Below are 54,835 nucleotides of genomic sequence, written 5' to 3'. Positions count from 1 at the left end.
AAGTTGGCGTATCCCGGCTTGCGTTTGGCCGGGCTGGTGTTGAACAGCTTGGAGTAGAACTCGATTGCGGTATCGAGATCATCGACATTGAGCGCGAGCTGCATACGGGACATGACCATCACCTTCACCTGTGAGACATATATCGAACTACGGTCACCATGCAGCATGCCCACCTTTTCGACATATGTCAAGAACGCGCGTATGGTCGGGTCATGCCGAAGACCTTGCCGATGGTCGACATCAGTGCCCCGATCTGCTGCGCACCGGTATCCGCGGCCCCGCTCGATGACGACACCGCCCTAGAAATCGCTCTGCGACTCAAGGCGCTGGCCGATCCGGTCCGGATCAAACTCGTCTCGATCCTGCTCGCCGACACCGGGAACGGGATCTGCACCTGCGACCTCGCGACCGCGGTCGGCCTCACCGAGGCCACCACGAGCCACCATCTGGGGCAGCTCCGCAAGGCCGGCATGGTCGCACCTGACCGACGAGGGATGAACGTCTACTACCGCGCACGGCCAGAGTCGTTGGAAGCGCTACGCAGCGTTCTCAGCGCCACCACAGGGTGCTGCTGAACCGTCGCAGGCGCGGTCAGTTGAGCACCTGCGTCAGGCTCCCCCTCGTCGGCAACCGCGCCACGCAACGCACATAGCGTTGTGTGGCGGACACCAATGAAAAGTGTCACCACCTAGACCCCTCAAACTGTCACCGATGTCTTGATGCGGAAGTGTCACCGATGTCCTGCGAGATGACAGGTGAGCATCGGATGACCACAACTATCGGCGGCGGCACGTCCCGCGCAGCGGAGTTGGTGGCGCAGGTCCATGCCCTGCTCGACGAGCTGGTCGAGGCCGATCTGACCGCGTGCACCGACGACGAACTGGTCGAGGTCGCCGCCGCGCACGAGCAGGCGCTGGCCCGCATGACTTATGCCGGGGACCGGCAGCTGGTCGAGGTGTCGGATCGAGATCTGCCCCACCGCATGGGATATCGCAGTCCCACCAACTTCTTCAACGCCCGCCTGCGGGTGTCCGACCCGGGCCGACGCCGCGCCCAGATGGCCGTCACTGCCACCTTTCGTCAGCCGACCGGCGAGGATCGCGAACCCCGCTTCCCCGTGGTGGCCGAAGCGTTCGCCGAGGGCAGCATCGGGCACGGACATATCCGCGCGGTGCTCGACACGCTTGATCAGATCCCGCGCGCCACCCCGCACGATGTGCAGGTTGCTGCTGAGCGGCAGATGGTTGACATCGCCAAAGAACACACCCCCAACGACATCGCCACCGCCGGACAACGCCTCCTCGGTCACCTCGACCCCGACGGCACCCTGTCCGACGACGCCGACCGCGCGGGACGCCGCAACCTGTGGATGAACAAGCAACGCGCCGACGGCACGTCGAAACTCACCGGCACCCTGGATCCTGTTCTGGCGAACCGGTTTGCCACGATGTTGGCTGCGTGGGCGCAGCCCGGAATGAACAACCCACAAGACCCCGAGTCGCCGTCCGGGTCGTACGAGGATGCCGACCCCGACGTGGTGGCCGCGGCCGCCCTGCGTGATGGCCGGTCGGTGGCCCAGTGCAACCACGACGCGCTCAACGCGTTGTTGAAAGCGGTGCCTCAACCAGGTACGCGCGGAGATCCATGGGCCGCCGCCGGACGAAGCCGGAGCCGACACACCTGACGACAGCCGCCGGGTTGAGGAGCGCCGAGCGAGCGAAGCGAGTCCGACGCGTCTTGAAACCATCGTCGGGCAGTTCCAGCTGCTCGAAAACGCCCGGACGCGTGACGAACTCGCCCGCCTGCAACTTCGGCAGACCATCAACGCGGAGTCGGTGATCGAGAGCCGGCTCGTCGGGAAGCTGGAAGCGCATCTCGGGCTTGGGTAGTCGGGTCGCGTTGGTGATCTCGACACGACGCCTCGCCCAGGGGCTCGGAGTCGGCTCGATCAGCGGGGGTGGCTCGATCAGCGTGGGGGTGGCTCGATCAGCGCGGGGACTCGCGATCAGCGGCGTGTTGCGGCTCGAGCGGCGCCGTCACACACGCCGTAGCGTCGCGTTGATGACGAACGTGCGGTTCTGGGATTGCGAGTAGTAGCTGGAGTAGTAGGACAGCGAATCGTCGGAGATCGGGGTGATGGTGATCTCCGACGTGACGCAGGTGCCACGGGTGATGTTCTCGGTCAGGATCACCGTCGTCCCCTGCCGAGACTTCTCGGTCCATGTTCCGGCGCAACCGATTTGCGGATACTCGACGCTCGCGGCGACTGGTTGATTCGAGGTGATGGTGGCGACGACGTCGAAGCCCGTCTGATCTCCTGACACCGCCCCACGCCAGATTCCCGTCAGCGATGCCTCCGCAGTGGTCGAGGCGGTTGTCGGCGGTGACGTCTCCGTGACGGACAACCCCACGGTGGAGGGTGTGGTCTGCACCGCGGCACTCGGTGTGTCGTCGGAACCGCCGGTGAGAACCACCGCAGCAATCGCGATGGCCGCCACCAAAACCACAACCCCGACCACCGCGGCGGCGATCAACCCGGTCCGACGCGGGGGCGTTGAAACCGGACCACCATGGGGCGGTCCGGTCGGCGGTCGGTTCACTGGCGGCGGATACGCCGGCGCCGGACCACTGAAGTTGGGTCGACCCACTGCAGTGGTGGGTCGCATCTCGGTCGGACGATAGGCGGGTGGTGACACCACCGTTCGTCCCATAGTCGTTGTCGGAGCGGGCTTCTCATGCAGCGCGGCAGACGCTGCCGCAGCCAGGTCGGTGCACGTGCGGAAGCGGTCCTCGGGCCGCTTGGCGAGCGCTCGAAAGATCACGTCGTCGAGTGCGAGCGGTAGATCCGTACGCACCTCGGACAGCCGCGGGACCGGAGCGTGTGCGTGTGCGCCGATCAGACCGAGCTGGTCGGGCCGGGTGAAGACGGGCTGGCCGGCGAGCAACTCGTACAGCGTGCAGCCGAGCGCATAGACGTCGACCGCAGGTGTGAGCGGCGCGCCACCGAACATTTCGGGGGCCGCATAGTTGAGGGTCCCGATCATGTTGCCGGTGCCGGTGAGATCGGTGGAGTCGGTCATCAGACGGGCCACACCGAAATCACCGATCAGCGCCCGCCAAGTACCGCCGTGCCCGGCCGTCACCAGGACATTGGCGGGCTTCACATCACGATGCAGAAGCCCCTGCGCATGCGCGTAGTCGAGCGCCGACGCGACTTGAGCAATGATGCCCACCACCGCGTCGGCCTGCAGGGGTCCGTCGCTGTCGCGGAGCATCGCCGCGGTGTCGGTCCCGTCGACGTACTGCATCGCGATCCACATGACGTCGTCCTCGACCCCGGCGTCCTGGACGTTGACGATGTTCGGATGATCGAGGCGCGATGCAAGATCCGCCTCGCGTCGGAAGCGTTCCCGGAACGACGGATCGCCGCCGAGCGTCGACGCCAACACCTTCAGCGCCTGATTCCGCGGCAGGCGCGGATGCTGCACGAGGTACACCGTGCCCATCCCGCCGCGCCCCAACGTCCGGATGACGGTGTAGCCGGCGATCACGTCGCCCGCCGCCAACCGCGTCCCGCTGGCACCCATGCTGACCTCCCTGTGTAGAGCATCGGCAATCACACAGAGAGTGTCACGTCAGCACGCAGGGTTGCGTCCGAACGGACGACAGCAGACCTCAGCGGTGCGGTGGTTCGGCCAATCCGCGAGCCAATCCGACGCCGGCACCGATGCCCGCGCCGAGTGCGGTGAACGGGGCAGCGGTGGCCGCTGCGCCGATGGCCGCACCGGCGATCGGACCGGCAACAAGGCCGGCAGGGAGGAACGGCACGCCGACGATCAGTCCCGCGACACCGCCGACCAGCGCACCTGCGGCCGCGAGCGGAGCTCCGACAGTGGCCGTGGCGATGGCGGCACCAGCGGCGGAATCACCGACGACCGCTGCGGCAACCCGATCCGACCGGGCGGCCGGCAGGCCAACCGAATCGGCAGCTGTGGCGACCTGCGCCTCGGCGTCGGCTGCCGCGTTGTTGACCTGTGAGCGTTGCTGCGAGTTCATCCAATTCGGCGTCGGCGCCTGGAGGTCGCCGATCCGGACTGTGCCGCGCGGGGCGACGATCGGCCGGACCGGTTGGGTCCGCTGCGGCGCCCGGAACTTCGCCGGATCGAGTCGTGGCAGTGGCGCTGAGCGGGGAAGTGCACGCACACCAGGGCCGGTGCGATCGCCCGACTGGTGCACCGTCACCGCGGGATGTCGGGCCGGTGCGGTGGTCTCGGCGGATGCCAGTCCTGCTCCGGCAAACGCCAGCACGGCCGGGGCCGACCCCGCTGCGACCCACCCCGCCCAACGGCGACGTTCGGGTGCGCGATGACGACCTCGCCTTGAGTTGCGACCACTTGATGACTCCACGATGACCTCCGGTTCTCGAGACTTCTCGTACGCCGGTGGTTCGGGTGGGAGGTCACCGCAGATGGGTGCTCACAGGATGGTGATGCCGCCGCCGATCAGTTTCGCACCTATGACCAGCAACAACACCATGCGACAATCGGGAGTGGACTGATCATCACGCCGACAGCGATGGGCAGTGACTGCCCGATGGCATCACCCGTGTGGCGGCCTCAATTCGACGATGGCCAGCGGCCGGGACGTCTTCTTCTGGTAGCCGGTGTATCGGCCCTGGTTGACCTTATCCACGATCTCGAATCGCCGGGCGTAATCCGGGTCGTCGGGATAGGTCGGCCGAGCAACCACCTGTAGACGTGTGCGGCCCACCTGGATCTCGCAGTCCGGCTTGGCCTTGACGTTGGCCAACCAGCCCGGCGGCCTCGGCGAACCGCCGTTGGAAGCAACCACCAGGTAGGCGTCCCCGTCGCGGCCGTATGTCAGTGCACTACAGCGGTTTTCACCGGTACGACGCCCGACGGTCCGCAGCAGGAGCGTCGGATTGCCGAACAGCAGCCGATGCCCGACGAGCCCACCGGAGTGCTCGTAGAGCCACTGGTGAGCCTGCAGCGTGCGGATGAAGAGCGATGCCATCACGAGACCTTTCGCCAACGAACGACTGCGTCAAGTCTCGCAGCCCCGATTGTCCTCTCAGCACAATTCGGTCCCCGAACTCTGGCTTGGTAGGCCGTACCCAGCGCGTTCATCCGCACATAGTGTCCTGGATCACACCCCATCGTCACCGAAAGGGCAACAAACGTGACCGGTAGCTACTTCGCCTGGGACCTCGCCGAACGCGGCGCTGCTCCGTGTGTCCGCGACGATTCGGTGTCGCTCGACTACGCCACGTTCGCACGTCGCGTCGAAGCGGTCGCCGAGCAGCTGTGCCGCAGCGGAGTTGTCGCGGGCGACGTCGTGGCAACGTTTCTGCCGAATCGCGTCGAGCTGCTGATCACGATGATCGCGGCCTGGCGGGTGGGTGCGGTTGCGACTCCGGTCAACCCGGCGTTCACCCCAGTGGAAGCGGCTTACCAGCTGGACGATTCGGGCGCGCGGATCGTTGTCGGCGGCCCGGACTGCACGTCGCCGGCACGTACCGTCATCGCACCGGAAGACCTGGCCGAACAGGCATCGCCGGACTGGCAGCCTCCGCGAAATCCGACGGCGTCCGACGACGCGCTGCTCATCTACACGTCGGGCTCCACCGGCCGGCCCAAGGGCGTACGCCTGACGCACGCGAATCTGCTCTACATGGGATCGGCCATGGCCAAGCATCTTTCGCTCACCGAGCGCGATCACGCACTGCTGGTGCTACCGCTGTTCCACGTCAATGCGATCTGCGTCAGCTTCCTGGCTCCGATGCTTGCCGGTGGCCAACTGAGCATCACCGGAAGATTCTCGCCCGCGCGCTTCTTTGACGACACCGCACGACTACGCCCGACGTACTTCTCAGCGGTACCGACGATCTACGCGTTGCTGGTCTCGCAGCCCGGACTCACCGCGGATGCCGTTGCCTCCCTGCGGTTTGCGATCTGCGGTGCGGCACCGATCTCGAAGGAGTTGCTGGAGGTGGCCGAAAGCCGACTCGGCATTCCCATCGTCGAAGGCTACGGACTCACCGAGGGCACGTGCGCCTCGGCGTGCAACCCGGTCGACGGAGTGCGCAAGCTGGGCACAGTCGGCCCCGCCCTGCCCGACCAGCACATCGCCATCGTCGATGCGGACGACAACGAGGTACCGACCGGCGAGATCGGTGAAGTGGTCATCACCGGCCCGAATGTGATGCGCGGCTATCTGAATCGACCCGAGGCGACCAGCAGCACGGTGATTGACGGACGTCTGCACACCGGCGATGTCGGACGGCTCGACGCCGACGGCTACCTGACCATCGTCGACCGGATCAAGGACATGATCATCCGCGGCGGAGAGAACATCTATCCCAAGGAGATCGAGAACGCTCTGGCCACTCATCCCGACGTGCTCGAAGTCGCGGTCGTAGGAATGCCCGACGACCTGTACGGCGAAGTGCCGGTCGCGTTTGTCGTTTCCTATCCCGATCGGATGATCACCGAGGGGCAGCTCATCGCGCACATCGCTGGTGCGCTGGCAAAGATCAAGTTGCCCAGCAGTATTCACGTTGTCGACGAGCTACCGCGCAACCCCGTCGGAAAGATCGACAAGCCATCTCTACGGAGCGGCCTCAAGGACCCGCTGCCCACCTGAGCGAACAAAGAGAAGCCTCCGCGGCGCCGCCCGGCGTCGTGGCGATACCCCATACCCGAACCCCCATACCCACATCAACTGAGGAGCGATCTGCCATGGGACTGACCCAACCCGACTTCCCGCCGGTCGACCCGGCGACCTTCCTGGACAAACCATTCCTCGAGCGACTGCGCATCCTGGGCGCTCATTGGGCCGAATACGGCTTCGGCACACCGAAAATGGTGCACTTGATCTATCTGGTCAAGGTGTTCGTGTTCTACGCCGGCGTGGGCATCACCATCGCCACCCTGACGTCCGGCCTCAATCCGCTGCACGTCGGCGAGTGGTGGAACGAGCCGATTGTCTATCAGAAGGCCCTGTTGTGGACGGTGCTGGTCGAGGTCCTCGGCATCGGCGGTTCGTGGGGTCCGCTGGCCGGGCACTTCAAGCCGATGACCGGCGGATTCCTGTATTGGCTACGGCCGCAGACGATTCGTCTGCCACCGTGGCCGGACAAGGTGCCGTTCACCCGTGGTGACACCCGCACGCCGTTCGACATCGCGGTCTATTCGCTGATCTTGGTGAATCTGGTTGTGGCCATCGTCCTTCCGGGTGTGAGCTCGACGTCGCTGGACTCCGTGGTCGCCGACAACGCTGGTCTGGTGAACCCTGTACTGATGTACCCGCTCATCGCGTTGATGGTGGTGATCGGATTGCGCGACAAGGTGATCTTCATTGCTGCGCGCTCGGAACAGTACCTGCCGGCGATCGTCTTCTTCGGCTTCCTGCCATTCGTGGACATGATCATCGCCCTCAAGTTGCTGATGGTCACGGTGTGGGTCGGGGCGGGTGTGTCGAAGATGGGACATCACTTCTCGATGGTGATCCCGCCGATGCTCTCCAACACACCGTGGCTGGGCAGCAAGGCGATCAAGCGCGCGCACTACCGCAGCTTTCCCGAGGACATGCGGCCGTCGAAACTGGCCGGCGGCGTTGGCCATGTGCTGGGCACCATCGTCGAGATCGTCACGCCGCTGATCCTGTTGTTCTCCACCAACAAGTGGCTCACCCTCGGGGCCGTCGCGCTGATGGTGTGCTTCCACCTGTTCATCCTGTCGACGTTCCCGTTGGCGGTGCCGCTGGAATGGAATCTGCTGTTCGCGTTCGCCGCGATCTTCCTCTTCTGGGGCTTCCCGAACTGGGACGGCTTCGGCCTCACCGACACGTCGATGCCCTGGGCGATGGTGCTGATCGCCGCCGCCCTGTGCTTCTTCCCGATTCTCGGAAATCTGCGGCCCGACCTGGTGTCGTTCCTGCCGTCCATGCGCCAGTACGCGGGCAACTGGGCATCGGCCACTTGGGCGTTCGCGCCAGGCGCCGAGGAGAAGCTCGACGAGTTCGTCGTCCGCGGCGCCAAGAACACCCGCACCCAGCTGCTCGCCTCCTACGAACCGGAGGTGGCCGACGTGGTGATGCATCAGATGATGGCGTGGCGGTCGATGCACAGTCAGGGCCGGGCGCTGTTCTCGCTGATGATGCGCCATCTCGGCGACGACATCGACACCTACACGCTCCGGGAGGCGGAGTTCTCGTGTAACTCGCTGGTGGCCTTCAACTTCGGCGACGGGCATCTGCACGACGAGAAGATGATCGCCGCGCTGCAACGACGCTGCAACTTCGCTCCGGGTGAGTTCACGATCGCCTGGATCGAATCCCAGCCGATTCACCGGGGAACACAGCGGTTCAAGGTGATCGACGCGGCACTCGGCGTCATCGAGACCGGCACCTATCGGGTTCGCGACGCGGTCGGCGAGCAGCCGTGGCTGCCCAACGGGCCCATCCCGTTCGAGGTGGACTGGACGCTGGACGTTGACGCTCGCCGCGCCGTCACCGATCCTGAGGTGGTGCGTGAACCGCAGATGCGCTCCAACGGTGTAGCTCAGACCGGAGTTCAGACCCCCAACAAGGTGGGTCAGTGACCACTGCTGTGGTGGTCGGCGGCGGGCCCAACGGGCTCGCCGCCGCGCTCACGCTCGCCCGTGCGGGCGTGGAGGTGACGCTGCTCGAGGCATCCGACGAGATCGGCGGCGGTGCGCGTTCGGGTGAGCTGACGGTGCCCGGGGTCATCCACGACCACTGCTCGGCCTTCCATCCGTTGGGTGTCGGCTCGCCGTTCTGGGCCGAGGTGGGACTCGATCGTCACGGCCTGACGTGGCGGTGGCCAGAGATCGACTGTGGACATCCGCTCGACACGGGCGAGGCAGGTCTGCTGTACCGGTCGATCGAGGCCACCGCTGCCGGCCTCGGCGACGACGGACGCCGATGGGAGTTGATGTTCGGGGACCTCGCACGCAACTTCGACGCCCTCGGCGAGGATCTGCTGCGGCCCATCGTCAACGTGCCGCATCATCCTCTCCGTCTCGCCGCATTCGGCCCGCGTGCCCTGTTGCCGGCGACCGTGGCGGCACGCTGGTTCCGCACGGAGACGGCGCGGGCGCTGTACGGGGGCATCGCCGCGCACGTCTACACCCGTCTCGACCGACCGCTGACCGCGTCGCTGGGCCTGATGATCGCGGCGAGCGGACATCGCTTCGGCTGGCCGGTCGCCGAAGGCGGATCGGGCGCGATCACCGCGGCAGCGGCCTCGGCGCTGCGCGATGAAGGCGGCAAGATCGAGACCGGTGTTCGGGTCAGTGCTCGCGCCGACATCCCACCGGCCGACCTCGTGCTCCTGGATCTGTCTCCGGCACAGGTGCTTTCGATCTACGGCGATCGGATGCCGGCCCGGATTCGACGCTCCTACAACAAGTATCGGACCGGATCGTCGGCCTTCAAGGTCGATTTCGCCATCGACGGCGACATCCCCTGGACCAACCCTGATCTCGTCCGCGCCGGGACTGTACATCTCGGCGGCGACTTCGACGAGGTGCGCCACACGGAGACCCAGCGGGCGCAGGGCGTCATGGTCGAGAGGCCCTTCGTGCTGCTCGGCCAGCAATACGTCGCGGACCCGACGCGCAGCAACGGCTCCATCAATCCGATCTACGCCTATGCGCATGTACCCAATGGCTATGACGGCGACGCCACCGAAGCGATCGTCGGCCAGATCGAGCGGTTTGCCCCGGGCTTTCGTGATCGGATCGTCGCCACTCACAGCACCACTACCGCGCAGATGCATTCGTATAACGCCAATTTCGCGGGCGGAGACATCATCGGCGGTGCGAACGACGGGTTACAGCTGCTCTTCCGTCCACGGGCCGCCGTAGATCCGTACGCCACCGGTGTCGACGGGGTCTACATCTGCTCGCAGGCCACTCCGCCCGGCGCCGGTGTGCACGGTCTGTGCGGGCACTTGGCGGCGCTGTCGGGTCTTCGGCGACTGCGATGACGGGGCGGGATCGATGAGTGGCTCGAATGCGGGGCAGCAGGCCCGCGACCGTCTTGCCGAAGTGCCGATGAGCGCGAATGCCGACGTCCTCGAGCAAGTGGCGATCATCGCAAAGCAACTGCGGGAAAACGAGCCCGAACTCGTCGCCGACCTGTCGGCCATGATGGCCCGGGAGATCGATCAGCTCGATACCGATCCCAAACTGGTGGAGATGCTCGGCGCCAGCGTGCACGGAAACGTCTCCACGATCATCCATGTGCTCGCCAACGACATTCCGGTGGGACATCTGCAACCCACCACGGCGGCAGTGGAATACGCTATGCGGTTGGCTCAGCGCGACGTACCGTCGAACTCGTTGGTGCGCGCATATCACCTCGGACAGAACAGCGTCATGCGGTTGTGCTACCGCATGATCGAGGAGTTGTCGCTCGACGCTGACATGGCGATGGCGGTGACCCGACACGTTTCGGACGTGATCTTCGGCTACATCGACTGGATCACCCTCTACGTCTTCCAGGCATATGAAGACGAACGACGACGATGGTTCGGCACCGAGGGAAATGTGTTGTCCTCGACCATCCATCAGCTGCTGGACTCTGCCGATCCCGACGAGCGCTCCTTCGAGCGGGAGACCGGGTATCGCCTGGCGCAGAATCATCTTGCGGTGATCCTGTGGACACCCGACGACAAGGCGACAGACCTGCGGCAGCTGGATCGCACCGCCCGCGACATGGCGAGCCGGCTCCTACCGGAGGGCCCGCCGGTCATCACCGCGGTCGACCGATCGACGATCTGGATGTGGGTGCCGCTCGGCAGCCGGGCGCGCAGCGTCGACGCCGCGGAGGTCATGCAGAGAGTTCGCGTACCGGCGGCGACGCGAATCGCAATCGGACTGCCCGCCGGTGACATTCGCGGATTTCGTCGCAGCCACGAGCAGGCTCGCGCCGCCTACGCCATCGCGACGTTGCCCGGTGTGTCGACTCCGGTGGTGGGCTTCGGGGACCGAGGGGTTGCGGTGGTGTCGATGCTCGCCCAGGATCTCGAGACCACCCGTGCCTGGGTGCGTGAAGTCCTGGGAAGCCTTTCGGACGACTCCCCGAATGCGGCGATGCTGCGCGAGACACTGTCGGTGTTCCTGGCCACCAAGGAAAGTCACCTGCACACTGCCGAGCAGCTGAACTTGCACCGCAACACCGTCAAGTACCGCATCGGAAAGGCTCTTGCGGAGATCCCTTCCGGCCGTGATCGACTCGATCTCGCGGTTGCGCTGCTCGTGTGCGAATTCCTCGGTCCGGCCGTGCTGGCTTAGCCTGAATCCGTCGAAGAGTTCGGTGACCAACCCTCTGAACTGGGCAAGTACGCTTCCGTCGTTGCCGAAGAATCTAGGGGAAGAACTTCCTCCCCTAAGCTCCAAGAGTAGGGGAAGAACTTCTTCCCCTACTTTTCGTTGCGGACCAAGGCCGGACGAACATCCTCGTCCGAGTGCGCGTCAGCGTGTCGCGAACCCAGAAACCGCGTGTCTGGTCAGAAACCCGAGGCGCATCAGCGGTTTCTGACCGCAACTGAGGTTCCTGGCAACAAGTGCGGTTTCTGCGACGAGGCCGCGGTCTTCCCAGCTCAGTGACCCTGCCTCCAGGTGACCGTGACCGGCACCTCGTCGTCCCACGGCTGACGGGTGACGAGATCTGCCACCTTCACATATCCGCGCTCGAACTCGCCGGTCGCGGCGTCGACGAGGCGGTACTCCTGCGTCTGTCGGTGAATCGGTTGCGCGTCGAGCAGGACGATCCGAACCTCACCCGGTTCGAAATGACAACGGCGTTGCAATGATTCGATGAGCTGCTCGTTGGAGAGATGACCGTCGCCGAAGTTCCAGCCCATCGCCGTGCTGCAAATCCGCTCACCATCGGTGAGAACGTATCCCGTCTCGTCGGCGGGGGACATCGCTCGATGCGCGAGCGTGAACAGCGCGCGCCCATGACTGTTGAAGGCGCGGAACGCATATCCCATGTACAGCGGGATCTGCGCGGCTTCGGGACTGCCGTAGAAGCGTTCGAGCTGGGCGGCCGGCATCGACGCGATCGCGACGATCCCGCTCTCGATCTTCGCCGACGCCGACGGTTTGATGCACCACAGTCCGGTGTCCCAGTTGCCCGCGTAGTAGCGCATGCCGGGCAGGAAGGACACCTTGCGGGGGAACAGATTTCCCACGATGACGGTGCCCGCGCACGCGGCGAAGAGCAGTATCGGCCACGGCGAGGTGAGATCGTCGAGCCCGATGTCGGCGTGACCGACAAAGATGGTCACGACCCCGAACATCATGAAGACGTTCCACTCGAGCGGGACACCCATCGGGATGGCCGACAGGATGCCGAAGTGGAAGATCAGCATGATGCATGCGGCGACGGCAGTGACCCAGCCGCCGTGGGAGAAGAACAGCACGATCGGGACGAGACCCTCGATGGCGGTAGAGAAGTGGGCGATCCAGCGCGCCCGACGCCCCGGTCGTAGGTCATCGGGGAAGTCTTCGAAGAACTTTCGCTTGATCGCCGGCGATCGCATGATCGGATTGTTGGACATCATCGTCGCGATAACGAACGGGAAATGCTTGTTCAGTTTCGACGTCGCGGCACCAACCCAGATGACGAGGAAGACGAGCTTGGCACCGATGATCATGTCGACACCGGCGAACAGGAAGGTCACACAGAACGCGCCGTAGACCTCACCGCGTGCAGCCAGGAACACGGTCTTGTCCCGTAGTCCGATCACGGCCAGCAACGCCACGATCGTCCAGATCTGCCATACCGGCAGTAGCCCGACGGATGAGTCGAGGTCGGGGATTGCGCCTGTTCCCGGACTGAACAGCGCGATCACGATCATCACCAGGAGGGCGCCATAGACCACCACGTCGAACGGTTGCCGGGTGTCGCCGGAGGTGAGCGGGATGTGTGGCCACGGTGGTTGCCGGATGGTCTTGCGCCGCAACCAGTAGAGGATCGAACCGAGTGGCGGGAAGAAGCGGTTGTTGAGCGGGCCGAACCCGCAGCCGAGGCCGACGACCTCGAAGAGCATCGTGTACAGCACGACCTTCTGGAAGACGATTGGCTCGTTGTACCAAGCGGTGACGTCGAAGATGCCGTCGATGCCCGGGGTGCTGATCACGATCAGCCACCCCACGACGATGTACGCGACGATCTTTCCGACGTAGAACAGGTGCAGCGCCACCGGCGTGCCGAAGCCGACCTCCGCCCAATGCCGGGCCATCGGTCGGATCTTCTCCGCCCGCGTCCCCTGGCTCCACGTCGGGAAGTCGATCTCCGGAGTGTTCTGCTTCAGGAATCCCACCCGAGTGAACCTAACAAACCAAGCAATCGCTTGGTCGGGGATTCGGTTGACCCGCCCCTGGCTGAGGGCGGCGATCTCAGGGAGCGGCGTGCGCCGCGGCCACCTCGGCGAATGCGCCGCGGTACCGTGCCGCGGGGTGTGACTCCGGGAGGCGGTCGCGCCCGGAGAGCTTGAAGCGGGCAGTGCCCGGCTCGTAATCGCGCTTGGCGAGCCCGCGGTCGCGCAGGACCGGCAACACGTGCTCGGCGAAATCGACGTAGCTATCGGGGATGGTGGCGTTGATGACGTTGATGCCGTCCACGCCGGCGTCGCGCCACTGTTCGAGGCGGTCGGCGATCTGCTCCGGTGTCCCGACCACGCGGCCGCTACGGCTGCGGAGTTCGGCGAGGTCGCGGACCGTGGGCTCGCGATCGGGCACTGCCTCGCGCAGCCACAGCAAGGTGCTCTGCGTGCCTTGCGTCTTGATCTCGCCGATGGGGGTGTCGAGGTCTTAGAACCCGAGATCGAAGCCGAGCCCGCCGGCCGAGTGGGCGATGATGGTGCTCGGATCGATGTAGTCGTCGAGTTCGCGCGCCTTGCGCTTCGCCTCCTCTTCGGTGCTGCCGATGACGAACGAAAGACCCTGGAAGAACTGGATATCCGACGGATCGCGGCCGGCTTCGGCAGCGAGCCGGCGGGTATCGGCGGTGAGCGCCTGCGCGGCAGCAGGATTGGGGGACACGATGAACTGCGCCTCGGCGTTGCGCGCGGCGAAGCGCCGTCCGGTAGGGGAGGACCCGGCCTGGAACAGGACCGGCGTGCGCTGCGGCGACGGCGCCACAAGGTGCGGACCCTCCACCCGGTAGTGCGCTCCGACGTGGTGGATCTTGTGGACGCGGTCGAAGTCGGCGTGGATACCCGATTCCTTGTCCTGGATGAGCGCGCCGTCGTCCCACGACCCCTCCCACAGTTTGTAGACGACGTCGACGTACTCCTCGGCCCACGCGTATCGGTCGTCGTGCGCGGTGATGCCGTCGTAGCCGAAGTTGCGCCACGCATTGCTCGACAGACTCGTCACGATGTTCCAGGCAACCCGACCGCCGGTGGCGTGGTCGAGCGTCGAGATCTTGCGGGCGAAGTCGAAAGGATGTTCCTGCAGAATCGAACTCGTGATCGCGATACCGAGGTGTTCGGTGTGCGACGCCAGGGCCGACGCGAGGACCAGCGGATCGTTGCTGGGGATCTGTAGGCCGGAGTCGACGAACTTCTTCCAGTCGCCCTGGTAGTCGTCGTAGAGGCCGACGACGTCGGCGAAGAAGATGAAGTCGAAACGCGCCTGCTCAAGGGTTTTCGCCAGCTCGATCCAATGGGTGAGGGAATTGAAGTCGGTCTGTCGTGCCTCTGGCGCCCGCCACGCCCCGTGCAGGATGTGGGACGTCGTATTCATCACGAAGGCAGCAAGATTCAACGGCTTGGCATCAGACATGGCCGCGAGACTACGCATCCCCTGCTAGCCCCTGTCGACTTCAGATCACCATGACAGCAAGCGGCGCCGGGTGGAGCGGTCCCGCATAGCCTGTGTCCCCAGTCGGGCTGTGCCATGACGTGGCCGGCCATTTCCGTTCCCCCCAAATTCCATTCACCGAGGAGTTTCCTGTGTTTGACCCTGTGCGCCGTTCGCGAGCGCTGCTGGCTGTGGCGCTGTCGGCGTGCGCGCTGCTGGCCGCGTGCGCCGCGCCCGAAACCGGCAACGGCAGATCGACCGGCGTGCCCGCCACACCCGGCGAGTACGCGACGGGTGGCGTCATCGAGTACGGCCACGAGCAGGAGCCGCCGTGCATCCATGGCGGATGGGTCCAGAATGCTTATCTGGCACGGCAATACCTCGACAACCTGGTCTCCCTCGCCGACGACGGGCGCGTGGTGCCGTGGTTGGCGAACAGCTGGGACATCTCACCGGACCGGCGGACCTACACCTTCCACTTGAAGCCGGGTGTGCGGTTCAGCGATGGCACCGACGTCGACGCCGCGGCGGTCAAGACCACCTTCAACTCCTACCTCAACCCCGACAATCCGAACGGTACAGTCGTCTCCTACATCGGGCAGTACTTTGCCTCCGACGAGGCGATCGACAAGTACACCTATCGGTTGCATCTCAAACAGCCGTACAGCCCGCTGCTCACGGTGATCACGCAGGGCTACTTCGGGATTCAGTCGGCCAAGGCGCTGGCCCGCGGGACCAAGGCGAACTGCTCGGCCCCGGTGGGATCCGGTCCGTTCATCATCGAACGCTGGGATCGCAACCGCAGCATCACCTTTGTCCGCAATCCGAACTACAACTCGGCGCCGGCGAACGCGAGACACCAGGGCCCGGCGTACGTGGACAAGGTGATCTGGAAGTTCCTGAAAGACCCGGTACTTCGGTACGGCTCGCTCACCAGCGGATCGTCGGACGTGATCTACAACGTGCCCGCCATCAACTGGACGGACGCAACGCGCTCCTTCCAGACTCGCCAGTACGTCACACCCGGTCGGCCGAACGCGATCACTCTCAACGTCGCCAACAAGCCGTTCGACGACGTGCGTGTCCGGCAGGCCTTCGCCTACTCCGCCGACCGCGAACGAGCCGTCAAGACAGCCTTTTTGGGCGTGGTGCCGTTCAACGCCAACGGCGCGCTCAGCCAGAGCACGCCGAACTACGACCCGCAATCCGGCGCCTACCCGTATGACCCGGCCCGAGCGAATGCGCTACTGGACCAGGCCGGATGGACCGGACGCGACGCAGACGGCACCCGTACCCGCGGTACCGAACGTCTGACCGCTCGGGTGGTCTACGCGGCCGACGCGATCATCGGGCCCGAGGGCGCGGCGATCCTGCAGGACATCGCCTACCAGGCACGGCAGATCGGATTCGACCTCACCCTCGTGCCCGCGACGCAGAGCGCCTACTTCGGCGGGCAGTACGCAAAGTCGAACACCTACGACGCGTACGTCGGCTACTGGACTAGTCCGACGCCGGGTCTGCTCTACATCAACTGGCGACAACGCCTGGAGGGCAACCCGAATCCGTACAACAACGCCTTCTACAACGATCCGCATCTGCAGCAGGTGATCGAGCAGGCCAACTCGTCGGCCGACCCCACCCAGCAGCAGGAACTGTATCGCCAGGCCCAACGAATCATCGGCGACCAGGCGCTTGCCATCGGCCTGTACACGCAGACCACATCGCTCGCGGTGGCGCCGAAGCTGCACGACGTGTGGATCGAGAAGTCCCAGGGCGAACCGGTGTTCGCGGATGCGAGGTTTGTGCGATGACGTTGTCCGACAGCACGATCGAGAAGGAAGCACCAAGCTCTTCCGTCGGCGCCAAGAGGGGCGGGGAGGCGCGGTGGCGCCCATCGCCGACGGTCACGCGCTGGCTGGGCAGAATCGGATCGGGGGTCTTCGTCCTGTGGGCGGCGGCGACCGTCACCTTCTTCCTTCAGGTCCTCGCGCCCGGCGATCGCGCCACACTGCTGCTCAATCTGTCGTCCGGTCAGAGCCGCGAACGCACTCCCGACGAGACCGCACCGATCAACGCGCAGTACGGATTCGACGATTCGATCTGGCAGCAGTACCTGCACTACCTGCAGGGTTTGCTGCACGGCGACCTCGGAACCTCCTACCAGTTGCAGGAGTCGGTGACCACGATCATCGCCGATCAGGTCGGCCCCACACTCGTCCTCACCTTCAGCGCACTCGTCGTCGCGTGGCTGATCGTGCTCGTGCTGACGACCCTCACAGCTGGGCGTCGGGGATTCTGGGGAGGCGCGGGATCGTTCATCGAGACCGTCAACGCCGGCCTGCCGCAGTACTGGATCGGCTCCATCCTGCTTGTGGTGTTCGCCATCAATCTGGGCTGGTTCCCGGTGGAGAGTGGAACGGGTCTGTGGGGCTTGGTGTTACCCGTTCTCACGCTCGCCATCCCACTGTCCGGCTTCCTCGGACAGATCGCGCGCGACGAGTTCGCCCGCGCGCTGGATCAGCCGTTCGTGCTGACGGCTCGCAGTCGGGGACTCGGAGATCTATCCGTGCGGTCGCGACATGTGCTGCGCCACTCCGTGCTTCCCGCGGTCACGGTGTCTGGCTGGGCGATGGGTGCGCTGCTGTCGGGCGCGGTGATCGCCGAGACCGTCTTCGCCCGTGCCGGTATCGGCCAAACCCTGGTGGCGGCGGCGAGCTCGCGCGACGTCCCGCTGGTCGGCGGGATCGTGGTCTTCGTCGCCTTCATCTACGTCATCGCGAATCTCGTGGTGGACGCGCTCTACACCGTGATCGACCCCAGGATCGAGGTCCCATGACACTCATCGAATCCCGCACGAGTTCAAACCCGGCCGCGGCCCAAGCCGACCGGAGGAGGCGCTGGCCGCTACCGTCGACAGTCACCGCCGCCGTCGTCGTGTTGGTCCTGCTGGTGGTGGCGGCCGTCGCGCCGGCCCTGCTCGCGCCCTATGATCCGTACGCGATCAACCTCGACGCCGTGTTGTCGCCGCCGTCGTGGGCACATCCGTTCGGTACGGATCTCTCCGGGCGAGACCTGCTGAGCCGCATCATCTATGGCACCCGGCAGTCGCTCGAGATCGGGCTTGGCGCGGTAGCGATCGCCTCGGTGCTGGCCGTGCTGCTGGGTATCGCGGCTGGGCTGTCGAGCGGCATCGCCCGCGCACTGGCCAATCGGTGGATCGAGGTGATGTTCGCCTTCCCGACCGTCCTGCTCGGACTACTGCTGGTGTCGGTCTTCGGACCCGGTCCCACGACCCTGGTGTTCGCGATCGGGATCGGCATAGCGCCCGGGTATGCGCGCATCGTGCGCGGCCAGGTGTTGGCGGTCCGCAACGCGCCGTATGTCGAGGCCGCGACCGCGATCGGCCACCCGCGGTCGCGAATCCTGTTCCAGCACATCGCTCCCAACGCGCTGCGGCCGATGATCGTGACCGTCACCCTCGGAATCGGACAGGCCATCATCTGGGCGTCGGGCCTCGCCTACCTCGGACTCGGTGTTCCGCCGCCGGCACCCGAATGGGGTGCGCTGCTCGACGCCGGTCGCACCTACATCACCGTCGCGTGGTGGTTGGAGATCTTCCCCGGCCTGGTAATCGTGGTGGTGGCACTGGCCTTCACCACTTTCGGGCGCTACCTCGGTAGCCGACTGGAAGGAATCAAACGATGAGCGTCGACACTGCAGAACGCGTGCGCGCACCCAAGCTGGTGGACGTGCAGGATCTGCGAATCTCGTTCGGTGGCAAGGAGATCGTCAAGGGCATCTCCTTCGACGTCTCCGCAGGCGAATGCCTGGCCATCGTGGGCGAATCCGGCTCTGGGAAGTCGGTGACCGCACGCACACTGATCGGCTTGACCGGCGAAGGTGCTGAGATCGATGCTGCGACGCTGACTTTCGACGGTCAGAACCTGCTCGGACGCACTGACCGGCAATGGCGCGGACTTCGCGGTGAGCAGATCGGCTTCGTCCTCCAAGACGCGCTGGTGTCTCTCGATCAACTCCGCACCGTCGGTAGCGAGATCGACGAGGCGCTCGGCAACTATGGAGTGCGGACGTCCGGTCGGCTGAACCGTGCGCTGCGCGAGGAGCGGGTGGTGGAACTCCTCGACCTCGTCGGCGTGCCCGAGCCGCGAGTGCGTGCGCGGCAGCGTCCGCACGAACTGTCCGGCGGCCTACGACAACGCGCGCTCATCGCGTCGGCGCTGGCTCGCGACCCGAAGCTGCTCATCGCCGACGAACCGACCACCGCGCTCGATGCCACTGTGCAGGCGCAGATTCTGGACGTGCTGGCCGAGGCCAAGGGACGGGGCAACGGGATCATCCTCATCTCGCACGACCTCGCTGTCGTCTCGCGGGTCGCCGATCGTGTTGCCGTGCTGAGGGACGGCGAGATCGTCGAATATGGTCCCACTCGTGATGTTTTGACCCGCCCGTCGCACGAGTACACGCGAAGTCTCCTCGCGGCCGTACCGTCGCGTGCGTCCAAGGGCACGCTGCTCACCAGCGGGGACACCCTGCCGGCCGCACCCGCGCCGGCCCACGATCGGCCGCTCGCGCTGCAGGTCCGCGACCTGCACAAGACGTTCACCGGCAAGGCACGCACCCAGAAGGCGGCGGTCAACGGCGTCAGCTTCGACCTCGAGCCGGGCAAGACTCTGGGCATCGTCGGCGAATCCGGGTCTGGCAAGTCCACCACGGCTCGCATCGTGCTGGGCCTGACGACACCCGACGAGGGGAGTGTGGAACTCAACGGCCGTCCGTGGAGCGCACTGAACGATGCGCAGCGTCGGGCGTCGCGGCACCTGATCTCGGTCATCTACCAGGACCCGCTGACTTCCTTCGATCCCCGCTGGACCGTCGAACGAATCCTGCGTGATGCGTTGCGTGCCGGACGCGGCCCCGGTGTCGACGTCGACGCCGCGGTCTCGAAACTTCTCGACCAGGTCGGCCTGTCCGACGAGTTCCGTACACGCCACCCGCTCCGGTTATCTGGCGGTCAGCGGCAGCGCGTGGCGATCGCTCGTGCGCTCGCACCCGAGCCGTCGGTCATCGTGTGCGACGAGCCGGTGTCGGCGCTCGACGTCTCCATCCAGGCCCGCATCCTCGATCTCCTCGCGCGACTGCAGGCCGAGACTGGCGTCGCGCTCGTGTTCATCTCGCATGATCTGGGCGTCATCCACCACGTCAGCGACGACATCCTCGTCATGCGCGACGGCGAGGTGGTGGAGTACGGCACGGCCGACGCCGTCTTCGAGACCCCGCGCCACCCGTACACCCGCTCGCTGCTCGATGCCGTGCCGCGGATCGACGCCGGGGAGCTGGTGGCCTGACGCCCCACCGCCGGCTGCAGCCTGCGTGAGGCCCTCCCGATGGCTGAGGTGCGAGCCTGCGAGCCTCGAAGACCCTGGTGAGATGACATTGTCGTCTCACCAGCCCTTCGAGGCAGGGAGCGGTAGGTGCTCGGCTGGCGCCTCGGGCACCTCGGCTCAAGGAGCGGTGTCGGCAGTCAGGCTCGCCACAACCGTGGCTACACGACGCGCACGGGTCTCGTCCTTCTTGGCGTCGGCCACTGACCGCGCGTGCTCCTTGCGCTTCGTGTAGGAGAGCCGATCGAAGGCCGCCCCGAGTGCAGGGTCGGTAGAGAGCGCCTCGGCCAGCGCCGGCGGGACGTCGACTTCGCGCGGGGCATCGTCGAACGTGATTGTGACATCGACCTTCTCACCGATCTCGACACCGAGTTCGGTTCGTGCGGCCTTGCTCAGGCCGACCATGTTCTCGCCGCCCATCCGGGCCAGACGCGCGGCGCGCGACGTGCCGGCGATCGTGATCGTGACCGGGAAGGCCTTCGATCCACCTCCCAGCGCCGCTGCTTGCTCGTCGGTCAGGATCACGGCCGCGGCGGGTCCGCGCGGCTCCAGCACCGTGGTCAAGGTGAGCTGTTCGGTCGCCGGCATGATCATCTCCTCGGTCCGCGCATGTCCGTCCCTCGAGTGTGACCAATCCGCGGGCTCATGTCATCGAGCCGCCGCAAGCGATCCCCTTCATGGTGGTAGTGCCGGATCATTTCGGCGTGAGGTTACCCTTAGTTGAGCTTGCCAAATACGTGGCGGCCCGACGCGAAGGGGTGGAACGGATGAGTCGAGGGTTCAACGGCGCGGTCATGAAGGCGTTCGGCGCCCGCGACCACGTCGCAACCGTGACCGATATCGGTGAGGTGACCTCGCACTGCATCAGACTTCGATTCCGCTCCGACACCCTGTTCGACGAGGCGCTACCCGGTCCCACGTGCTTCGTCCGCGGGTGGTTCCCCGACGGTGAGGGCAAGGAGTTCCAGCGGGCATATACCTTCTCCGAACAGAACCCGGAGACCGGTGAGTTCGCGCTCGACTTCGTCCTGCACGAACCGGCAGGCCCGGCGTCGAAGTGGGCGGCAGCCGCAACCCCCGGCGACCAACTGTCCATGATGTCGATGAGTTCGCGCCCGTTCGAGATCCCCGCCGAGAACCGCCCGCACGGGTACCTGCTGATCGGGGATTCTGCGTCGATCCCGGCGATCAACTCGATCATCGAGATCGTGCCCGACGACATCCCCGTCGAGGTGTATCTCGAAGAGCACGGACCCGCCGACCACGAGATTCCGCTGGCCACCCACCCGCGCGCCCGGTTCCACTGGGTACATCGTGACAGCCCGGAAGCCCTGGCCGAGGCCATCGAGACCCGCGACTGGTCCAACTGGTACGCCTGGGCGGGACCGGAATCCAATTCGCTCAAGGCCATTCGCAAGCGGCTCAAGGACTTCGGCTTCCCCCGGTCGGAGACCCACGCACAGGCGTACTGGGCGCAGGGCAAGGCCATGGGCAAGGAACGCGACCCCGAGGAACTCGCGGCCGAGACCGCGGTCGAGACCGTGGAAGCACCGCCCGCCGAACCGGCGGCGGAACCACCGGCCGAGCCCAAACCGGCCGGCCAGTGGCGGGCAAATTCGGCCGGCAGGCTCATCGCCCCGCTCAAACGGACCCTCATCCTGGCGGGCATCCTGCAGGCCATCGTCACGATCCTGGGGTTCGCCCCGTATCTCCTACTCGTCGAACTCGGCAGGCGCCTGCTCGACGACGCACCCACCTCCGAGCTGTGGTCGGTCGGGATCCTGGCGGTCGTCTTGCTGGGCGTGTTCGCGCTCCTCGACTCGGCGCTGCAACTGTGGCTGCACGGAGTCGACGCGCGGTTCTCCCGCGACCTGCGTGGACGACTGCTGACCAAACTCGCGCGGCTGCCACTGGGCTGGTTCACCGCCCGCAACTCGGGCAGCATCAAGACCCTCATCCAGGACAACACCCTCTCGCTGCATTACTTGGTGACCCACGCGGTCATCGACGCGGTCGCCGCGGTGGTCGCGCCGCTGGCCGTGCTGATCTACCTGTTCACTGTCGACTGGGGTGTCGCACTGTTCCTGCTGGTGCCGGTGCTCGGCTACGTCATCACGATGTACCGGATGCTGATCCAGTCCAGCGCCAAGATTCCGCTCTCGCAGGCATGGATCGAACGGATGAACGGCGAAGCCGCCTCGTATCTGGACGCCCAACCGGTGATCCGCGTCTTCGGCGGGGTGATGGCGTCGAGCTTCCGCCGCAACCTCGACGACTACATCGACTTCCTCGAGGGCTGGCAACGACCGTTCGGACGCGCCAAGACCACGATGGATCTCATCACCCGGCCCACCACCTTCCTGTGGCTGATCGCCGCGGTGGGCACGTTCTTCGTCATCTGGGGCTGGATCAACCCGGTCGACTTGCTGCCGTTCCTGTTGCTGGGCACCACGTTCGGCGCCCGGCTCCTCGGCATCGGCTACGGGCTGGGCGGGCTGCGGGCGGGCATGATCGCGGCGCGCGACATCCAGAACGTGCTCGACGAACAGGAACTGACCACGCACGTCGCCTCGACCCAGACCCCCGGTACTCCAGGTGAAGTCGTGTTCGACACCGTGACCTTCGGCTACCGACCCGATCTGCCGGTGCTGCACGACATCTCGTTGCGGCTCGCGCCAGGGACGGTCACCGCGCTGGTGGGGCCGTCGGGGTCGGGCAAATCGACGCTGGCCGCGTTGCTCGCGCGTTTCCACGACGTGGACGCGGGCAGCATCAGCGTCGACGGCTGCGACATCACCACGATGGAACCCGACGAGCTGTACCGCCACCTCGGCTTCGTGTTGCAGCAGACGCAGCTGGTGTCGGCGACCGTCGCGGAGAACATCGCACTGGCCAAGCCCGACGCCACGGCAGAACAGATCGAGGCGGCTGCCCGCGCCGCCAACATCCACGACCGCATCTTGCGTCTGCCCCGGGGATACGACACCCCACTCGGGCCCGACGCGGCGCTGTCCGGCGGCGAACGACAACGTCTCACCATCGCGCGGGCGCTGCTCGCCGACGCGCCGGTGCTGATCCTCGACGAAGCCACCGCGTTCGCCGATCCGGAGTCGGAATACCTTGTGCAGCAGTCACTCAGCCGCCTCGCGGCCGGACGCACCGTGCTCGTCATCGCGCACCGGCTGCACACCGTCACCGGAGCCGACAACATCGTGGTGCTCGACGCCGGACATGTCGTCGAGACCGGAACCCACGGTGACCTGATGGCGGCGGGTGGTCGCTACCGCGCGCTGTGGGACGCCACCGAAGTGCCGACCACCTCCGCGGACGCCACGATGGGAGCTCAGCAATGATCCGCACCATCCTGACCCTGCTACCGGTCACCAGCCGTCCGGTCATCGCGCGGTTCGTCGTACTCACGGTCGTGTCGGTGATCGCGCGCGCCATCGGTGTCGTGGTGCTCGTGCCGCTGATCTCGGCGCTCATCGACGAAGACCACGATCGGGCGTTGACCTGGCTCGGTGTTCTCACCGTTGCCACGGTGATCGGGTGGGCGGTCGACGCGACGGCGTCGCGATGCGGTCACGACCTCGGCTTCACCCTGCTGAACAGCGCGCAACATGGTGTCTCCGAACGACTCTCGCGTATTCGTCTGACCTGGTTCTCCGCCGACCACACCGCCACCGCACGACAGGCAATCGCCGCGACCGGCCCCGACCTGGTGGGTCTGATCGTCTATCTGGTGGTCCCGATGTCGGGTGCACTGCTGGTGCCCATCGCCATCGCCATCGCGCTGATCCCGGTCGCCTGGCAACTCGGCGTCGTCGCACTGATCGGCGTGCCCCTGATGTTGGGGGCGATGTGGGCGGCCGGCGCGTTCAGCCAGCGGGCCGACCACGTCGCGGATGCGGCCAACACCCAACTCACCGAGCGGGTGGTCGAATTCGCTCGCACGCAGCAGGCGTTGCGGGTGTCGCGCCGGGTGGAGAACGAGCGGAGCCTCGCCGGCGAGGCACTGGCCCGCCAGCACGGCGCGACCGTCCGGCTACTCCTCATGCAGATCCCCGGACAGTTGCTTTTCAGCGTCGTTGCCCAGGTGGCACTATTCGTTCTGGCCGGCACCGCGGCCTGGCTCGCAGTCAGCGGCGAGATCGGAACCGCGGAGGCCGTGGCGCTGATCGTGGTGGCCGTGCGCTACCTCGAGCCGTTCACCTCGCTCGCCGAACTCGCACCGGCGCTCGAGACCACGCGACTCACGTTGCGTCGCATCAAGACCGTGCTCGACGGCCCGCTTGTCACCGCCGGTGACCAGACTCGCGTCGCTTCCGGAGCCCCGAGAGTCGAGTTCGAGAACGTCACCTTCGCTTACGCCGGCGACGCAAAACCGGTGCTGCACAACCTGAACCTGGTCCTCGAGCCCGGTACCACGACGGCTGTCATCGGGCCGTCCGGATCGGGTAAGAGCACCATCCTCGGGTTGATCGCGGGTCTTTACCAGCCCGACGCCGGGCGTGTCCTGATCGACGGTGTGGATGCCGCAACGCTCGATCCGGAGGTACGACGCACCTTGACCAGCGTCGTGTTCCAGCAGCCGTATCTCATCTCCGGGACCATCGAGGAGAACATCCTGGCCGGCGATCCGACGGCGGAGCCGGCAGCAGTCTCTGCGGCAACCGCTCTTGCTCGGGTCGACGAGATCACCGTCCGACTGCCCGACGGCTTGTCGTCGCAGGTCGGTGAGGGTGGTGCGGTGCTGTCGGGCGGCGAGCGGCAGCGCGTCAGCATTGCGCGCGCACTGCTGAAGCGGGCGCCGATCCTGCTGATCGACGAGGCGACCAGCGCACTCGACAACGAGAACGAGCGGGCCGTCGTCGACGCGCTGTCGGCGGACACTGTGACGCAGACCCGCGTCATCGTCGCGCATCGGCAGGCGGGCATCCGCCGAGCCGATCGGGTGGTGTTCCTCGAGGACGGGACGATCGTCGAGGACGGCAACCCCGACGAGCTGCGGGAAGCGGGTGGAGGATTCGCGCAGTTCTGGGAGCACCAGGGTGCGACCGCATCGTGGTCGCTCACCGCGACGCAGTAGCCTGGCCCCATGAGTGTGAGCCCCACGGTGCCCGTGGTTGTGGCAGGTCTGATCGGCGGTTACGGCGCGGCGCGGTTCAGTGGCCGACGCGAACTCGGTGGGGTCGTTCTCGCCGCCGCCGGTGCGTACTGCACCCGCGAATGGGCGCGCCAGAGTCCGGCCGTCGCCGGCGGTCTGTTGGCCACCTACCTCGCTGCGTTTGGGGCGTCGCATCCGCTGGCGAAGAAGATCGGCGCGTGGCCGTCGGTGTTGGCGGTGACCGGTGCGACTGCCGCGACGACGTATGCGGTGACCTCGCGGGCGTGAGGGAGTTGGCATGAGCGATCCGGACGAGCTGATCTGGCAGGTGTACGACGGCCTGCCCAGGGCGGCGCCCGGTTCGGTCGAGACCGCCGCGTTGCTGCTGCGACTGGTGGGCGAGTTACCCGAAGAGCCAACGGTTCTCGATGTGGGCAGCGGGCCAGGTGCCGCCACGGTGCCACTCGCGCAACTCACCGGCGGAACGGTGACGGCCGTCGATCTGCACGAACCCTTTCTTGCCGAAGTGCAGCGTCGGGCCGCGGAAGTCGGTGTCACCGAGCGGGTCAAAACGCTCGCCGCGTCGATGGACGCGATGCCGATTCCCGCCGGTTCGGTGGATCTGCTGTGGTCCGAAGGTGCCGCGTACATCATCGGATTCGACACCGCACTGGCAACGTGGCGGCCGCTGCTCGCCGACGACGGCGTCGTCGTGGTGACCGAGGCCGAGTCGATGACCTCGGAACCGGCAGCGGCGGTGCGGGATTACTGGAATGCGGGCTACCCGGCGATGCGCACAACCGCGCAGAACGTCGCCGCGATAGCGGATGCCGGCTGGACGTTGAGCGCGACTTATGTTCTCCCCAAGGCTGATTGGGCGACCTACTACGGACCGCTGAGGACCCGGCTCGACGACCTGACGCGAAGTGGGGTTCCTGCCGAATCCTTGGCACCGTTTCGCGAGGAGATCGCGATGTGGGAACGTCACGGCGACGAGTTCGGCTATACCGCATACGTACTGCGACCTGCGACGGTCGTGACTCAGTGAGGAGTTGTCATGGAGGTAGCCGGCAAGGTCGCGATCGTGACCGGCGGCGGTGGCGGCATCGGGAGTGCGATCGCCCGTGCCCTCGTCGCCCGTGGTGCGCGGGTGGTGGTCACTGATCTCGACGCGGCGTCGGCCTCAACCGTCGCTGACGCCTTGGGCGCCGACGCGGTATCGCTCGCCGGCGACGCCGCCGACCCGTCGCACATCGATGCCGTGGTTGCACTCGCCGAGAGCGAATTCGGTCCGGTGGACCTCTATTTCGCCAACGCGGGCATCGGCAGTGGCGGTGGCGTCGACACCGAGGACGCGGTCTGGGATCTTGCACTCGATGTGAATCTGATGGCCCACGTACGTGCTGCCCGCCGACTGGTGCCCGGCTGGGTGGAGCGTGGCGAGGGCTACTTCATCAGCACTGCGTCGGCCGCCGGTCTGCTCACCCAGCTGGGCAACGCGACGTACGCGGCCACCAAGCATGCCGCCGTCGGCTTCGCCGAGTGGCTCAACATCACATACGGCGATAACGGAATCCGGGTGAGCTGCCTGTGCCCGATGGGCGTTGACACCGCACTGTTGCGACCCAAAGACGCTGTGGTGCAGGCAGATCAGGCGCTTATGCAGCGTGCCGTCGAGACCGCAGGTGCGGTGCTGACACCCGACGTCGTCGCCGACGAGGTGATGGCGGCCATCGCCGACGAGCGATTCCTCATCCTGCCGCACCCCGAGGTGCTCGACATGTATCGGCACAAAGGCACCGACTACGACCGCTGGCTACGCGGTATGCGGCGGTTCCAGCGTTCGTTGAGCTGACTCGAAGAGTTGGGTGACCGACGCTCTGACCTGGGAAAACGCCGCAGTGGTCTGTCCCTGAAAATAGGGGAAGAACTTCTTCCCCGGGGTTCACAGTCCTCCCCTAGAAATTCCTAGGGGAGGACTCCAAGAGTAGGGGACGAGTTTTCTTCCCCTAGTTTCTTGGCGGCAAAGAGCGCTTTCTGTGCTCGACGACGATGTTCGGAGTCCGAGGTCTGCGCTCGAGGTGGACCTCGGTGAGGGTTGACCGCGACGGCGGCTTCGCCGACCTCCCACGCGCGTCGTCGGCGTGTCGCGATTTCAGAAACCGCGTGTCTGCTCAGAAACCCGTGGCGCACCAGCGGTTTCTGGCCACACCTGCGGTTTCTGGCGACAAGTGCGGTTTCTGCGATGAGGCCGCACTCTTCCCGCCTCCACGATTGCCGACGACGTCGGCGGGTGGGTCGCTGATCCGAGAGAGTTTGGCGGCCAGCGCTCTGACCTGCAGGAATCCTACTGCTCCCCGAGGTGCGACGAGCCTCAGCTGGCTGGCGGGACCATCCCGGCGGGTACGGACGACCAGCAACCTCCCAGGAAGACGGGAAGTTCTCCCAAGCTTCGGTGTGCAGAGTCATCGCTGTCAGGAGAACCGGCGTGCCGGTTCGAGACCAGAGATGAAAGGGCGTCCAATGCCGAACCCCCCGCACAACCCTCAGCACCCGCAGCAACCGCAGGGTCCGCAGCCCCGGCACCCGCAGCCGCACCCGCGTCGTCGTCGTCGCATCCGTCGCTGGGACCCGCGCGGCCGCCGGTGGATCTGGGTCTGGCAGTGACACTGCCTCGTCGCTGCGCTCGCGTGACCTGATCGCCCGATCTTCGCGATGATGAACCCCGTCTGGCTTCGGCCCGGCGGGGTTCTGTCGTCACCGAGGGGGGTGTTCAAACGCATGAGTGCGGGGCGACCGCGGTACACCTATCGGGTTACAGTGCTTCGACGAGCCAACTTTCGGGGAACATCAGGGGTCGATGATCGTGAATGCACCACAACCGCCGTTCGGACAGCCGCAGTATCCGCCGCCAGGCCAGCAGGGTCCGCGCCCGCCCCAGCCGGGTTACGGGCCGCCACCGGGATACGGGCCGCCACCGGGTTACCCGCAGGGTCCCGGCGGCGTGCCACAGGGATACGGTGCTCCGCCGGCGCGACCGGCCTACCAGCCCGCGCAGCACCAGCCGCCACCTCAACACCAAGCTCCTCAACACCAAGCGCCGCAGCACCAAGCACCGCAACACCAGGCTCCCCAGCACCAGTCGGCGCCGGGTGGCGGACAGGGATTGTCGCTGGACGCGAAGTTCTTCCCGCTGATGTGGATCTTCTTCCTGATCAAACCCAAGATCTCGATCGACGGGCACGAGTATCCGACCGGTGAGTGGGGCGTCAACAACATCCCGCTGCCGCCCGGGCAGCACCACGTGCATGTCCATGCGCCGTACCTGATCCCGACCAAGGTGGGACCGGTCGACACAACGATCAACGTGGCTCCTGGTCAGGTGGTGCCGCTCGAGTATCGGATGCCGGTGTTCGTGTTCAGTCCCGGCTCGATCGGACCGGCTCCGCAGCCCTATAACGGCGTCGTCCCGGCGATCGCGCTGTTCGTGATCCCGTTCGTTTTACTTCTGCTGTTGCTGGTGGTGCTTCCCCTCCTTGCCGCGGCCGCCTAGGTCACCGATGAGTTTTGCCCTCACGCTGGGTCGAACTGTGCGAGTAGCTCCGCATCCTTGATACAGCGAAAGGCCAATTATCATGGGCAAGATCCACATTCACGAGTTCGTCAGTCTCGACGGTGTCTTCGAAGACCCGAGATTCACCATGCCGTACGGATTTCCGGAGGCGCAGGGCGCGGTCTTGTCGTCGTTCATGTCGGAGTGCACAGGAATTCTGCTGGGGCGTAACACCTTTGAGATGTTTGCCCCAGCGTGGTCGACGCGGACGGCCGACGAAGACCCGGGTGCACCGTTCTTCAACGACAGCACCAAGTACGTGGTGACCTCCGCGTCGGAGGTCGACAGCTGGCAGAACTCGCAGGTACTCGGCACCTACGACGCCGACCGGATCCGCGAGCTCAAGAGTGCCGAGAACCTCTACGTCAGCGGCAGCGGGACACTCGTGCGGGCAATGCTCGCCGACGGCCTCGTCGACGAGCTGCATCTGTTGGTCTATCCGGTTGTGCTCGGCACCGGCGCGCGACTGTTCGAGGACATGAGCAAGACGGGCCTGCGCCTGGTGGACCACGACGTTTTCGACAACGGCGTCCTGCACCTCTCCTACGGTCCGGCCGACTGAGGCGAGTGCCGGTCGGTCGGATAACCGGTTCCCACCAGCGCTTGACGGTCGTACGATTGGGCCGTGTCGGGAACGTGGGCCCTCGTCGAGCGTCGCGTCGAGTTCGACGCCGCGCGAAATGCGCTGCTGACGAGCGACGGTCACAGCCGCGGCATCGTCCTCACCGGTTCGGCCGGCGTCGGCAAGACGACGCTCGCCCGTCAGGTCACCGAAACCCTCCCCAATGTGCGATGGGTGGTCGGTAGTGAGTCGGCGCGATCCATCCCGCTTGGCGCCTTCGCGCCGGTCGTACCACCGTCGACCGCCAAGGACGCCGTCGGTTACCTTTCCGCGGCACGCGAATCGCTGCTCGACGCGGGTGAGGTGATCCTCGGCGTCGACGACGCGCATCTCCTCGACCCACTGTCGGCAACCCTGCTGCATCAGCTCGCGATCGACGGGGATGCCCGCATCATCGCCACCATTCGCAGCGGTGAACGGGTGCCCGACGCCGTGATGTCGCTGTGGAAGGACCGCTACCTCGATCGGATCGAACTCGACGCGTTCACCCGCGAACAGAGCATCGACCTGCTCGAGCAGACCCTTGGCGGTCAGGTGGAAGGACTCTCGGCGGAGCTGATGTGGAAGGCGTCCGGCGGCAACGCCCTCTTCCTGCACCACCTCGTCACCGGGGCCCGCGAATCGGGCAGTCTGCGATGCGAGGGCGGGATCTGGCAGCTTCGCGGAAACGCCTCGGTCACCACGGAGTTCGCGTCGTTGCTGGAAAGTCGTATCGCGGCTCTCCCCGACGGCGTGACCAACGCGCTCAATCTGCTAAGCCTCTGTGAGCCCATCGAGGTCGACCTGCTGGTCGAGGTTGCCGGCGAGGCAGAGGTCGAAGAGGCCGAGCGGCGTGGGCTGATCCGGATCACCCAGGACGGCCGGGTCCTGTTGGCGCGGTTTGCGCATCCGCTGCTCGGCGATGTGGTGCGCGGACGCATCGGTCGTCTGCGTGCCCGCCGCCTGCGTGGCGAACTCGTGACCGCACTCGCGCAACGCGGCAGGCCCAAGTCTGGTCAGGGTCGAATCAGGCTGGCGGACTTGGCAATCGACAGCGACCAGGAGACCGATCAGAAGGTCATGCTCGACGCGGCGCGCAGCGCCATCGCGCTGTCGGATGTCGCTGCGGCAGAGCGGTTCGCCCGGGCCGCCATCGAGCGGGGCGGTGGACTGGATGCGGCGGATCTCCTTGCGCGAGCGCTGCTCTGGCAGGGCCGCCCCGACGAGGGCGAGCAGGTGATGGTCGCCATCGATCCGGACACGCTCGACGAACTCGATGTTCTCCGTTGGGGAATGACACGTCTGTGGAACTTCGACTTCGCCATGGGCGACGGCGAGCGGGGCGACGAGATGCTGGCCCTCCTGCAGGCGCGGATCAGCACGCCGGCACTGGTCGACATGGTGGATGCCGCTGCCGCAGTGCGCGACATGCAGGCCAACAACCTGGTGGCCGCCGCAGAACGCGCTCGAAAGGTGTTGGGCAACGACGCCGCCATCCCGGCTGCGTCGTACTGGGCGGCGTTCGCGGCCGAGCGCTCGCTGTGCTTGATGGGTGAGGCCGACGAGGTGTTCGCGATCGCGCGGGCGGTCGAGATCCCGCCGAGCATGGACGGGTTGGTGCGGTATTCGGCGGTGTTCGGTGAACTGCAGGCGCTGGTCTATGCGGGCCGGCTCGCTCGAGCGCGCGAGTTCGCCGCGAGCTACGCCGAGTTCTCGAGTCCCGGCCAGTATCTGGCCTGGGGCATGGCGCAGACCTTCACCGGCGTCGTCGAGGCGGCGCAAGGACGGTTGGATCGGGCGGCGGCGACATTACGGCAAGCCACCGCCGCCATGGCCTCGGATGTCATGTCCGCATGGGGATTTCCGGCGCGAATGGCATTGGCGACCGTACTCGCGCAGCTCGGCGAGATCGACGAGTCGCGGGCGCTGGCCGACGCTGTTCGCAAGGATCTGCGTCCGCACGTCGCCGTGTTCGAGCCACTTCTGCGGCTGGCCGGAGTGTGGCTCGCCGCCGCCGAAGGACAAGTCTCCGAAGCGATCTGCGTGGCGCACGAGACCGCCGACTTCGCTGCTGCGTCCACCCAACGCAGCGTGGCGGCCGAGGCCCTGCATGCGGCGGCTCGCCTGGGCGACACCGACGCGGCCAAGCCACTGGCGAAGCTCGCTGCGTCCATCGACGGCGAACTCGTGCAGGCATATGTGCGGCACGCGGTCGCCGTCGAATCAAGAGATGCTGCGGCACTGGAGCTTTGCTCTGCGGAGTTCGAGACCACCGGGGCACTCGCCTGCGCCGCCGACTCGGCGGCGCAAGCGGCGGTGTTCTATGCGGCGGCCGGCGACAACCGAGCCTCGACGCGCAGTGCCTCGGCCGCTTATCGGCTCGCTGCCGAGTGCGGGGGCTTGACGACACCGGCGCTCACCGCCATGGCCGATCCGCTTCCGCTGACGCCGCGTGAGCGCGAAATCGCGAATCTCGTTGCTGCGGGTCTGTCGAACCGCGAGATCGGCGAGCGCCTCACGTTGTCGACGCGAACCGTGGAGGGCCACATCTACCGGGCATGCATGAAGGTCGACGTGCCCGACCGCGCCGGCCTGGCCGAGCGCGTTCGCGCGCGCTGATCCCAACTGCTCCCTGAGCTGAGGTGCGAGGAGCGCAAGCCGGCGGGGGTGGAATCCCCACCGCTGCCTGAGGTGTGAGGAGCGCTAGCCGGCGGGGGTGGAATCCCTACCGCTGCCTGAGGTGTGAGGAGCGCTAGCCGGCGGGGGTGGAATCCCTACCGCTGCCTGAGGTGTGAGGAGCGCTAGCGACGAGCCTCGAAGGCCTGGTGAGACAACGATGTTCGCTCACCAGGGGCTTCGAGGCTCGCGAGCTCGCGCCTCAGCCGGCGGGCGGTGGGTACTCGCACCTCAGGCGGGGGTGAGCTGCTCAGCCTCACTTGCCTCGCCACTCGAGGACTTCCAGGCACACGGCGACGTCGACGAGATTCTCGGTGAGGGGCCTCGGTAGCAGACTCTCGGCGCGGGCGAGTCGGCGGACGATGGTGTTGCGGTGCGTATACGTCTCCTGTGCGGTCCGAACTGTGTTGCACTGCAGACCAATCCACGTGCGGAGGGTGGCCTGGAGTTCGCGCGGTGCTTGGTGGAGGTCGCCGAGGACATCGGTCACGAACTCGTCGACGGCGGGCCGGTCGGTGTCGAGCAGTGAGACCAGCCGTACGTCGTCGAACCGTGCAATCCGACGTCCGGACGTCATACGCGAGAGCACACGCTGAACTGTCAGCGCCTGAAAGTGACTGGTACGGAAGCCTTCGACGTCGTTGCCGGTTCGGCCCATCGCCATGCCGATCGTGGGATGTGCATCGAGTCGGTCGGGGATCGACGACGAGTCGGTCGGCAGCCACAACCACCACGACGACGCACTGGCGATGACCGACAGCCCGAATCGGTCGGTCACCCGGCCGAGGTCCGCGGCTGCCGCCTCGAGTTCGGCCGCCGGGTCGGGTCCGTCGGACCACAGCACGACGGCGGTGTGCCGGCCGGACAGCCGATAGCCGAGTTGCGCTTCGGCGCGAGCCCGGGGGATCGGCGCGCCTTCGAGGAGCAATGCCACGGTGGTGCGACGCTGCGCGTGCGTGCCGCGCGCGAGGTCGGCGCGTTCGGCGGCCATGCTCTTGGTCATCGCCTCGACGGTGTCGTCGATGAAGGTGGAGATCGACCTCGAGGTCACGCTCAACAGCTCATGCAGCACCTTTGTGTCGTCGGTGAGCCCGAAGCAGATCTCCATCCACAACTGCCAGGCGACGCTTTGCGCGGTCCGGAACGAATCGAGCGCGGACTCGTCGAGGCCGCGCCGGACGAGATCGCGGGTCGCGTTCACGATCTCCGGCGTCATGTTCACCGACACCCGTTCGCCGGGCCTCGACACATTGGCGGCGGCCCAGTGCATGATGTTGGCCAGGTTGGTCCGCCGGGTGCCCTCGGCGAGCACGGGGTCCTCGGCCACGGCGGCCATCCGAACACTGCCCAGCGCGGCGTCGTGCATGGCGGACACCCAATCGTCGCGCGCGTTGAGCACCAGCTGGGAGCCCTGGCGGATCACATCTCCCACGGCGGCCGATACCTGTGGCCAGTCGCTCACCATGTGGTCATTATGCACCTCATGGGACCGATTCTGGTGCGTTCTGTCACTGGCTATTGGTGTCGCCCGAGGGGATTGTGGACGCAACAGCCAGCCCAAGGAGGCACAGTGCCAACAACAGATCCAGTGCCAACAACAAATCCAGTGCCCACCAGCAACCCGGTCGACACGGTCGATGTTCTCGTGATCGGCGCCGGCATCTCCGGCATCGGCGCGGGGCACTACCTGACCACCGAACTGCCGTCGAAGACCTTCACGATCATCGAGGCGCGCGACGCCGCGGGCGGCACCTGGGACCTGTTCCGCTACCCCGGCATCCGCTCCGACAGCGATCTCCACACGTTCGGGTACGAGTTCAAGCCGTGGCGAGACAAGCAGTCCATCGCCGACGCGCCGCGGATTCTGTCGTATCTGCACGAGGCGATCGACGAGGACGGTCTCTCCGAGCACATTCGGTACGGCCATCGAGTTGTGTCGGCGGCGTGGTCGTCGGACGAATCGCAGTGGACGGTCGAGATCGACCGGTCCGAGGACAACGCGCGGATCCAGATCAAGGCGAGCTGGATCTTCTGTGGCTCAGGCTATTACCGCTACGACGAGGGGTTCACCCCGCATTTCGAAGGGCGGGACCGGTTCCGCGGACAGATCATCCACCCACAGCACTGGCCGGAGGATCTCGAGTACTCCGGGAAGCGGGTCGTGGTGATCGGAAGTGGCGCAACAGCTGTCACGTTGCTGCCGGCGATGGCCGAGCAGGCCGGGCATGTGACGATGCTGCAACGCACGCCGTCGTACATCATGCCGATTCCCCGCGAGGATGCGATCGCGAACACCCTGCGCCGACTGCTCGGCGACGAGCGCGGTTATCAGTGGGCGCGACGTAAGAACATCGCGCAGCAGAGACTCGTTTTCACGTTCTGCCAACGGTTTCCGAAGGCCGCACGGCGGGTCATCCGCTCGGTGAACGCCAAGTTCCTGCCGGCGGGATTCCCGGTCGACGAGCACTTCAACCCGCCCTACGACCCATGGGATCAGCGTCTGTGCGCGGTGCCCAACGGCGACCTGTTCAAGACGATCCGCGAGGGCAAGACGTCGGTGGTGACCGACCGCATCGCGACCTTCACCGAGAACGGCATCCTGTTGGAGAGTGGCCGCGAACTCGAGGCCGACATCATTGTCACCGCAACGGGTCTCAACCTGCAACTGCTCGGCGGAATGGAACTGAGCGTCGACGGTGAGCCGGTCGCGCTGCCCGACCACGTCGTCTACCGCGGGCTGATGCTCGACGGCGTGCCCAACCTCGCGATGGCGATCGGCTACACCAATTCGTCGTGGACCCTCAAGGTCGGCCTGCTCTGCGAGTACCTGTGCAAACTGATCGGCTACATGGACGAACACGGCTACGCCGCCGTCCGCGCCGAGGCCGACCCCGCGATGGAGACCAAGCCGGTACTCGACTTCGCCGCCGGCTACGTCAAGCGAGCGCTCGCCGACCTGCCCAAGCAGGGTATCGAGGGTCCGTGGACGATGTCGATGAACTACTACGAGGACCAACGTCGTTTGCGCAGTGGCGAACTCGTCGACGATAACCTGCGTTTCACCACCACCGCGCAGTACGCGGCACCTGCGGTATCCGTGTGACCGCTAAGTGGTGCTGTTCAGAAATTCGACCGGGTATTCGGTGGAGCGATGGACGGCTGGCAAGGCGGAGGAGGGAGCGATAGCGGCGCTATCGTGACCGACGACAACGCAGCCAGTCGTCCATCGAACGCCGAAGACACCCGGCGAATTTGTGGACAGGACCACTAAGACGCCGGTGCCGTTGTGGTGACCGCACCGGTGTCCTCGGGCACCGCCTCCGGCTGAGTCGTCTGTTCGACGGTCGGTTCGGTTGTCGGCTGGGTCGTCTCCACGGTGGTCTGCTCTGTTGTCTGTTCGACGGTCGGTTCGGTCGTGGTGGTCGTAGTGGTCGCTTCCGTCGTGGTGGTGGGTTCGGTCGACGGTTCCGTGGAGACCTCTGACGGTGATGGTTCGGTCGAGATGTCTGAGGGGTTGGGTTCGGTTGACTCCGAAGATGATTGGTTCGGCTCGCTCGACTCGGAATCGGGGGCGCCCTGCGGCACATTCTGCTGCTCCGATGCGACCCTGAGGAGATGGTCGGCGGGCAACGGGCTGCCCGCTCGCGCCAGGCCGTTGTCGCGAGCTTGCTCCTCGTCGGCGGGCACGAACGGAACGTTGATGCGGATGGGGTCCGGCAGAGTCTCCTCCAGCGGAGGGTAGAGGGAGATGTCGTTGATCTCGGGTCGGAGGTAGAGACCGTATGTGTTGCCCGTCAGCGGGTCGACGAGCGTCAAGAAGCCTTGCCCGGACAGCTGATTGCCGTCGGGTCCGGGCGGTGGTGGTGGCGGGACGGGCACGATCATCGGCTTGTTGTCGACCGTGTCGACGCGACGATCGTTGGGGCAGACGCGGGTGACCAGTTTGGTCTGGTATTCCTCCCACTGTCTGCCTTCGAGTCGGTAACCGCCGACCGGGGTTTCGGCGGGCGGGGTCAGGGGGTTGCCGCCCGCGCAGCGTACGCGGGGAACACCGGCACTGTCGATGAGTACGGACGTACCGTTTTGCAGGACCGCCTGATATGGCCGAGCGCTGCCGTCCTTGTACGCGTGGTCGGTGACCCAGGTGTCCGCGGTCAGTGACACCGACGACAGGGTGTTCAAGTAGTGCGGAATCGACGATGTGCGGATCCCGAAGACGCCGGCCCATGCTGTCGCCGCCCTCTGATCGGCAGTCAGGTTGCGTGCCAACGCATTCGTGTCGCAGGTCGGTCCACCGCGGGCGTAGAGGCCAGGCTGGGTGCCGTTCACCTGCCTGGTGCCGTCCTTGGGTGCGCCCACCTGTGCCGACAGACGCACCTTGTCGAGCGATGTCCGTTGAGCCACGTTGGCCGGTGTGGTGAACGGATCGATGCCGGGTTCATTCGCAGAAGTGAGTGTGAGGCCGGGAATCGTGAAGTTGTCGTCCTTGGACTTGGTGACGAAGATGAATCCCGCCACGAGCACGAGGGCCAGTACCACCACTATGGCAGCCAGGGCGTAGGTGAGACCGCGGCGAGGACGAGGAGCAGCGGGCTGGGCTCCGCTGTAGGGCCCCGGTGGGTAGGTCGGTGGACCAGGCGGCGAGTAGTACGACATTCGGCACGCTCCTACGGCCTGCGGCGCTCGCCGCGGGGCAAGTGTTCGTGCTTCGAGTATCGGGGCGAGGTGTGCCGACGGGCAATCGGATGTCGGATCATGAACCGACATGAGGAGTCGATCTACACCGATCGAACGACGGCGGACGATCCCGTCCGCCGGCGCGCTTGTCGCTAGGACACCGGTTCAGTCGTGGTGGTCGTCGTTTCCGTCGTGGTGGTCTCGGTTGTGGTTTCGGTGGTCGTCGTCTCGGTGGTGGTTGTTTCCGTGGTGGTGGTCTCGGTTGTGGTGGGCGTTGTGGTCTCGATGGTCGTGGTAGGTGTGGTGGTCTCGACCGTCGTTGTGGGCGTTGTGGTTTCGGTGGTAGTCGTCGGAGTTGTGGTCTCCGTCGTGGTCGTTGTCGGAGTCGTCAGCGGTCCGCGCGGGAACGCGGGCACCGACGTCGTCGTCGACACAGCGGTGGACTCGAGGCCACCCGGCGTGCTGGTCACCTCGAAGGAACTCGACCGCGCCGCGCTCGTCTCGGACTCCGGTGCACCTTCCGGAACTCCGCGGTTCGCGGTGGCCCGTTCGGTGACCTCGGTCGCGGGAAGCGGGCTGCCCGGGCGAGCGAGGCCGTTGTCTCTGGCCTGTGCCTCGTCCGTGGCGATGAAGGGGGTGTTGGCGACGAAGGGGTCGGGAAGTGGAGCCGGCAAGGGGGGCAGCCCATAGAGGTCGACGCCGCCGCCGACCGGTCGGGGCGCCACGATGCCCGTCCGCACGTCGACGACCTCGAGCACGCCGCGGCGCGGGCCATTCTGCGGGCCGGGAGCGGGGCGTTCGATGATCGTCGTCGTGTTGTTGATCGTGGTGACGTACTGATTCTGGTAGCAGATGCGGGTGACCCGTTCGGTCTCGTACCCGTCCCACCTGTTGCCCTCGAGGCGGTAGCCGCCGACGGGTGCGGCCGCGGGCGGCCCGAGCGGACTGCCGCTGATGCAGCGGACGCGCGGGACCCCGGCCGGGTCGACCAGCACGCACGTACCGGCCTCGAGTACCGCCTGATAGGGCGATGCCGATTCGTTGGCGTAGCGGTGATCGGTGACCCAGGTGTCGCGGGTCAGCACCACCGGGGTGAGGGTGTTCAGGTAGTAGGGCACCGCGGCCTCGCTGATGCCGTTGGCCTTACCGAACGCGCGGCCTGCCGCGGGCTTGGCTGCGTACTGGCGCGACAGCTGGTTGGGGATCGACGACGCACCGGTCTCGGCGGGGTAGACGCCATAGAGCCCGGGCTGCGAACCGTTGACCGTCACCGTGCCCTGAGTCGGATACCCGACCTGCGCCGAGAGCTTGACGTTCCCCAGCGACGACGGCTTGGCGACGGCGACTGCGGTGGTGAACGGGTCGACGCCGCGGTCCTCGGCGGAGGTGAGTGTGAGTCCGGGGATCTGGATGCTTCCGTCACGGGCCTTGACGACGAGAACGACGCCGGCCGCGAGCACCAACGCCAGAACCACGACGATGGCCGACAGCACAAAGGTCAGTGCCCGTCGATTGCGCGGCGGCGTCGGCATCGGTCCGGTGAATGCGCCCGAGGGTGACGTCGGTGGGCCCGGCGGGTAGTACGACATCGAGAACACACTCCTTGGGACCGACTCGCGCACACGTGAGAACTCAGTATTGTGGCGCCGAGTGGGATCGGGCAACCCGTATCGGCCCAGTTCGGCGCATTGATCGCAAAAACACCCGAACGGACTACAACCGCGTAACGTCGCAGCTCCGGGGAGCGATATACACAGGATCCACTCTTGCGGTTCCCCACCCCGCGGGCGCGATCCGTAGCCAGTGGAGGGGTGCCTCAGCTCAGGGAGGGAAGCGCTTCGAGTCAGCGACCCACCCGCCGACGTCGTCGCCGATCATGGAGGCGGGAAGAGCGCGGACTCGGGCAGTCGGCTCGCGACAACCGGCTCCAACCGAACTCGATTCCTGGCACGTGGCCTGGCCACACCCTGTGTCGAACCGGGTCAACTGGGTGCTGCAGCACACAGACTCTCCGACAGGACACAGAGTGTCGGCAGCACCTCCCTGAGCCAACCGCGGCTGGTTCTATTTCCCCAGTTCAGCGCGGTGACCACCAGCCTCTTCGGCTAGTCAATATCGAGCGGCGTCGGTCCGCGGGATGAGCCGCATCAGCTGGGTGACGTGCCCGGGGTTCAGGTCGTCGAGCGTTGCGACGCCGAGCAACCGCATGGTCCGTTCGATCTGTTCGGTCAGGATGGCGATCATCCGATCCACACCCGCCTCGCCACCGGCCATCAGTCCGTACAGATAGGCGCGGCCGACGAGCGTGAAGTCGGCGCCGAGCGCGATTGCGGCGACGATGTCGGCGCCCGACATGATCCCGGTGTCCAAGATGATCTCGGTGCGCCCACTGAGTTCGGCGGCAACGCTGGGCAGCAGGTGGAACGGGATGGGCGCGCGGTCGAGCTGACGGCCGCCGTGATTCGACAGCACGATACCGTCGACGCCGAGGTCGACCACGGCCTTCGCGTCGTCGAGCGTCTGGATGCCTTTGACCACCAGCTTCCCCGGCCACTGGGACTTGATCCAGGCGAGGTCGTCGAAGGTGACGGTGGGATCGAACATGGAGTCCAACAGTTCGGCGACCGTCCCCGACCACCGATCCAGCGACGCGAAGGCGAGTGGTTCGGTGGTGAGGAAGTCGATCCACCACTGTGGCCGGGGGAGCGCGTTGATGACCGTGCCGAACGTCAGCGCGGGCGGGATCGACATGCCGTTGCGCTTGTCGCGCAGCCGGGCTCCGGCGACCGGGACGTCGACCGTCGCGAGCAAGGTGTCGTAGCCGGCTTTCGCCGCGCGGTCGACGAGGGCCATCGAGCGGTCCCGGTCTTTCCACATGTAGAGCTGAAACCAGTTGCGGCCCGATGGGTTTGCGTCCTTCACGTCTTCGATCGACGCCGTGCCCATGGTGGACAGCGAGAACGGGATGCCGGCCCGCGCGGCGGCTCGGGCGCCCGCATACTCGCCCTCGGTCTGCATCATCCGGGTGAAGCCGGTGGGCGCGATGCCGAACGGGAGTTCGCTCCGACCGCCCGCGATGGTGCAGTTGGTGTCCACCTTGGCCACGTCGCGCAGGATCGCGGGGTGAAACTCGATGTCGCGGAACGCTTGTCGTGCGCGTTCGATCGACAGTTCGGCCTCTGCCGAGCCGTCGGTGTAGTCGAAGGCGGCCTTCGGTGTGCGACGCTTGGCGATCTTGCGGAGATCTTCGATGGTCAGCGCCGCGTCGAGCCGCCGTTTCTTGGCGTTGAACTCCGGCTTCTTGAACTGCATCAGCGGTGCGAGGTCGCGCACCTTGGGGATTCGACGTTCCATGGTCAGACCCTCTCTGCCGAGCTGGGGGTTGCCGCGATGGTCGCGCCGGCAAGCTCTCGGGTAGTTCGTGGATGGTACTGCTGCGGGGAAACGGGTGGCTACCAGCGAGCGTAGATGCTGCAGGTCGCTGTCGACCAAGTGTTGCGCGGCCAGGCTAGAAACAGCGACTGCTCGATGGTCGGATCTGCGAACGCGACCACATTCCGCGTCAGTGCAGTGGTTCTCGGCGTGAGCTCAGAGCGGGCTGTAATAGAAATAAGTGAAGACCGCGACAGCGGCACTGAGGGTGCTGTACCCAACGAGTCCGGCCCGCAAGATGGCGCGTGGATAGGGGCGAAGCACGCTGACTGCTACCCACAATGCGACACCTCCTACGACAGGAAGCAAGGCCGCGATCCACCACTGCCACGATTCCGGGTATCGACTGATGTTCATCAGAGCGCAGAGTGCTTCACGTGTGAGTGTGTAGGTGATGAAAGCGATCATCACGCCTGCAACCGCAGTCACAATGATTGGCCACCGCGGTGCCACTTCTAGCCCAGCCCGCAGATGTACCAACCACCGTCGCCGCGTTGGTACACCCCCTGGACGTGCAGCACATTGTTGCCGTCGAGCCCGCGTGCTCCTAAGGCCCTGCCCCCGACAGCGCGCACCTCAACCCCCGATGAGTGTGTATGAAGCACCGCCGCCAGTTCGCGATGGTGAACTTCGACTCACGCTTTCACACGAGGATCTAAGACACAAGCAGTGCGGCTCTGATAGTTCAGACCCGCCCGAAGACCATGCCTTCCTCGACCTTGTCGAGCCGATGGTCGATGGCGTCGCGGTAGTAGTTGTGACGCACCTGCCAGTGCCCGTGTGTTCCCGACTTGGGCAGCGCCTCGGGTGAACGCTGGACATAGCCCGCCGTCAGATCCCAGAGTGGCTTCGACGGCATCGATTCGTCGCCGAGATGCGGATGAGCGTTTGTGTAGCCGTGATCGCGCATGTACTTGATCAAATCGGCCACCGATCGCGCGGTCATGTCGGCGCGCAGTGTCCACGACGCGTTGGTGTAGCCCACCGACCAGGCCAGATTGGGGACGTCCTCGAGCAGGTGGCTCTTGAAGACGAAGCGATCGTGCGGCTTGATCTCGGCGCCGTCGACGCGAATTTTCGTGCCGCCGAAGCCCTGCAGTTCCAGGCCGGTGGCGGTGACGATGATGTCGGCGTCGAGGTGCCGGCCCGACGTCAGCGTGATGCCGGTGGCGTCGAAACGATCGATGTGGTCGGTGACCATCTCGGCTGCACCGCTCTTGATGTCCTCGAACAGATCCGCGTCGGGCACCATGCACATCCGCTGATCCCACGGGTTGTAGCGCGGGTTGAAGTGCACGTCGATCGGGTAATCCTCGGGCAGGTTCTTCGCGACGTTGGAGCGGATCATCTTGCGTCCCAGCTTCGGGAACCGATGCGTCAGATGCACGATCGCCGCCGTCTGCGCGGCGTACCGCGCCCGCACGACCTGATGTGCGGCCTTGGCCGGCAACACCTTTCGCACGGCGGGTGCGAAGTACTGCTTCTGCTTGGACGAGAAGATGTAGCTGGGCGAGCGCTGCAGCATCACCACGTGTTCCGCGTCGCGGGCCAACGGTGGGACGAGGCTGACGGCGGTCGCACCGCTTCCGATGACCACCACCTTCTTGCCCGCGTAGTCGAGATCTTCGGGCCAATGCTGGGGATGCACGATCTGCCCGGTGAACTCGTCGGAGCCGGCGAACACCGGTGTGTACGGGTCGTCGTAGTTGTAGTAGCCGGTCGCGAAGATGACGAACCGGCAGCGATAGGTCTCCGACGACCCGTCGCCGTTCTTGACCGCCAGGGTCCACTTGTCGACGGTCGAATCCCAGTCCGCGGACACGACGTGCCGGTCGAACCGGATGTGGCGGTCGATGCCGAACTTACGGGCGGTGTGCTCGATGTAGTGCCGGATGTCCTCACCGTCGGCCAGGGCATTGGGTTTGCGCCACGGCTCGAACGGATAGCTCAGGGTGTAGATGTCGCTGTCTGACCGGACGCCGGGGTAGCGAAACAAATCCCACGTGCCACCCATCCCGCTGCGTCGTTCCAGGATCGTGTACTCGACGTCCGGGTTCTCCTCGCGCAACCGGTAGGCGCAATCGATACCCGACAACCCGGCGCCGATGATGATGACGTCGGTGTCCGCTGTGACGTCAGAGACGGCAGTGACGTCGGGGTTGGTTTCGGTCACTCGAGACCTCCTTGGCAGCGTTCGCATCAGGCCCTGTCATCATGCAACACTTGTGCTCAGATGTGAACGGAATCACAGCCGCAGCCCGGCTGGAGATCCATCGCCGACAACTCCAACGCCGACCAGGGAGTGCCCATGCGGGAGGACAAGCCCACCTACTGCCGGATCTGCGAGCCGCTGTGCGGGATGATCGCGACGGTCGAGGACGACAAGCTGATCGCGCTGCGACCCGACAAGGAGCATCCACTCTCCAAGGGATTCGCCTGCCCCAAGGGCATCGCGTTCACCGAGATCGTCAACGACCCCGACCGGGTGCGCCACCCGCTGCGACGACGGTCCGACGGCGGGTTCGACCAGATCTCGTGGGAGACCGCGCTCGGCGAGATCGGTGAGCGGTTGGTCGATGTCCAGCGACGGCACGGCAGCAAGTCCATCGGCTGGTACTTCGGCAACCCGGCGACCTTCTCCACCGGTCACACCCTGTGGACGGGTGTATTCATGTCGCTGCTCGGCACGCAGCACGTGTACTCCGCCGGCTCCCAGGACGTGAACAACCGGTTCGTCGCCAGCCACTTCCTCTACGGTAACCCGGTGGCGGCGCCCATCCCGGACATCAACCGCGTCGACTATCTGTTGGTGATCGGAGCGAATCCCATTGTGTCGCACGGCAGTGTGATGAGTTCACCGCGTATCCGTGACGGCCTGCGGGCGATCACCAAGCGCGGCGGCACGGTCACCGTCCTCGACCCCCGGCACACAGAGACGGCACGCGAATTCGACTGGCTGCCCATCACTCCCGACACCGACGCACTGTTCCTGCTGTCGTTGCTGCACGTGATGTTCGACGACGGGCTCGCCGACGAGACATTCCTGCGCAAACGCACCAGGGGGTTGGACGAGTGGAAGTCGATTGTTGCGCAGTATCCGCCGGAGGAGACCGCCGCGCACACCGACATCCCCGCCGAGCGGGTGCGGGAGATCGCTCACGCATTCGTGACGACCGAACGGGCCGCCGTCTATGGACGTATCGGCACGTCACTCGGGCGGACCGGGACCCTGACCACGGCGCTTCTCGACATGGTGAATCTGGTGGCCGGCAATCTCGACGTGGTCGGCGGGTCGATGTTCGGGGACCTGGGCATTCCTGGCCAACGACTGGGTGTGGCTGCGCTGCAGCGTATCTCGAGCTTCGCCTACGCCGGACGACGCAGCCGGGTGGGCGACCTGCCCCAGGTGCTCGGCACGGCTCCGGCGTCGGTGATGGCCAAGGAGATCACCACCGGCGGCGCGGGGCAGCTTCGTGCGCTGTTCGTCAGCGCGGGCAACCCGGTGCTCTCGGTGCCCAATGGCGACGAATTGCGTTCGGCGCTTGACGAACTGGACCTGATGGTGTCGCTGGACATCTATCGCAACGAGACCAACGCGCACGCCGATTACATTTTGCCCGCGACCACGATGTACGAACGGTCCGACTTCTTGCTGCCGTTCCAGATGCTGTTCACCACGCCGTTCAAGCAGGCCACCGAGGCGGTCATACCGCCGCAGGGCGAGGCCCGCGAGGAGTGGACGGTGATCAACGAACTGATCGCGGTACTCGCGCGACGCAATCCACTGATCGGGCTGATGCACGCCGGCAATGTGGTGTCGAAGCGTTTGGGTATCCCGACCACCCCACGTCGTGTCTCCGATCTCGTGGTCCGAATCGGAATGGGCGGCAATCGCTTTGGACTTCGACGCGGCGGCCTCACGTACCGGCGGCTGGTCGAGGACCACCCGCACGGCGTGGTGGTCGCCGACAATCTGGCACCCGGGCAGCTGTCGAAGATCATCACCTTCCGCGACCGCAAGATCCGGCTCGACGCGCCCGAGTTGCTGGCCGAGCTCGACCGCATCCAACCGTCGGTGCTACCGGAATTCCCGTTGCGGCTCATCGGGATGCGCGAGATCCGGTCGGAGAACAGTTGGCAGCACAACGCACCGCTTCTGTTGCGGGGTGGTCGGAAGCATGCCGCTCGTATGCACTCACGTGATGCCGCCGAACGCGGGATCGCCGAGGGTGAACTCGTCACCGTCGCATCACGTCACGGTCGTATCTCGCTGCCGGTGATGCTCACCGACGACATCAAACCGGGCGTGGTCGCGATCCCACATGGCTGGGGACACAACGGTTCCGGCGGTTGGACCCAGGCCAATGCTGCTGCCGGAAACGAGCTGGGCTCCGGTGGCGCCAATGTCAACGCGCTCATCTCCTCCGACCCCGCCGACCTCGAACGGCTCGCGGGCATGGCGAACATGACCGGGGTGCCGATCGAGGTGACGGGGATCAAGCAGGAGCGCAGCGCTGCCGATCAGGAAGCCGGCGGCGTCAGCACTGCGTCGATCATGTAGACCTGCGCGTTCGCGGTCTTCACGCCACCGCAGACAACGCTGGCGGTGTTGACCTTGAGGGCCTCAGGCGTGCCGGTGACGGTCACGTCCTGACCTTCTAGCGTCTTGTGAGTGCCGACCACCGCGTCGGGTGCTGCCTGACCCGAAACCACGTGGTAGGTCAGGATTTTGGTGAGCATCGCCGAGTCGGTCTTGAGTTGCTCAAGGGTCGCCGGAGGTAGTGCGGCGAACGCGGCGTTGGTCGGCGCGAAGACCGTGTACTGACCGTTGTTGAGCGTATCCACCAGGTTCACCTGTGGATTCAGCTGTCCCGACAGCGCCTGGGTGAGAGTGCTCAGTTCGGGATTGGCGGCAGCGGCGGTCGCCACGGGTGCGGTCGCCATGCCGTCGACCGAACCGGGGCCGCTCGGGTTGGCCGAGGCATAGGCAGCGCAGCCGGGTCCTACCGGTCCGGCAGCCGGAGCCATTGTCCCACTGCTCATTCCGGGCATCGAGCTAATGCCCGACGTCATACTCGAACTGCTGGAATCGGTGTCGCTGGAACAACCGGCGACAACCCCGGCAGCCAGCGCGAGTCCCGTCAGGGCAACGGCGATCCGGGGAACTCTTGTGGTGGCCATGATCGGTCCAATCTGTAGGCAATAGAGCCGGCCGAGTGGCCGTCCTCATAGGTCATTCGCGGCGGGGCCGGTCCCGGATGGGTGCGGAGCCAATCCGCGAGACGCCGTGGCGCGAATGACTCTCTGACAGCTCGCCTACCGCGGGCATTGTCTTCGATGAGAGGCAGCAGTTCGGATGGATCGCGAAAAGCACGTCAGAGCAGCGATTTCCGGGGTGGCGGCCACCGGCGTTGGACTGGCCGTCGGCGAGTTGGTCGCCACGGCGATATCGCCGTTCGCCTCGCCCTATCGGGCGGTGGGCGCGTTTCTCGTCGACCACTCACCGGCCTGGGCGCGGGAGTTCGCGATCGAACGCTTCGGCACCGCCGACAAGACGGCACTACTGGTGGGTATGGCGATCGGAATCCTGCTCATCACGGTCGCGGCCGGGGTGTTGCAAGCACGCCGGCCGCCGCTGGGTGCGCTGGTGGTCGCGTGTTTCGGCGCGGTGGGTGTCGTAGCGGCCATGACACGGCCGACCGCCCACCTGACATACGCGATCCCGTCCGTCGTGGCAGGTGTCGTCGCGGTGATCGTCCTCGTGGTGCTGTGCCGGGGCGGCCGAAGCGCGACAACAGAAGGCGACGAGACCGGGAAGCCGGAGTGGTCGCGCCGCAAGTTCGTCGGCGTCGTGGGTCTGCTGGTGGTCGCGGCCGGGGCGGCCGCCGTGGTGGCCCGTCAGGTTGCCGAGGCGGGTGGTGTGTTGCGTGAGCGGGCGAGGCTGCGACTCCCGACGGCAGCATCGCCGAGTCCGGTGATCCCGGACGGCACCGATCTACCGATTCCCGGTGTCACGCCCTTCCGCACCAGCAACGCCGCCTTCTACCGCATCGACACCGCGCTACAGGTGCCGCAGCTCAGCACCGACGACTGGCAGTTGCGCGTGCACGGGATGGTCGACGAGGAGTTGACGCTCACGTGGGACGACCTCATGGACATCCCGGCGGTGGAGCGCATCATCACGCTGACGTGTGTCTCCAACGAGGTCGGCGGCGACCTCGCCGGAAATGCGCGCTGGCTGGGCTATCCGATGCGGGACATATTGTCGCGAGCCGGAATTCGGCCCGACGCCGACATGCTGTTGTCGACCAGCGTCGACGGTTGGACGTCGGGGACTCCGCTCTCTGCGGTCACCGATGGTCGTGATGCATTGCTCGTCGTCGGCATGAACGGGGAGCCGCTGCCACTGGAACACGGCTACCCCGTGCGGCAGGTGGTTCCCGGATTGTATGGCTTCGTCTCCGCGTGCAAATGGGTGATCGACTGGGAGATAACTCGATTCGACAGGGCGTCGGCCTACTGGATCAAGCGAGGATGGGGTGAGCAGGCGCCGATCAAGACCGCCTCGCGCATCGACCGCCCGGCCCCGTTGTCGACCTCACCGCCCGGACCGGTGGTGGTCGCGGGTACGGCCTGGGCGCAGCACCGCGGAATCCGCGCCGTCGAGGTGCGCGTCGACGACGGTCCGTGGCGGCAGGCGACGCTGGCCACCGAGTACTCGACAGACACATGGCGGCAATGGCATTGGACGTGGGACGCCACCCCGGGGCAGCACACGCTCTACTGTCGGGCCACCGATGCGACCGGTGCCGTGCAGCCCGAGCGGCGCGTCGCACCGATCCCCGACGGCGCCACCGGCTGGCACAGTCGGGTGCTGCGGATCGGATAGATCAGCTGGAGAACGACGCCGTCGGCGCTCCCATCCCCGGATCGATGCGGACCGGCCCGTCTTTCGACGGTGCCACCGGGAAGTCGAAGATCGCGGTCGGAATGTACACCGTCGCACAGGAGTTGGGGATGTCGACGACCCCCGACAGTCGTCCTTCGATCGGTGCGGAACCGAGCAACAGGTAGGCCTGCTCGCGGCTGTATCCGAACTTGGTGAGGTAATCGATGGCGTGCAGGCATGCGCGCTGATACGAGAGGTCCGAATCCAGGTAGCGCTGTTCGCCGTCGAGGGTGACCGACGTTCCGCTGAACGCGATCCACTCCGAGTATTGCGGGTCGGTGTTGCCGGGCAGGAAGATGGCGTTCTCGCTGACGCCGTAGGTTTCCATGCCGCCCTTGATGAGATCGACGTGCAGGTCCATGAACCCGCCCATCTCGATCGCACCGCAGAAGGTGATCTCGCCGTCGCCCTGGGAGAAGTGCAGATCCCCGAACGAGAGGTTGGCTCCCGGTACGAACACCGGGTAGAAGACGCGCGTGCCCTTGGTGAGGTTCTTGATGTCCTGGTTGCCGCCGTTCTCGCGCGGCGGTGCTGTGCGGGCCGCCTCGCCGGCGACACGGGCGAACTCGTCGCCGGTGAGTGAACCGAGGATGGCGCCGTCGGGCTCGGGCGGCAATGCCAGAGGAGGAACCCGATCGGGGTCGGTGGCGATGAGCGCGCCTTCCCGGGCGTTCCACGTGGCCAAGAGGCCGGGCGACGGTGCGGTACCCATCAGGCCCGGATGCACGATGCCCGTGTACTTCACATGTGGCACGTGCCGAGACGTCGCGCTCTGGCCGCTGAAATCCCAGATGGCCTTGTACGCGTCGGGGAACTGCTCGGTGAGGAAGCCACCGCCGTTCTGTGTCGCGAAGATGCCTGTGTAGCCCCACCCCTGGCCGGCCAGCGGACCCGAATCCTCCTGCGGGATCGGTCCGACGTCGAGGATGTCGACGATCAGCAGATCACCGGGTTCGGCGCCCTCGATGGCGAACGGACCGGAGAGGGTGTGCACGTTGTTGAGCGGTGCGTTGAGGATGTCCTCGGCGGAGTCGTCGTTGTGGATGGCGCCGTCGAACCACTCGCGGCAGTGCGCCCGGAACGTGTCACCGGGTTTCACGGTCACCACGGGTGGGATGTCGGGGTGCCAGCGGTTGTGCCCCACGAGGGCCTGATCGGTGAAGCTCTTGGTCGAATCCAGCGGGTACAACAACTCGGGCATGTCGGCTCCTGACTGAACGGCAGATCGAGCGAGCGCTACTTCATGAGGTGTGCTTGCCACGGTATGCGCCTCGGCACGTTCCGTCAGCGCGACTGCGATACCGACCGTAGCCTGAGTGCGTGCCCACCTACGTGTTCCGCTGCGCCGCCGGATGCGACGACATCACACAGCAGCATTCGATGGCGCAGGTGCCCGACGCCATCGAATGTCCGCTGTGCGCGGCGAGAGCCCGGCGGGTGATCGGGGCGCCGGCATTGGGGGTCGGCAACACCGCAGGCATGCGCGCTCAGGACGCCACGCGAGCCACCGCGGACCGTCCCCACGTGGTGAGCATTGTTCCGTCGTCGTCGGGGCGGGGGGCTCCGGCGTCGTCGAATCCGTTGCACCGCAAGCTACCCCGCCCCTAGCCCCCGCTCCTGAGGTGCGAACCCTTTCCCCGCTGCCTGAGGTGCGAGGAGCGATAGCGACGAGCCTCGAAGGCCTGGTGAGACAACAATGGCAACTCGCCAGGGGCTTCGAGGCTCGCAGGCTCGCACCTCAGCCATCGGGGAGGCACCTAGCCGGCGGGAGTAGGGCTATTCCGCCCAGTCCGCTCCCTCGGAGATGGCGGCCATCGTGCTCTGCCCGTCGAGGGCCTCGCGGATGATGTCGGCATGACCGCTGTGGTGGGCGGTCTCGCGCAGGTTGTGCAGCACCATCCGGCGGATCGACCACCACTCGCGCTCCGGCTGCCACGGCGCGGTCGGCTGCGGGATCAGCTCGTCAAGGCTGTCGGCTTCCGCGACGAGACGGTCGTATGCTTCGGCGGCAGCTTCGTATTCGGCGAGCCAGTACTCCACGGTCTCGTCCGGCAGCAGCTCATAGGCGAAAGCTGCTGCCTCCATGTCGAACTCGGCGTTCTCGTCGCGCTCGGTGATCACGCCGACCGCCGCCCGCTCACCCATCGCGAGGTGCTTGAGGAGTCCGCCGAGGGTCAGCGCGCTGACGGTGCTCTTCGTGCGGGCCTGATCGTCGGTGAGTCCACGGAGTGTGACGCGGAAGAGTGCGCGCTGATCTGCGAGGAGAGTCAGGATGTCCTCGCGCTCGCCGTCCACGGTGACGGTCAACTCAACGGGTGTGTACGTGCCGGCCATGATGTCCTCTTTCGTGGTGGGGGTGATTGAGAACGACGCTATGGCGTTTTGCGGACAGCTTCAGTCCGCAATTCTCGAGCGCGTGAAAATGCCTTGAGCGAGAACCCTGCAGCGCCCACCATTGCCGCATGCACTCACACCCGGATCCGCTGGTCGCCCTCACACGCAAACCCGACCGTGCGGGTGACCGCGAAGTCCTCGACAGCGTGCTCGACGAGGCACGGGTCGGCACCCTGTCCACCGTCGTCGACCGTCTGCCCTGGTCGGTGCCGATGCTGTTCGCCCGCGACGGCGACGACATCCTCCTGCACGGCTCATCCGGAGCCGGACTGCTCCGACACATCGCCGCTGGTGCGCCCGTCGCGTTCACGGTGTTCGTACTCGACGGGATCGTCATCGCCGACACGCTGTTCAACCACTCCGCGAACTACCGGTCGGCGGTGGTGCGAGGCACCTGCGTAAAGGTCGACGACTCGCGCCACGTCCTGGAGATGATGTCCGACAAGATGATTCCCGGCCGCGTTGCCGAAGTCCCCGCCGCCACAGCCAAGGAGATCGCCGCAACCATCACCCTGCGACTGCCCATCGTCGACGGTCAGTGGCTGGCCAAGGCGCGCACCGGCGGACCCGGGGTCGACGTCGACGGATGGACCGGCGTCGTACCGGTCCGAACCGTGTTCGACGAACCGATCGGCTACTCGGATGGCGAAGTGCCGGAGTCGGTGCGGCGGTTGGTGTGATCTCGACACGACGCCTCGCTGCGCTCGGTGTCGGCTCGATCCGGCGGATCTCGACACGACGCCTCGCTGCGCTCGGTGTCGGCTCGATCCGGCGGATCTCGACACGACGCCTCGCCCCAGGGGGCTCGGTGTCGGCTCGATCAGCGAGACTTCACTTCTTACGCAGAATGAACCGCTGAATCTTGCCGCTCGGGGTCTTGGGCAGTGAATCGACGAAGTGGACCGTCCGCGGGTAGGCGTGTGCGGCGAACTCGGTTTTGACCAGTTGCTGCAGTTCGGTTTCCAGCTCGTCGGTGCCGGCCATACCGTCGGCGAGCACGACGAACGCCTCGAGAACCTCGCCGCGCAACTGATCCGGGCGTCCGACCACCGCGACGTCGATCACCGACGGGTGGGTGATGAGGACGCTCTCCACGTCGAACGGTCCGATGCGGTAGCCGGCCATGATGATCACGTCGTCGTCGCGGGCGGTGAAGAAGTAATAACCTGCCGTGTCCGAACCTTCTGGATCCACTCGGCCGGTGTCACCGGTCAGGTACCACCGCTTGTCCTCGGTGAATCGGGCGGCGGTCTTCTCCGGGGCGTCGAGGTAACCGGTGAACCACATCAGCGGGCTGGCCGGGACGTCGATCGCGATCTGGCCCTCGACGATCCCCGCGGCGAAGCCCGGCATCGGTTTACCCATCGAGCCCGGGATGAGCGGCTCGCGGACGTCGTCGTGCCAGTGATTGTTGATGAACATGCCGTGCTCGGTCTGTCCGTAGTGGTCGCGCACCTCGGTGCCGAGCGCCGTCTTCGCCCACTCGATCACGTCGGGCGTCAACGGCTCACCGGCCGACGACGCCCGGCGCAGCGCGAAACCGTCGATCTTCGGGTCCTTGCTGAGCGTCCGATAGACGGTCGGGGCGGCCGCGAAGTTGGTGACCTCGAGGTCGGTGAGGATGCGGGCGGTGAGGTCGGCGGAGAAGCCGGCGTGCAGCAGCAGGTTGGGTCGGCCGATCGCGAGCGGACCGAGCACCCCGTAGTACAGGCCGTACGCCCAGCCCGGGTCGGCGGCATTCCAGAACACGTCGTCGGCCGACACGTCGAGGCCGTAGTGCATGTAGGTGACGAACGACGCCAGCGCCTTGACCGGCACCGGAACGCCCTTGGGTGCGCCCGTCGTACCGCTGGTGAAGAGCAGGATCAGCGCGCCGTCGCCGCCGACCGCGACCGACTCCTCGATGGGGGCGCTGTCGGTGACGAGCCCGTCGAACTGCTCGCCTGCGACCACGGTCGTGATCCCGTCGAGACCGTCGAGCTTGCTCGCCTGGCTCGGTTCGGTGACGACGACCGACGCGTTGCCCGCCCGCAACCGCATCTCGATGGCCGGTGTCGCGAACGCGGTGAACAGCGGGATGTAGACCGCGCCGAGGCGCGCGATGGCCAGAAGCGCGACGACGAGTTCGGTCCGCTTGCCCATGAGAACGCCGACCGTGTCGCCTCGTCCGACGCCCATCTCGGCCAGAGCCGACGCGAAGCGTTTCGACTGATCGGCAAGCTCACCGTAGGTGATATCGCTGGTCAGAGGGTTGCCGGCGTCATCGACGTCGATGGTGGTGAACGCGACGGCCGTCGGATCGTGGCGGTCGACGAGGAGGTGCGCCGCGTTGGCGTCGCCGGCGCCGTACATCTCCAACCATCCGGTCACCGTTTCCAGGGGAGTGGTGGCGGTTTGTGTCATCGTCGACCTCCAGATCAGGGCAGTAAGCTGAGTCACAGTGTGAACCGGTCGGCATTCGCTGACCACCCCCCGAAGAGGGGTCGGACCGGAGGTGATCGAGTGGGCGACGCGTTGTCGGGCTCGGTCGTCGCCGCGCTGCGCCGGATCAAGCGCGACAGCGGTGTGCCGCTGGCCTTCGGTGGAGTGGTCCTCGGGCCACGCGCCCTGCGACTCGACCACTTCGCCGGTGACACCGTCGGAGCACTGAATGGCGTATCCGTCGACATCGGTCACGGACTCGGCGGCAAGGTCGTCGCGGTCAACCGGCCGATGGTGGTCGACGACTATCTCAAGACGCCTCGCATCACCCACCGCTACAACACGATCATCGCGCGGGAAGGGCTCCGGGCGATGGCCGCGGCACCGGTGATCGTCGACCGCAAGCCGGTCGCCGTGCTCTACGGCGCCTTGCGCGCGGCCGACCCGATCGGCGGTCGAACCCTCGATGTCCTGGCCATGGAGGCGCGGGCCGTGGAGCAGGAGATCGTCGCCGCGCGCATTCGAATGGAAGCATCGGCGGATCGTGCCGACGCGGCCGGAGACAGCGTCGCGGCCGCATACGCGCGCCTCCGTGTCCTCGCGGCGACGAGCGACGACCGTCGTCTTGCCGAAGAGCTGGACCGCATCACCGACGAGCTGACCTCGAATCCGGGTTCCGCACAGGGTTTTCCGAGCCTGACTTCGCGGGAGCAGGATGTGTTGTCGCTTGCCGCGCTCGGATATCCCAACGCGCGCATCGCCGCCGAGTTGGGCATCACCCTGGAGACGACGAAGGGTTACGTCAAGGCGGCGATGCGCAAACTCGACGCCGCGACGCGGTTCGAGGCGGTCGTGACGGCGCGTCGTGCCGGGCTGTTGCCCTAGGGCGTCTCAGTGTTCTCGCAACTTGTCGATGAGTTCACCCTTGCGTAACGAGGAGTAACCGCTGAGCCCGAGCTCCTTTGCACGCGAACGTAGTTCGGTGACGGTCCAGTCTTCGTACGACGCGGAGCGTCCGCCCTTCTTGCCGACCTTCGATCGGGAGGTGTTGGCGGCGGCGTTGGCTATGCGCGCGGACTTCTCCTTGGAGTTGCCTTCGTCGCGCAGCTTTTCGTAAAGCTCGTCGTCCTTGACCGATGGTCCGGGTTCGCGTTGTGGCATGTCAGCCTCCTGACGTGACGTCGGATCGGCCGCTGACTTCAGCCTCAGGTTCGACCCTACCGGGTAGGGTGACTATCGGTCTGACGACGAGGACGGGTGGTTTTCATGGGCAAGAAGAAGGAACTGGTCGAGCGGCTGGAAGCCGAAGTCGGTCGCCTTTCCGAGGAGCTGGCGCGCCTCGACAAAGAGGCCAAGAAGCGCGTGAAGAAGGCAGAGAAGGACGCTGCCGCTCTCCGCAAAGAGGTGCTCAAGCTCGTGAGCAAGGCAACCAACAAGGCCAAGAAGCCCACGGCGTCCGAGGACGAGATCGAGACCGAGGCCCTCGAGGAATTGGCCCCGAAACAGGTTGTGGCAGAGACGGTGACAGCAGAGTCGAAGGCGCCCGCACAGAAGCCCGCGACCACCAAACCCGCAACCACAAAACCCGCTGCCCCGGCAGTTCCCGCGAGCAGGGCCACAGCAAAGAAGGCGGCTCCCGCAACCAAGCCCGCCGCCAAGAAGGTTGCGGCGCCGAAGGGTCCGACCGTCGTCGAACTACGCGCACAGGCAAAGGAGAAGGGCCTCAAGGGCTATTCGACGATGACCAAGGCGCAGTTGCTCGACGCGCTGGGCTGACTCAGTAGATCCCGGGCGGCAGCTCGCCGAAGCGGAAGACCGAGTCGCCCAGTGCGACAAAGGTCGACGATACCGGCCCACCTGTCGGGTTCGCATTGGCGTCCTGCGGCTTGGGCCATCGGTAGGTGACGGTGACGCTGAACGGTGTCGACCCGGTGACCTGCACGTAGCCCGCGGTCTTTCGGGTCGTCGGGCCGAGGAACTTCCCCGGGCGGAACAGCAACACCGCCGTCGGCGACGACACGGTGCCGCGCGAGGTGTCGAAGGCCGCCCACATCAGCGGCGGGCAATTCGGCGTCCGCGCGGTCGACTTGGATCGCAGAATCCAGTGCAGATCGCGCCGGCCCAGCGGCGGACCGATCACCCGGAGGGCGCGCTGCACCTCCGACGACGAGACCGACAGACACGCGCCGCCGCCGGAGGTTCCGGCAGGTGTTGGGTGGGGCGCAGCCAAGGCGGTGGCCGGGATGACGGCGGTGAGCGCAGCGACCGATGCAGCGGCGGCGACGGACAAGCGGCGAACAGCGGGGTGAGCCATGCGGATCTCCTCGGGTTGTGGCCCGACCAATCTGTACACGGGTGATATCGACGGTGGAGACTTGTTCGTTAGCGTTGCGAACTCCTTCGATGCCTTACATCAGGCTCGTCGAGTCAGCGTCCCTCCGTCGGCGTTGCCGACGATCGTGAAGGCGGGAAGAGTGCGGCCTCATCGCAGAAACCGCATTGGTCGCCAGAAACCGCTGATGTGGCCAGAAACCGCTGGTGCGCCACGGGTTTCTGAACAGACACGCGGTTTCTCAAACCACGACACGCCGACGACGCGCCTCGGAGGTCGGCGAAGCCGCCGTCGCGGTCAACCCTCACCGAGGTCCACCTCGAGCGCAGACCTCGGACTCCGAACATCGTCGTCGAGCACAGAAATCGCTCTT

The 54,835-nt window shown here is 66.0% G+C and carries 42 protein-coding genes and 1 pseudogene; 25 read left to right on the top strand and 18 right to left on the bottom strand.

From position 1 onward, the window contains the following. On the bottom strand, positions 1 to 113 hold a 113-nt coding region (locus tag ACWDTF_RS11920), incomplete at its 3' end, for a VOC family protein (RefSeq protein ID WP_449754444.1). 99 nt (positions 114 to 212) lie between these two features. Between ACWDTF_RS11920 and ACWDTF_RS11915 the strand changes: the two genes are divergently transcribed. Together ACWDTF_RS11915 and ACWDTF_RS11910 are read left to right on the top strand one after the other, a co-directional pair. Next, positions 213 to 575, top strand: a complete 363-nt coding sequence (locus tag ACWDTF_RS11915; RefSeq protein ID WP_449754438.1) for an Rv2640c family ArsR-like transcriptional regulator — start codon at positions 213 to 215, stop codon at positions 573 to 575. 191 nt (positions 576 to 766) lie between these two features. After that, positions 767 to 1,684 (top strand): DUF222 domain-containing protein, encoded by a 918-nt coding sequence (locus tag ACWDTF_RS11910; protein ID WP_449754437.1) that lies wholly within the window; start codon positions 767 to 769, stop codon positions 1,682 to 1,684. A gap of 352 nt (positions 1,685 to 2,036) precedes the next feature. Here ACWDTF_RS11910 and ACWDTF_RS11905 read toward each other — a convergent pair whose 3' ends face one another. The 3 genes from ACWDTF_RS11905 to ACWDTF_RS11895 form a co-directional block, all read right to left on the bottom strand. After that, positions 2,037 to 3,587, bottom strand: a complete 1,551-nt coding sequence (locus ACWDTF_RS11905; protein ID WP_449754436.1) for a serine/threonine-protein kinase — start codon at positions 3,585 to 3,587, stop codon at positions 2,037 to 2,039. Between the two features lie 88 nt (positions 3,588 to 3,675). Beyond that, positions 3,676 to 4,407, bottom strand: a complete 732-nt coding sequence (locus ACWDTF_RS11900) for a hypothetical protein (RefSeq protein WP_449754435.1) — start codon at positions 4,405 to 4,407, stop codon at positions 3,676 to 3,678. Positions 4,408 to 4,599: 192 nt separating this feature from the next. Further along, positions 4,600 to 5,034: a nitroreductase/quinone reductase family protein gene (locus tag ACWDTF_RS11895; RefSeq protein ID WP_240860401.1), complete on the bottom strand. Its 435-nt coding sequence runs from the start codon at positions 5,032 to 5,034 to the stop codon at positions 4,600 to 4,602. Positions 5,035 to 5,199: 165 nt separating this feature from the next. Between ACWDTF_RS11895 and ACWDTF_RS11890 the strand changes: the two genes are divergently transcribed. The 4 genes from ACWDTF_RS11890 to ACWDTF_RS11875 all read left to right on the top strand — a co-directional run bounded on the left by ACWDTF_RS11890 (position 5,200) and on the right by ACWDTF_RS11875 (position 11,339). Beyond that, positions 5,200 to 6,663, top strand: a complete 1,464-nt coding sequence (locus ACWDTF_RS11890) for an AMP-binding protein (RefSeq protein WP_433257219.1) — start codon at positions 5,200 to 5,202, stop codon at positions 6,661 to 6,663. A gap of 95 nt (positions 6,664 to 6,758) precedes the next feature. Beyond that, positions 6,759 to 8,621, top strand: coding sequence for a DUF3556 domain-containing protein (locus ACWDTF_RS11885; protein WP_449754434.1), 1,863 nt, complete (start codon positions 6,759 to 6,761; stop codon positions 8,619 to 8,621). Then, positions 8,618 to 10,030 (top strand): phytoene desaturase family protein, encoded by a 1,413-nt coding sequence (locus tag ACWDTF_RS11880; protein WP_449754433.1) that lies wholly within the window; start codon positions 8,618 to 8,620, stop codon positions 10,028 to 10,030. Before ACWDTF_RS11885 ends, ACWDTF_RS11880 begins: the two co-directional genes overlap by 4 nt. Before the next feature lie 13 nt (positions 10,031 to 10,043). Continuing rightward, entirely contained in the window at positions 10,044 to 11,339 is a 1,296-nt protein-coding gene (locus ACWDTF_RS11875; protein ID WP_240860392.1) for a PucR family transcriptional regulator, read from the top strand. Between the two features lie 308 nt (positions 11,340 to 11,647). Here the strand turns inward: ACWDTF_RS11875 and ACWDTF_RS11870 are convergent, their stop codons facing one another. Then, a complete protein-coding gene (locus ACWDTF_RS11870; protein WP_240860390.1) occupies positions 11,648 to 13,375 on the bottom strand; it encodes a DUF3556 domain-containing protein in 1,728 nt (575 codons plus the stop codon). Between the two features lie 76 nt (positions 13,376 to 13,451). Then, a pseudogene (locus ACWDTF_RS11865) lies at positions 13,452 to 14,840 on the bottom strand (LLM class flavin-dependent oxidoreductase). Positions 14,841 to 15,010: 170 nt separating this feature from the next. Here ACWDTF_RS11865 and ACWDTF_RS11860 point away from each other — a divergent pair. Genes ACWDTF_RS11860 through ACWDTF_RS11845 form a run of 4 tightly spaced genes read left to right on the top strand, consistent with a single transcriptional unit; the run spans position 15,011 to position 20,224 of the window. Beyond that, positions 15,011 to 16,669: an ABC transporter substrate-binding protein gene (locus ACWDTF_RS11860; RefSeq protein WP_449754432.1), complete on the top strand. Its 1,659-nt coding sequence runs from the start codon at positions 15,011 to 15,013 to the stop codon at positions 16,667 to 16,669. Next, entirely contained in the window at positions 16,666 to 17,694 is a 1,029-nt protein-coding gene (locus ACWDTF_RS11855) for an ABC transporter permease (protein ID WP_449754431.1), read from the top strand. The genes ACWDTF_RS11860 and ACWDTF_RS11855 overlap by 4 nt, the downstream gene beginning before the upstream one ends. Continuing rightward, positions 17,691 to 18,563, top strand: a complete 873-nt coding sequence (locus ACWDTF_RS11850; protein WP_449754430.1) for an ABC transporter permease — start codon at positions 17,691 to 17,693, stop codon at positions 18,561 to 18,563. The genes ACWDTF_RS11855 and ACWDTF_RS11850 overlap by 4 nt, the downstream gene beginning before the upstream one ends. Further along, positions 18,560 to 20,224, top strand: coding sequence for a dipeptide ABC transporter ATP-binding protein (locus ACWDTF_RS11845; RefSeq protein ID WP_449754429.1), 1,665 nt, complete (start codon positions 18,560 to 18,562; stop codon positions 20,222 to 20,224). The genes ACWDTF_RS11850 and ACWDTF_RS11845 overlap by 4 nt, the downstream gene beginning before the upstream one ends. A 156-nt stretch (positions 20,225 to 20,380) precedes the next feature. On the opposite strand, the gene ACWDTF_RS11840 is transcribed toward ACWDTF_RS11845, so the two are convergent. Further along, positions 20,381 to 20,848, bottom strand: a complete 468-nt coding sequence (locus ACWDTF_RS11840; protein WP_355279430.1) for a YdeI/OmpD-associated family protein — start codon at positions 20,846 to 20,848, stop codon at positions 20,381 to 20,383. Positions 20,849 to 21,027: 179 nt separating this feature from the next. Between ACWDTF_RS11840 and ACWDTF_RS11835 the strand changes: the two genes are divergently transcribed. The 8 genes from ACWDTF_RS11835 to ACWDTF_RS11800 all read left to right on the top strand — a co-directional run bounded on the left by ACWDTF_RS11835 (position 21,028) and on the right by ACWDTF_RS11800 (position 32,200). Then, positions 21,028 to 23,613, top strand: coding sequence for an ABC transporter ATP-binding protein/permease (locus ACWDTF_RS11835; protein WP_449754428.1), 2,586 nt, complete (start codon positions 21,028 to 21,030; stop codon positions 23,611 to 23,613). Continuing rightward, positions 23,610 to 25,349 (top strand): ABC transporter ATP-binding protein, encoded by a 1,740-nt coding sequence (locus ACWDTF_RS11830; protein WP_449754427.1) that lies wholly within the window; start codon positions 23,610 to 23,612, stop codon positions 25,347 to 25,349. Before ACWDTF_RS11835 ends, ACWDTF_RS11830 begins: the two co-directional genes overlap by 4 nt. 9 nt (positions 25,350 to 25,358) lie before the next feature. Next, positions 25,359 to 25,655, top strand: a complete 297-nt coding sequence (locus tag ACWDTF_RS11825; RefSeq protein WP_240860378.1) for a hypothetical protein — start codon at positions 25,359 to 25,361, stop codon at positions 25,653 to 25,655. 10 nt (positions 25,656 to 25,665) lie between these two features. Next, complete coding sequence (locus ACWDTF_RS11820; protein WP_449754426.1) at positions 25,666 to 26,415, top strand: SAM-dependent methyltransferase; 750 nt, start codon at positions 25,666 to 25,668, stop codon at positions 26,413 to 26,415. Between the two features lie 9 nt (positions 26,416 to 26,424). Further along, the gene (locus tag ACWDTF_RS11815) at positions 26,425 to 27,222 is read left to right on the top strand and encodes an SDR family oxidoreductase (RefSeq protein ID WP_240860374.1); all 798 of its coding nucleotides are present in this window, start codon (positions 26,425 to 26,427) and stop codon (positions 27,220 to 27,222) included. 1,011 nt (positions 27,223 to 28,233) lie between these two features. After that, entirely contained in the window at positions 28,234 to 28,920 is a 687-nt protein-coding gene (locus ACWDTF_RS11810) for a hypothetical protein (RefSeq protein ID WP_449754425.1), read from the top strand. An 82-nt stretch (positions 28,921 to 29,002) separates the two neighbouring features. Further along, complete coding sequence (locus tag ACWDTF_RS11805) at positions 29,003 to 29,542, top strand: dihydrofolate reductase family protein (RefSeq protein WP_449754424.1); 540 nt, start codon at positions 29,003 to 29,005, stop codon at positions 29,540 to 29,542. A 63-nt stretch (positions 29,543 to 29,605) separates the two neighbouring features. Further along, a complete protein-coding gene (locus ACWDTF_RS11800; protein WP_449754423.1) occupies positions 29,606 to 32,200 on the top strand; it encodes a LuxR C-terminal-related transcriptional regulator in 2,595 nt (864 codons plus the stop codon). Between the two features lie 313 nt (positions 32,201 to 32,513). On the opposite strand, the gene ACWDTF_RS11795 is transcribed toward ACWDTF_RS11800, so the two are convergent. Further along, on the bottom strand, positions 32,514 to 33,722 hold the full coding sequence (locus tag ACWDTF_RS11795; RefSeq protein ID WP_240857461.1) for a PucR family transcriptional regulator: 1,209 nt from the start codon (positions 33,720 to 33,722) through the stop codon (positions 32,514 to 32,516). Between the two features lie 141 nt (positions 33,723 to 33,863). Here ACWDTF_RS11795 and ACWDTF_RS11790 point away from each other — a divergent pair, with 141 nt between their 5' ends. After that, positions 33,864 to 35,360, top strand: a complete 1,497-nt coding sequence (locus tag ACWDTF_RS11790) for a flavin-containing monooxygenase (RefSeq protein WP_355276510.1) — start codon at positions 33,864 to 33,866, stop codon at positions 35,358 to 35,360. 164 nt (positions 35,361 to 35,524) lie between these two features. Here the strand turns inward: ACWDTF_RS11790 and ACWDTF_RS11785 are convergent, their stop codons facing one another. The 4 genes from ACWDTF_RS11785 to ACWDTF_RS11770 all read right to left on the bottom strand — a co-directional run bounded on the left by ACWDTF_RS11785 (position 35,525) and on the right by ACWDTF_RS11770 (position 42,539). Further along, positions 35,525 to 36,913, bottom strand: coding sequence for a DUF6777 domain-containing protein (locus tag ACWDTF_RS11785; RefSeq protein ID WP_449754422.1), 1,389 nt, complete (start codon positions 36,911 to 36,913; stop codon positions 35,525 to 35,527). 173 nt (positions 36,914 to 37,086) lie between these two features. Beyond that, positions 37,087 to 38,523 carry a DUF6777 domain-containing protein gene (locus ACWDTF_RS11780; protein WP_449754421.1) on the bottom strand — a complete coding sequence of 479 codons (1,437 nt, stop codon included), beginning with the start codon at positions 38,521 to 38,523 and terminating at the stop codon, positions 37,087 to 37,089. A gap of 520 nt (positions 38,524 to 39,043) precedes the next feature. Further along, complete coding sequence (locus tag ACWDTF_RS11775; protein WP_449754420.1) at positions 39,044 to 40,288, bottom strand: alpha-hydroxy acid oxidase; 1,245 nt, start codon at positions 40,286 to 40,288, stop codon at positions 39,044 to 39,046. A gap of 763 nt (positions 40,289 to 41,051) precedes the next feature. Further along, entirely contained in the window at positions 41,052 to 42,539 is a 1,488-nt protein-coding gene (locus ACWDTF_RS11770) for a flavin-containing monooxygenase (protein WP_449754419.1), read from the bottom strand. Positions 42,540 to 42,674: 135 nt separating this feature from the next. Here ACWDTF_RS11770 and ACWDTF_RS11765 point away from each other — a divergent pair, with 135 nt between their 5' ends. After that, on the top strand, positions 42,675 to 44,927 hold the full coding sequence (locus tag ACWDTF_RS11765; RefSeq protein WP_449754418.1) for a molybdopterin-containing oxidoreductase family protein: 2,253 nt from the start codon (positions 42,675 to 42,677) through the stop codon (positions 44,925 to 44,927). On the opposite strand, the gene ACWDTF_RS11760 is transcribed toward ACWDTF_RS11765, so the two are convergent. After that, positions 44,888 to 45,547: a fasciclin domain-containing protein gene (locus ACWDTF_RS11760; RefSeq protein ID WP_449754417.1), complete on the bottom strand. Its 660-nt coding sequence runs from the start codon at positions 45,545 to 45,547 to the stop codon at positions 44,888 to 44,890. The genes ACWDTF_RS11765 and ACWDTF_RS11760 overlap by 40 nt on opposite strands. Before the next feature lie 175 nt (positions 45,548 to 45,722). Here ACWDTF_RS11760 and ACWDTF_RS11755 point away from each other — a divergent pair, with 175 nt between their 5' ends. Continuing rightward, a complete protein-coding gene (locus ACWDTF_RS11755) occupies positions 45,723 to 47,255 on the top strand; it encodes a molybdopterin-dependent oxidoreductase (protein WP_449754416.1) in 1,533 nt (510 codons plus the stop codon). 1 nt (position 47,256) lies between these two features. Here the strand turns inward: ACWDTF_RS11755 and fmdA are convergent, their stop codons facing one another. Continuing rightward, complete coding sequence (gene fmdA / locus ACWDTF_RS11750) at positions 47,257 to 48,516, bottom strand: formamidase (protein WP_449754415.1); 1,260 nt, start codon at positions 48,514 to 48,516, stop codon at positions 47,257 to 47,259. A gap of 119 nt (positions 48,517 to 48,635) precedes the next feature. On the opposite strand from fmdA, the gene ACWDTF_RS11745 reads away from it, so the two are divergent. Beyond that, positions 48,636 to 48,923, top strand: coding sequence for an FmdB family zinc ribbon protein (locus ACWDTF_RS11745; protein ID WP_240857452.1), 288 nt, complete (start codon positions 48,636 to 48,638; stop codon positions 48,921 to 48,923). Positions 48,924 to 49,091: 168 nt separating this feature from the next. Here the strand turns inward: ACWDTF_RS11745 and ACWDTF_RS11740 are convergent, their stop codons facing one another. After that, positions 49,092 to 49,649 (bottom strand): mycothiol transferase, encoded by a 558-nt coding sequence (locus ACWDTF_RS11740; RefSeq protein WP_240857451.1) that lies wholly within the window; start codon positions 49,647 to 49,649, stop codon positions 49,092 to 49,094. A gap of 128 nt (positions 49,650 to 49,777) precedes the next feature. On the opposite strand from ACWDTF_RS11740, the gene ACWDTF_RS11735 reads away from it, so the two are divergent. Continuing rightward, positions 49,778 to 50,389, top strand: coding sequence for a pyridoxamine 5'-phosphate oxidase family protein (locus tag ACWDTF_RS11735; RefSeq protein WP_449754414.1), 612 nt, complete (start codon positions 49,778 to 49,780; stop codon positions 50,387 to 50,389). Positions 50,390 to 50,540: 151 nt separating this feature from the next. On the opposite strand, the gene ACWDTF_RS11730 is transcribed toward ACWDTF_RS11735, so the two are convergent. Then, complete coding sequence (locus tag ACWDTF_RS11730; RefSeq protein ID WP_449754413.1) at positions 50,541 to 52,112, bottom strand: AMP-binding protein; 1,572 nt, start codon at positions 52,110 to 52,112, stop codon at positions 50,541 to 50,543. 99 nt (positions 52,113 to 52,211) lie between these two features. On the opposite strand from ACWDTF_RS11730, the gene ACWDTF_RS11725 reads away from it, so the two are divergent. After that, complete coding sequence (locus ACWDTF_RS11725) at positions 52,212 to 53,015, top strand: LuxR C-terminal-related transcriptional regulator (RefSeq protein ID WP_449754412.1); 804 nt, start codon at positions 52,212 to 52,214, stop codon at positions 53,013 to 53,015. 6 nt (positions 53,016 to 53,021) lie between these two features. On the opposite strand, the gene ACWDTF_RS11720 is transcribed toward ACWDTF_RS11725, so the two are convergent. After that, positions 53,022 to 53,291, bottom strand: coding sequence for a DUF7218 family protein (locus tag ACWDTF_RS11720; protein ID WP_240857447.1), 270 nt, complete (start codon positions 53,289 to 53,291; stop codon positions 53,022 to 53,024). 105 nt (positions 53,292 to 53,396) lie between these two features. On the opposite strand from ACWDTF_RS11720, the gene ACWDTF_RS11715 reads away from it, so the two are divergent. Continuing rightward, complete coding sequence (locus tag ACWDTF_RS11715) at positions 53,397 to 53,906, top strand: Rho termination factor N-terminal domain-containing protein (RefSeq protein WP_355276489.1); 510 nt, start codon at positions 53,397 to 53,399, stop codon at positions 53,904 to 53,906. A gap of 1 nt (position 53,907) precedes the next feature. Here ACWDTF_RS11715 and ACWDTF_RS11710 read toward each other — a convergent pair whose 3' ends face one another. Beyond that, the gene (locus tag ACWDTF_RS11710) at positions 53,908 to 54,444 is read right to left on the bottom strand and encodes an LppP/LprE family lipoprotein (RefSeq protein ID WP_240857445.1); all 537 of its coding nucleotides are present in this window, start codon (positions 54,442 to 54,444) and stop codon (positions 53,908 to 53,910) included. Between the last annotated feature and the right edge of the window lie 391 nt (positions 54,445 to 54,835).

The organism is Gordonia sp. NPDC003422 (genome assembly GCF_053588675.1).
Note: the sequence above shows the minus strand (reverse complement) of the source record. Positions and strands in the feature narration are given on the sequence as shown.

Coding starts and splice junctions, on each gene's coding strand:
- ACWDTF_RS11820 (WP_449754426.1), top strand. CDS start 25,666: ATGAGCGATCCGGACGAGCTGATCTGGCAGGTGTACGACGGCCTGCCC.
- ACWDTF_RS11730 (WP_449754413.1), bottom strand. CDS start 52,112: ATGACACAAACCGCCACCACTCCCCTGGAAACGGTGACCGGATGGTTG.
- ACWDTF_RS11830 (WP_449754427.1), top strand. CDS start 23,610: ATGATCCGCACCATCCTGACCCTGCTACCGGTCACCAGCCGTCCGGTC.
- ACWDTF_RS11845 (WP_449754429.1), top strand. CDS start 18,560: ATGAGCGTCGACACTGCAGAACGCGTGCGCGCACCCAAGCTGGTGGAC.
- ACWDTF_RS11720 (WP_240857447.1), bottom strand. CDS start 53,291: ATGCCACAACGCGAACCCGGACCATCGGTCAAGGACGACGAGCTTTAC.
- ACWDTF_RS11905 (WP_449754436.1), bottom strand. CDS start 3,587: ATGGGTGCCAGCGGGACGCGGTTGGCGGCGGGCGACGTGATCGCCGGC.
- ACWDTF_RS11840 (WP_355279430.1), bottom strand. CDS start 20,848: ATGCCGGCGACCGAACAGCTCACCTTGACCACGGTGCTGGAGCCGCGC.
- ACWDTF_RS11795 (WP_240857461.1), bottom strand. CDS start 33,722: ATGGTGAGCGACTGGCCACAGGTATCGGCCGCCGTGGGAGATGTGATC.
- ACWDTF_RS11815 (WP_240860374.1), top strand. CDS start 26,425: ATGGAGGTAGCCGGCAAGGTCGCGATCGTGACCGGCGGCGGTGGCGGC.
- ACWDTF_RS11765 (WP_449754418.1), top strand. CDS start 42,675: ATGCGGGAGGACAAGCCCACCTACTGCCGGATCTGCGAGCCGCTGTGC.
- ACWDTF_RS11775 (WP_449754420.1), bottom strand. CDS start 40,288: ATGGAACGTCGAATCCCCAAGGTGCGCGACCTCGCACCGCTGATGCAG.
- ACWDTF_RS11915 (WP_449754438.1), top strand. CDS start 213: ATGCCGAAGACCTTGCCGATGGTCGACATCAGTGCCCCGATCTGCTGC.
- ACWDTF_RS11785 (WP_449754422.1), bottom strand. CDS start 36,913: ATGTCGTACTACTCGCCGCCTGGTCCACCGACCTACCCACCGGGGCCC.
- ACWDTF_RS11805 (WP_449754424.1), top strand. CDS start 29,003: ATGGGCAAGATCCACATTCACGAGTTCGTCAGTCTCGACGGTGTCTTC.
- ACWDTF_RS11885 (WP_449754434.1), top strand. CDS start 6,759: ATGGGACTGACCCAACCCGACTTCCCGCCGGTCGACCCGGCGACCTTC.
- ACWDTF_RS11780 (WP_449754421.1), bottom strand. CDS start 38,523: ATGTCGTACTACCCGCCGGGCCCACCGACGTCACCCTCGGGCGCATTC.
- ACWDTF_RS11755 (WP_449754416.1), top strand. CDS start 45,723: ATGGATCGCGAAAAGCACGTCAGAGCAGCGATTTCCGGGGTGGCGGCC.
- ACWDTF_RS11715 (WP_355276489.1), top strand. CDS start 53,397: ATGGGCAAGAAGAAGGAACTGGTCGAGCGGCTGGAAGCCGAAGTCGGT.
- ACWDTF_RS11760 (WP_449754417.1), bottom strand. CDS start 45,547: ATGGCCACCACAAGAGTTCCCCGGATCGCCGTTGCCCTGACGGGACTC.
- ACWDTF_RS11735 (WP_449754414.1), top strand. CDS start 49,778: ATGCACTCACACCCGGATCCGCTGGTCGCCCTCACACGCAAACCCGAC.
- ACWDTF_RS11855 (WP_449754431.1), top strand. CDS start 16,666: ATGACGTTGTCCGACAGCACGATCGAGAAGGAAGCACCAAGCTCTTCC.
- ACWDTF_RS11910 (WP_449754437.1), top strand. CDS start 767: ATGACCACAACTATCGGCGGCGGCACGTCCCGCGCAGCGGAGTTGGTG.
- ACWDTF_RS11825 (WP_240860378.1), top strand. CDS start 25,359: ATGAGTGTGAGCCCCACGGTGCCCGTGGTTGTGGCAGGTCTGATCGGC.
- ACWDTF_RS11875 (WP_240860392.1), top strand. CDS start 10,044: ATGAGTGGCTCGAATGCGGGGCAGCAGGCCCGCGACCGTCTTGCCGAA.
- ACWDTF_RS11895 (WP_240860401.1), bottom strand. CDS start 5,034: ATGGCATCGCTCTTCATCCGCACGCTGCAGGCTCACCAGTGGCTCTAC.
- ACWDTF_RS11835 (WP_449754428.1), top strand. CDS start 21,028: ATGAGTCGAGGGTTCAACGGCGCGGTCATGAAGGCGTTCGGCGCCCGC.
- fmdA (WP_449754415.1), bottom strand. CDS start 48,516: ATGCCCGAGTTGTTGTACCCGCTGGATTCGACCAAGAGCTTCACCGAT.
- ACWDTF_RS11740 (WP_240857451.1), bottom strand. CDS start 49,649: ATGGCCGGCACGTACACACCCGTTGAGTTGACCGTCACCGTGGACGGC.
- ACWDTF_RS11710 (WP_240857445.1), bottom strand. CDS start 54,444: ATGGCTCACCCCGCTGTTCGCCGCTTGTCCGTCGCCGCCGCTGCATCG.
- ACWDTF_RS11850 (WP_449754430.1), top strand. CDS start 17,691: ATGACACTCATCGAATCCCGCACGAGTTCAAACCCGGCCGCGGCCCAA.